This is a genomic window from Streptomyces sp. MGP-BFMKR1 (assembly GCF_057766585.1).
This window is the reverse complement of sequence record NZ_CM173408.1, coordinates 3,101,822-3,158,644: the sequence shown is the minus strand read 5'-3', so window position 1 is coordinate 3,158,644 and position 56,823 is coordinate 3,101,822. Positions and strand designations below refer to the sequence as shown.

The following is a 56,823-nucleotide window of genomic DNA, read 5'->3' as shown; positions in this document are numbered from 1 at the left end:
GCGGCCACCAGCACGCGCCGCAGGCGCCGTGCGGCTCGCCGGGCCCGATCGGCCCCACCGCGCCCGGTGGGCAGGGCGGTTGCGGCCACGGCGGCGACCAGACCACCAAGCGCGCCCTCGACAAGCACGACCTGCCCGCCACCGCCGCGCTGCACCCGCCGCGCACCGCGGACGGCCGGCCGCGCGACACGGCTTCCCCGCTGCACACGCGCCCGCACGACGTCGTCGAACACCCCGGGTAGCACCGGCGCGCCCACCGGCGCGCCACCGCCACCCTTTCGTTCGAGACAGAGAGCACACACGCCATGTTCAGTCGTGAGCGCATAGCGCCGTTCGCCGGAATGCCGTACGGGCTTCCGCGCCAGTCGCACCCCGCCCAGTCACATCCCGCACAACCGATCCCCGCCCAGCCGACCCCGGCCCAGCCACTGCCCCTCCGCGACCTCGACCACGGCCCGGCCCGCCGCGCCGGTGCGGTCCGCGCGGCGGCCCCGCTGGGGGTGGCGGCATGAAGATGACCGACCGGGAGATCATCGAGATCCTGGTGGCGTACGACGCCACCGAGAGCGTGTACGCTGCGGCGCGGATCGTGGGCTGCGACCCCAAGACCGTCCGCCGCTACGTGGCGGCCCGGGACGCCGGACGCCCGGTCACCGGCCCCTCGCGCCGGTCGCGCTTAGCTGACGCCTACGCCGAGAAGATCGAGGAGTGGGTGGACCGCTCCGAGGGTCACATCAGCGCCGTGCGGGCGCACGAGCGCCTGGTGCGGATGGGTTTCACCGGCAGCGAGCGCACCACGCGGCGGGTCGTCGCCGAGACCAAGAGCCGCTGGCAGAGCGGCAGTCGGCGGATCTTCCGGCCCTGGGTCACCGAGCCGGGCCTGTGGCTCCAGTGCGACTGGGGCCCGGGGCCCCTGGTGCCCGGGCCCGACGGCGAGCCCCGGCGCACCGCCCTGTTCTCGGCCTGGCTCGCCTGGTCGCGGTACCGGGTGGTCATCCCCTGCCGGGACCGCACGCTGGGCAGCCTCGTCTGCTGCCTGGACGCCACCCTCACGGCGCTCGGCGGCGCCCCGACGTACCTGCTCACCCGGTTGCGCCAGGAGGGCGGCGCGCGCCACCCGGACGTGGTCGCCGTCGGGCGGCACTACGGCATGAAGGTGCGCACCTGCGTGCCGCACGACCCGGAGGGCGGCGGCACCCAGGCCGGCGTGCGCATCGCCGCGGCCGACCTGACCCCGACCGACGCGGACCTGCGCCCGGAGTACGCGTCCTTCGCCGAACTCCAGGCGGCCTGCCAGGAGTTCGGGCAGTGGTTCAACGGGCAGGTGCGGCACTGGCAGGGCCAGCGACCGGACGCCGCGCCGGAGGGCGAGGGCGAGCCGGAGGTCGAGCGGCGGCGGGCGCAGGCCCAGGCGGCCACCCCCGCCGAGCGGCTGCTGATCGAGCGCACCCGGCTGCACCCGCTGCCGCCGGCGCCCTGCGTCCTCGGGCTCGGCCAGCAGGCGACCGTCAGCGAGACGGACACAGTGGTGCACGACGGGACGCGGTACGCCGTACCGGGCTCGCTGACCGGCGCGCAGGTGTGGTTGCGGGCCGCGCGCGGTGAACTGGCCGTCGTCGCCGACCTCGCCGCGCTGGCGCACCGCCCGGCGCACCTGGTCGGAGCCGACGGGTTGACGGAGATCGCCCGCTACCGCACGCCGTCCCGCGGCGCCTCGCGCAACGGGACGCGGTAACACCCCGCCCCGCGCCTGGAGGCGTGACCGGCCGGGCCCTCGGGTCCGGCCGGTCAGCGGCCCCGTCGATCGGCGTACCGCGCGGACGCGCGGCGGCCGGTCGACGGGGCGCCGAGGCGCGTACTAGCCGTTCTCCGCCATGCGGGCCACGCCGACCGGGCAGGAGACGCCCGTGCCGCCGATGCCGCAGTAGCCAGTGGGGTTCTTGTCCAGGTACTGCTGGTGGTAGTCCTCCGCCGGGTAGAACGGGCCGGCGATCAGGATCTCGGTGGTGATGTCGCCGTACCCGGCGTCGGCGAGCACCGCCTGGTACGCGTCGCGGGACTCCAGCGCCGCTGAGACCTGCTCGTCGGAGTGCGCGTAGATCGCCGAGCGGTACTGCGTGCCCACGTCGTTGCCCTGGCGGAAGCCCTGGGTCGGGTCGTGGCCCTCCCAGAAGACCTTCAGCAGCGCCTCGTACGAGGTCTTGGCGGGGTCGAAGACGACGCGCACGACCTCGGTGTGCCCGGTGAGGCCGCTACACACCTCCTCGTAGGTGGGGTTGACCGTCTGGCCGCCCTGATAGCCGGCGACGGTCGTCCACACGCCCGGGGTCTGCCAGAACTTGCGCTCGGCGCCCCAGAAGCAGCCGAGGCCGAAGTCGGCGACGACCAGGCCCTCCGGATACGGGCCGAGCAGGGGGTTGCCCAGCACCGTGTGCCGCTCCGGGACCTCGTACGGCCGCTCGGGACGGCCCTTGAGCGTCTCATCGGCGGACGGGAGCTGGTTCTTGAAACGACTGAACAGCATGGTCTCTCCAGGGGCAGGCGATCGGCCGCTTCTATAACGTCTCGCGGCCCGCGTCCATTCCAGCCCGCGACGGGTCGGTCGCGGGGTGCCACCGGTCGCCCCGGCGGGGCCGGTGCCGGGGCCGGGGTGCGGCGGGGTCGGCTACTGCGGCAGCGTCGCCGGCGTGCCGCCCGCGCCCTCCCAGCCCGCGACGGCCGTCGCACGGTAGCTCGCGTACAGCTCCGCCGGGTCCGGGCCGTACGACCACGGGACGGCGCCGACGTGGCCGTCCACCAGCCGGAGCTGGACGATGGCCTCCGCGTACCGCTCCGCGCGGACCAGGAACCAGATGAGCAGGTGCCGCACGTGCGGGGCGACCGGGTGGTCCGCCGGCGCGTGCAGCAGCGCGTACTGGGCGCCCTCGATGGCACGCGTGACGACCACGCTGCGGTACAGGCCCTGCACCAGGTTGGCCTCCGGGAGGTGCTCGAAGACCGCGAACAGGGGCAGCGCCGGCAGCAGGCTCTTGTCCGGGGCCCCGGCCGCCGCCTGCTGCGCGAAGGCGTCGGCCAGCTCCTTGGAGCCGTGCCACTTCTCGCACCAGTAGTGCAGGGCGGCCAGGTGCGCGCCCATGTGCGCCGGGGCGCGGTCGCGGATCTTGGCCCACAGCTCCTCGAAGTCGGCCTGCCGGTAGCCGAGGCCACGGGCGATGCCCAGTTCGACGAGGTAGGGGACCGGGTCGCCGGGGGCCAGCAGGGCGGCCTCGCCGCAGACCGTACGGGCCTCCTCCAGGATCATCGTGAAGTCCTCGGAGCCGGAGTCCCGCAACGCCTGGCGGACCAGGAACTCCGCGTGCACCGCGGCACCGCCCGGGTCCTTCGGCGCCTCGACCCGCCAGGTGCGCAGCCACACGCCGCCCTGCCCCGGGTTGATCGCCAGCTCGTGCACGGCCGCGCCCGCCAGCGTCTGCACCCGCTGCCAGCGCAGCTCGGACGAGGCGTCGGTGTGCGCGAGCAGCCGCGACACCGGCCGCCAGTCCTGGGAGCTGGTCACCTCGGCCAGCGTCGCGACCAGCTCCTCGTCGGGCCCCGGCAACCGCACGTCGAGCCGCTCCACGGGCAGGAAGCCGTACTCACCGGGGTCGGAGACGCGCCGCGCGCCCGCCATCGCCTCCTTGCCGCCGCGCCGCCGGCGCAGCATCGGCACGATGACCATGCCGATCATGAGCAGGCCCATGAGGATGAAGAGAAACTCCATGATGCTGTCCCGTGTGCTGTCGTGGGAGCCGCGCCGAAACCGGCACGGCCCGTCAGTCCGCTGCCCCGCCGCCTCACCGTTCCCCGCGCCGCCCGCGCCGCGCCCGCGGGGCCGCGCGCCGGGCGCGGCGCCGGAGCGCGGGCACCGGCGTCGGCCCGTGGCCGGCGTTGGCCCGCGTAACGGCCTTCGCCCTACAGCCTAAGCGCGCCGTTCACGAGGAGGGGCGGCGCGGGCCCGGCGGTGAGCATTACCCTCGGCCCATGACTGACCAGCACCCTCAGCCGCACGCTTCCCAGAGCTTCGAGACGCTCGCCATCCACGCGGGGCAGGCCGCGGACCCGGCCACCGGCGCCGTCGTCCCGCCCATCTACCAGGTCTCCACCTACAAGCAGGACGGGGTGGGCGGGCTGCGCGGTGGCTACGAGTACAGCCGATCCGCCAACCCGACCCGCACCGCGCTGGAGGAGAACCTGGCCGCGCTGGAAGGCGGCAGCCGGGGCCTCGCCTTCGCCTCCGGGCTCGCGGCCGAGGACACGCTCCTGCGCGCCCTGCTCGTGCCCGGCGACCACATCGTCATCCCGAACGACGCGTACGGCGGCACGTTCCGGCTGATCTCCAAGGTCATCGAGCGCTGGGGCGTGCAGTGGTCGGTCGCCGACACCGCCGACCCGGAGGCGGTACGCGCCGAGATCCGCCCCAACACCAAGCTGATCTGGGTCGAGACCCCCACCAACCCGCTGCTCGGCATCACCGACATCGCCGTCATCGCGGACATCGCCCGCACCGCCGGCGTGCGGCTGGTCGTGGACAACACCTTCGCCAGCCCGTACCTCCAGCAGCCGCTGGCCCTCGGCGCCGACATCGTCGTGCACTCGACCACCAAGTACATGGGCGGCCACTCCGACGTCGTGGGCGGCGCGCTCATCACCGCCGACGCCGCGCTGGGCGAGGAACTGGCCTACCACCAGAACGCCATGGGCGCGGTCGCCGGACCGTTCGACGCCTGGCTGGTCATGCGGGGCACCAAGACGCTGGCCGTGCGCATGGACCGGCACAGCGCGAACGCGGAGCGGATCGCCGAACTCCTCACCTCCCACCCGAAGGTCGCCCAGGTCTACTACCCGGGTCTGCCCGAGCACCCGGGCCACGAGATCGCCGCCAAGCAGATGCGTTCCTTCGGCGGCATGGTCTCCTTCCGCGCGGCGGGCGGCGAGCAGGCCGCGATCGACATCTGCAACCGGGCGGAGCTGTTCACGCTGGGCGAGTCGCTCGGCGGCGTCGAGTCGCTGATCGAGCACCCGGGCCGGATGACGCACGCGTCGGCGGCCGGCTCCGCACTTGAGGTGCCGTCCGACCTGATCCGCCTCTCGGTCGGCATCGAGTCCGCCGACGACCTGATCGCGGACCTGAACCAGGCGCTGGGCTAACCGGCCGCGCGGCGCCGGGCCCGGCCGCCGGACCGGGCTGGGCCCGACCTGGCCGAGCCGGGCTGACCTGGGCTCGGCGCCGCGCCGTACGGCCCCCGGCCGGGGCGACGCCCCGGCCAGCCAGGGGCTACCACCCGCCGAGGGGCGGCGTCGTCGAGCGGGGCGGTGGGGTCCAGGGCTCGGTGAGGGCCGCCCACACCGTGAGGGCGAACAGGGCCGCCAGCAGCACGACCCAGGTCGCCAGGTGGACGGCCCGGCGCCGGCGCAGCGCCCGCTGGCCCCGGGCGGCGGCCCGGTCGGCCAGGTCCCACGGAAGCGCCGGCCGTGGCCGCGCCTCCAGCATCCGCCGCACCTCGTCCTCCTTGCGGTCCCAGCCGCTCACGGCCCCCGCCCCCCGGCCGCGCGGCTGCCGGGGGCCGCGCCGGCGCGCTGGTCGCGGGGGCGGTCGCGGTCCGGGTCGCGGTCCCGGCCGTGGTCCGGGTCGCGCAGGACCGCGACGGCCCGGGCGCACACGGCGCGCACCCGGTCGGGCGGCAGACCCAGCGTGGCCGCGGTCACCTCCTCGGCCACCCCCTCATGCAGGCGCAACACCAGCACCAACCGTTCCTGCGGCGTGAGCGCCGCCAGCGGGCCGTGTCCGGGCGGACCCGGACGCCGGTGCCGCCAGGCCGAGTGCGCGAAGCGGGCGGCGAGTTCCTGGCGGGTGCGCTCGTACGGATCCTCGCCGCGCAACTGGTCCCAGCGCGCGTACGTGCCCGCCAACGCGGCCGTGAGCAGCCGCTCGGCCGCGACGCACCGCTGCGGGGGCTCGGCGGTGAGCAGGGTCGCGACATGCAGCAGTCGGCCGCCCGCGCCCGCGACGAACGCCGCGAACTCCCGGGTCCGGCGCTCGTCCCTCGCTGCTCGCCGTTTCCCCACCGCGCCTCCCGTGTTCGCGAGAACACGACCCCTTCAGGACACGCCAGCGGGCCCGCCCGGTCAAGGGTCCGGCGGCCGGCTCGTGAGGTCGGCCCCCGGGGCGCGCCCGGGGGCGGCGGGGCGTACGGCGGCGTCGGCGCGAGCCCGCCACACCCGCCGCGACCGGTCGGCGCGAGCCGGTGTGCGGTGGTGGCGGGGCGCGGTGTGGGCGACGTCTCGTCGCGGATTGCTCACATCGTGAGATGCCGGCCAACGGCCGTGCGTGGAATGACACCATGGCATATGCCAGAGGCATGAGTGCAGCGTACGGAGCATGGGCGCCAGCCCCACGGCCGCCATGCTCAAGCACATTGCACGAGCCGCACGGCGACCCGCCGAAGCCCCACGCCGCGCCGGACCGGAACCGCCGACCGCGTCGCCGAGTGCCCCGCCGCGTGACGCGCGTCGCGGGCCGCCGCACCGGGCCGCCCGGTGGCGGCGTCCGACCACGCCGGCGACGCGCGGTCGGCGAACGGCGCCGGCGCCGCGCCGGTCACGGTGCCCGAACGGGCAGGCGGCGCACCGCGCGACGGGCAGGCGGGCGCGCGGTACGGCCAGGAGTGCGGGCAGGCGCGTCGGCGCGGTGGGGGAGCGCGGCGTGGGCGCGCGGACCAGGGCGGGAGCCGTGGTGTCGCTGGCGCGGGAGCGGCCCTGGTCGGCGCGGAGCCGGGGCGCGGAGCGGAGGGGACCGGATGGCGGCCCCTCCGGTGGGGGTGCCGACGCACGCCGTACGGCCCTCGGGGTGAGGCGGGCCGCAAGCCGCGGACGCGAGGTCAGAGCGTCGGTCGGTCCAAGCCCCGGTACGGGCCGGGACAAGCGCCGGTCAGGAGGGTGTTGCCAACTGCGGTGCGCCGTGGATCACCGAGAGCGCGGCATTGAAACGGGTCAACAACGTGCAGAACTGGTCGCGTTCGTCCGGCGTCCAGTCTTCGGTGGCGATGGCCATCAGTTCGCGGCGGGACGAGCGCACCTCCTCCAGGCGGGCCTTGCCGCGCGGGGAGAGTTGCAGGACGACGGCGCGGCCGTCCTCGGGGTGCGAGGTGCGCTTGACCATGCCGGTGTCCACGAGGGGCGCGACCTGCCGGGTCACGGTGGACGAGTCGATGCCCATGCTCAGCGCGAGCTTCTTGACGCCCATCTCTCCTTCCTGGTCAAGCCGGTTGAGTAGGAGGTAGGCGGCGCGGTCCATCGAGTTGCGGGCCTGTCCGACGCCGCCGAGACGGGTCTGCTCCGCGCGTCGGGCGAAGACCGCCACCTGGTGTTGGAGAGAGTCGAGGACGCCGGTCTCCTCCGGCGCCGGCCCGGGGGTCGTCCCCCGGGCCGTAGTCGCAGTCGTCATGTCCGAATGGGTGGGCATGGCCTGGGGCTCACTTCGTGCGGTGGTCTGAAGGATGGGGGACAGAGTACGCGGCCCCGGCGCCCGCCGTACCTGCCCTGCGTCAAGCAGTGCGAAGCGGGCCCACCGCGCCGGGTGGGGCGGGCCGGCGCCGGCGGGATCGGGCCGACGCTGCGACACTGGGCACCATGGCTGCACGCGTTGACGACGGGGCTGGCCCCGTAAACCCGGGGGACGGCGACGACGGCGCGCGGGAGGCGTCCGGCGCGGTGACGCTGGAGGCCGTGCGCGCCGCGCAACAGACGCTGTCCGGCGTCGCTCGGGTCACCGCGCTGGAGGGCAGCCGGTTCCTGACCGACCTCCTTGCCGCACCGGCGCACCTGAAGTGCGAGAACCTCCAACGCACCGGCTCCTTCAAGGTGCGCGGCGGATACGTGCGCATCGCCGGCCTCTCGGCGGCCGAGCGGTCCGCCGGCGTGGTCGCGGCCAGCGCCGGCAACCACGCGCAGGGCGTCGCGCTCGCGGCGTCGCTGCTCGGCGTGCGCTCGACCGTGTTCATGCCGGAGGGCGCGCCCCTGCCCAAGGTCGCGGCGACCCGGGACTACGGCGCCGAGGTGCGGATGTGCGGCGACGTGGTGGACGAGACGCTGCGCGCGGCCCAGGAGTACGCCCGCGAGAGCGGCGCGGTGTTCATCCACCCCTTCGACCACCCCGACATCATCGCCGGCCAGGGCACGGTGGGCCTGGAGATCCTGGAACAGTGCCCCGAGGTGCGCACCATCGTCGTGGGCATGGGCGGCGGCGGGCTCGCGGCGGGCATCGCCGTCGCGGTGAAGGCGCTGCGGCCCGACGTGCGGGTGGTGGGCGTCCAGGCGGCGGGCTCCGCCGCGTTCCCGCCCTCGCTCGCGGCCGGGCACCCGGTCGCGCTGGACGCGCCCACCACCATGGCCGACGGCATCAAGGTCGGCCGCCCCGGCGACCTGACGCTGCGTATCGTCAGCGAACTCGTCGACGAGATCCGTACGGTGACCGAGGACGAGCTCTCCAGCGCCCTGCTGCTGTGTCTGGAGCGGGCCAAGCTCGTGGTGGAGCCGGCGGGCGCGAGTTCCGTCGCCGCCCTGCTCGCCGACCCGGGGGCCTTCGCCGGACCAGTGGTCGCGGTCCTGTCCGGCGGCAACGTGGATCCGCTGCTCATGCAGCGGGTCCTGCGCCACGGCATGGCCGCCGCCGGCCGCTACCTCTCGCTGCGCCTGCGGCTCACCGACCACCCGGGCGCCCTGGCCTCGCTGCTGCGCGTGTTGTCAGAGGCGGACGCCAACGTGCTGGACGTGAGCCACGCCCGTACCAACCCGCGGCTCGGACTCACCGAAGTGGAGGTGGAGTTGCACCTGGAGACGAAGGGCCCCGACCACTGCGCGGAGGTCGCCACCGCCCTCCGCGCCGCGGGCTACACGATCACGCCGTAGCCGGCACGCCCGGCCACAGCGCACCGCGGACCGCCGCGCACTGCCGTCCGCGGACGTTCCGTACGGCCGGGTTCTCCCGTACGGCCCGCGATGTCGTACGGCGGGTGGTTTCGTACGACAAGGCGTTCCGCGCGACCGATGGGCCCGTGGGGCGGCGGGTAGCCGGGGGTGCGGTGGGCGTCTGCGGGGCGTCGGGGGTGGGTGGGGTGTGAGGAGTCGCGTGGGATGGGCACTCGACCGGCGTGGCCGTCGAGGTGCCGTGGCGGGGCGGGGGCGTCGCCGGCGTGGAGCAGGGCGGGGGGCCGTCCGAGGGGCGGTGAAGCCCGCCGGCGCGCTCTGGCGTGCGGGGGCGGGGCGGCGGACGTACGGTGGACCTTTGGACGCGATACTGTCGCAAGTCTTGACGCGATATAACGCGTCTCACTATAACGGTGAGCACTCGACCCTCCTCGGGCAGCGGGCGGGCGAGTGCCATGGTCCGGCCCTGTGGACCGGACGGTCCCAGGCGCGGCTGTCGCCCATCGCGCCCCACCGCTCCCTACCGCCCCCACAGCTCATCGCAGTCACCGATCAAAGAACCAGCCACCCTGGGAGAACCTCATGCCAGGCGCCATCTACGCCGAAGGTCTGGTCAAGACCTTCGGCAAGGTAAGGGCTCTGGACGGCGTCGACCTCGACGTCCCCGAAGGAACCGTGCTCGGCCTGCTCGGCCCGAACGGCGCGGGGAAGACCACCGCGGTCCGCGTGCTCACCACCCTGCTGCGGCCGGACAGCGGCAGGGCCGTCGTCGCGGGCATCGACGTGCTCAAGCACCCGAACGACGTACGGCACGTCATCGGCCTCTCCGGCCAGTTCGCCGCGGTCGACGAGTACCTGACGGGCCGTGAGAACCTGCGGATGGTCGGCCAGCTCTACCAGTTGAGCTCGCGCGACGCGAAGGCGCGGGCGGCCGAGCTGTTGGAGCGCTTCAACCTCACCGAGGCGGCCGACCGCACCGCCAAGACGTACTCGGGCGGCATGCGGCGGCGGCTCGACCTCGCGGCGGCCCTGGTCGTCAGCCCGCCCGTGATGTTCATGGACGAGCCGACCACCGGCCTCGACCCGCGCAACCGGCAGGCACTGTGGGGGATCATGCAGGAACTGGTGGCCGGCGGCACCACGCTGCTGCTGACCACGCAGTACCTGGAGGAGGCCGACCAACTCGCGCACGACATCTGCGTCGTCGACCACGGCCGGGTCATCGCGCGCGGCACCTCCGACCAGCTCAAGGCGCAGACCGGCGGTGAACGGGTCGAGGTCGTCGTGCACGACCGAAACCACCTCGGCACGGCCACCGAGGTGCTGCGCGGCTTCGGCAAGGGCGGCACCAGCGTCGAGAGCCACACCCGCAAGGTCACCGTCCCGGTGACCGGCGGCGCCAAGCTGCTGGCCGAGGTGATCCGCGAGCTGGACGCCCGCGGCATCGAGATAGACGACATCGGCCTGCGCCGCCCCACCCTGGACGACGTGTTCATCTCCCTCACCGGCCACGTGGCCGAGCGGGAGGCGGAGCCGGACGGCGACCCCGAACAGGTCGGCGGCCCGGGCGCGACCACGAGCGACGGGGAGGTCGCGAAGTGAGCACCACGAGCACCAGCACGGTCCGCAGGGCGGTGCCCCCGCACGCGCGCGGCGGCCTCGTCCAGTCGGTGCGCGACTCCCTCGTCATCGCCAAGCGCAACCTGATCCGGATGACCCGGATTCCCGAGATCGTCCTCTTCGGCCTCATCCAGCCGATCATGTTCGTGGTGCTGTTCGCGTACGTCTTCGGCGGCGCCATCCCGGTACCCGGAGAGCCCGGCAACAACGCCGCCGACTACCGCGAGTACCTGATGGCGGGCATCTTCGCGCAGACGGTGACGTTCGCCACGGCGGGCGCGGGCGCCGGCATCGCGGAGGACATGCACAAGGGGCTCGTGGACCGGTTCCGCTCGCTGCCGATGTCGCGCGGCGCGGTCCTGACCGGCCGCACCCTCGCCGACCTCGTACAGACCACGCTCACCGTGGTGGTGCTGGTCATCGTCGCGCTGATCATCGGTTGGCGGGCGCACGAGGGCATCCCGAAGGCCGTCGGCGCGATCGCGCTGCTGCTGCTCCTGGGGTACGCCTTCTCGTGGATCGGCGCCCTGATCGGACTGTCCGTACGGACCCCGGAGGCGGCCACCTCCGGCGGCCTGATCTGGCTCTTTCCGCTGACGTTCATCTCGAACGCGTTCGTGCCCACCGGAAACATGCCGACGTTCCTGCAGCACGTGGCGGACTGGAACCCGTTCAGCGCCACCGTGCTCGCCTGCCGCCAACTGTTCGGCAACCCGGACGGGCTGCCCTCGGACGCCTGGCCGATGGAGCACCCGGTGCTCGCCTCGGTCCTGTGGTCGGTCGTGATCATCGCGCTCTTCCGCACCCTGGCGGTCCGCAAGTACCGCTCGGCCGCCACCTGACCCCGCCCGTGTCCGGGCGCCGCGACCGGGCCGTGAACGACCGAACCCCCGACGCCGTGCGTCGGGGGTTTCGTCGTCGGGGCTGCCGCGGGCGGCGGCTCGAACACGTTGGGCCCGCGGCGCTCGTGTGGTCCCCGGGGCCCGGTCCGGTACTACCGGCGCGCGGGCCCGTCGCGGTGGCTCAGCCCTGGTAGGGCTTGGCCGCGAGGATCTTCACGGACGCGGTGCGACCGTTGGGCAACTCGTACTGCGCCTCGTCGCCCACCTTCTTGCCGGTCACGCCCTTGCCGAGGGGGGACTGCGGGGAGTACGTCTCGATGTCCGCGCTCGCGTACTCGCGGGAGGCCATCAGGAAGGTCAGCGTGTCGTCGGGGTCGCCGTCGAACGCGATGGTGACGACCATGCCGGGCTCCACCACGCCATCGTCCGCGGGGGCCTCTCCGACCTTCGCGTGCTGCAGGAGCTGCGTGAGCTGGCGTACGCGGAGCTCCTGCTTGCCCTGCTCTTCCTTGGCGGCGTGGTAGCCACCGTTCTCCCGCAGGTCACCCTCTTCACGGGCGGCCTCGATCTTCTTCGCGATCTCGACACGTGCGGGACCCGACAGGTACTCCAGCTCGGCCTTGAGCTGGTTGTACGCCTCCTGGGTCAGCCAGGTGACGTTGTCGCTGGTCTGGGTCACAGGTGCTCCTCGTCGGTGCTGGGGGAATACAAATGAACGCCCTCCTTCAAAGGGTGCGCCTTCAAAGGTGGGCGAAACCACGAGCCTAACAATTCCGCGCGGAAACGGGGAGGAGGGAAGGGCCTGAACGCGTAGGAAACACGTCAGAAAGGGGGTGGACCGGGGTGACAGTGGCCGGCCGACCCGCTACCGGACCCGCTCCACGGCCCCACGGCGCCCCCTGGGCCCCGCTGAACCGGAGCGACGGCTCCGGCGGCCCCGCGAACTCACCCGGTGCCCGCCCCGGCCGACTACGGGCCGTACGGCGCCGACGCGAGGCCTGGGCCGCGCGTGCCCCGCGGACGAGGCGGCCGGCGAACCCGCCGTAGCGCGCGGGCGCGCGGTCAGCCGTCGGACGCCTTGCACTCGACCACCGTGGCCGTGGTCGCCCGCTTCGTCGTACGCACCGTGACCACCTCGTCCACCTGCTTCTGCCGCTGGTCGAACGTGAAGTCCTTGCGACCGACCTCGGAACCGTCCTCGGCCTGCGAGCGCACGGTGCACACGCCCGTGCTGTCCCGGTCCTTGCGCACCTCCAGGTGCACCTCGATGGCGTTCTCCGAGACCGCCTTGAAGGCGATGACCCGTCCGCTGACCTTCTGCTCGGCGACGTAACTGAACCCCGCCCAGGCCACCACGCCCAGCAGACCGGCCCCGAGCACGGCACCGATGATCTTCAACTTGCGATCCGCGCGCTCGTCAGCGGAGCGCCCGTAGCGCTCGTCCGGCCGGGCGTCGCGCACCGTCGCCATGATCATTCCTCCTGGTCAGCTCGCTGGTTGAAAACTCGGAATTATTCCAGCCCAGCTTGGGTCACTATAGGAGGCGTCTTCTTTGACCAAGGACTGAGGATCGAGTCTTGACTGAGCAGCTACGACTGATGGCCGTTCACGCTCACCCCGACGACGAGTCGAGCAAGGGTGCGGCCACCATGGCCAAGTACGTGTCCGAGGGGGTGGACGTGCTGGTCGCCACCTGCACTGGTGGTGAGCGAGGCTCCATCCTCAACCCGAAACTCCAGGGCGACCCCTACATCGAGGCGAACATCCACGAGGTGCGCGCCAAGGAGATGGACGAGGCGCGCGAGATCCTGGGCGTCAAGCAGGAGTGGCTGGGCTTCGTCGACTCCGGGCTGCCCGAGGGCGACCCGCTGCCGCCGCTGCCCGAGGGGTGCTTCGCGGTGCAGGACGTCGACGAGGCGGCCGGCGCGCTGGTGAAGCTCATCCGCTCGTTCAAGCCGCAGGTGATCACCACCTACGACGAGAACGGCGGGTACCCGCACCCGGACCACATCATGACCCACAAGATCAGCATGGTGGCGTTCGACGCCGCGGGCGACCCCTCCAGGTACCCGGAGGCCGGCGAGCCCTGGCAGCCGCTGAAGCTCTACTACAACCAGGGCTTCAACCGCCCGCGCACCGTCGCGCTGCACGAGGCGCTCCTCGAACGCGGCCTGGAGTCGCCGTACGGGGAGTGGCTGGAGCGCTGGAAGGAGTTCCAGAAGCGCGAGCGCGAGCTGACCACCTACGTGCCCTGCGGCGAGTTCTTCGAGATCCGAGACAAGGCACTGATCGCGCACCGCACCCAGATCGACCCCGACGGCGGCTGGTTCCGGGTCCCGATGGAGATCCAGAAGGAGGTCTGGCCCACGGAGGAGTACGAGCTGGCGAAGTCGCGAGTGGCGACATCCCTCCCCGAGGACGACCTCTTCGCGGGCATCCGCAACAATTGACACCATGATGACCGCGACTAGCACCCTCGCCCTGACCCACGCGTCTCCGGTGTTCGAGCTCGCCAAGGAAGTGGATGACAACAAGGTCACCCCTGGCGTCCTCGGCTTCATCGTCTTCGCGGTCATCGGCGTCGCCGTGTGGATGCTGATGAAGAGTATGAACACGCACATGAAGAAGGTCGACTTCGAAGAAGCGCCTTCTGCCGAAGATCAAGGCTCTGACCAGCGCGAAAGCGCGGCAACGGGTCGATAGCGGGCCCACGGTGAGCGCGCCGCCCCCGAGGGGAACCCCGTTCCCCCGGCGGTAACCCGGGCGCGCTCACCCGTGATCGTCTCCCATCCCGCCCCCCACGCCACCCCGTGCGCGGCCTCCCGTGCGGCGACCCACGCGCGGCACCCCGTCCGCGCCCACCGTCGTTGGCTACGGCTACGGCTACGGCTACGGCTACGCGGCGCTCGGCTGTATGCGGCGCGGGAGCACGGCCATGATCTCTCGGGCGTACCGGCTCGGCACCATGCCCAGCCGCCACGCCTGCCACCCGCTCTCCGGCTCCACGCCCCGCTCCAGGACCAGGGCGAACGCCTCGGCGTAGTCCTCAAGCGAGGGATCGCACGCCCAGTCCGCCGCCCGCAGCTCCCTCAGCAGCCCGGCCAGCTCCTCCTGCGCGACGGCCACCCCGACCACCGAGCCGCCCGCCGAGGCGAACGGCAGCAGCGTGCAGCGCAGGAACCTCGCCCAGCTCTCCCCGCGCCGGTCGCCGTACCCCTGGAACAGCCGCGCCGCCTCGTCCGTCAGCTCCAGGGCCTGCCGCGCCTTGCCGTTGCCGGCGTCGATCACCGCGAGCTCCACGCACGACCACGCCTCACCGTGCGGCACGCCCACCCGGCGGAAGTCCTGGCGGGCGTCCTGGAGGAGCTGGCGGGCGAACCCGCTGTTGCGCAGCGAGCCGGTCTGCGCGGCGCGCAGGTCGCGGGTGACCCGCGCCGAGTGGTGCCGGGCACACGCAAGCCCGTACACGTCGCGCATCCGGCTGAACATGTTCCTGGCCCGCTCTAGGTCGCGCAGCGCCGCGTCGTGGTCGCCGCGCTCCTCAAGGGCCTGGCCCAGGTAGTACAGGGTCCACGCCTCGCCCCGCGCGTCCTCGCTCTCCCGGTGCCGGGCCAGGGCCTGGCGGAGCTGGTCGACGGCGGCCCCGGGGTCGTGGTCGACCAGCCGGGCCCTGGCGAGCTGGGTGAGCGCCCACGCCTCGCCCCGGGCGTCGCGCGTGCGACCGTACGCGGCGAGGGCCTGGCGCAACTCGCGCTCGGCGTCCGCGACGCCGCCCATCCGCAGGAAGACCTGGCCGAGTTGGAAGTGGGCCCACGCCTGGCCGTGCACGCTCTCCCCCTCGCGGTGCAGCTCAAGCGCCTCGCGCAGGAGTTCGTGGGCCCGGGCCAGGCGGGCCCGGTCGCGCTCGACCGCCGCGAGGGCGTGCAGCGTCCACGCGCGGTCCGCGCGCAACTCCTCACCCGCCTGTAGCTCCAGCGCCTCGTGCAGCTTCGCCGCCGCCTCCGGCAGGTTGCCCTGCTGTTGCAGGGTGATGCCCAGGTCGCGCAGCGCGCGGGCGGCGCCGGCCGGGTGGTGCGCCTCGAAGTAGAGGTTGACCACCGAGGACAGCGTCGTGCGCGCCTTGTCCAACTCGCCCAACTGCCGCGCGGCCACACCCGTACGCCACTGCACGGACCGTACGAGCAGACCCTGGTTGGCCGCGTTCGACAGCTCGCTCAGCTCGCCGAGCCGGTACAGGTCGCCGCGCAGCAGGCAGTAGTCACACAGCGCGCCCAACAGGTGCAGCGCCGCCGCCTGGTCCACGCCCTCGTCGATCTGCCGCAGCGCGGCCGTGATCGAACTGGACTCGTCGTCCAGCCAGCGCAGCGCGGCGTCCAGCGACCGGAAGCCGTGCCCCGCCGCGGCCCCCGTGGTGAAGGCGTGGTCGGCGCGGGTGGAGGTGTTGCCGTCGACCAGGCGGATCACCGAGTCGGCCAACTCCGCGTAGCTGCGGATCAACCGCTCCTGCGCGGCGCTACGGTCGGCCGGCTCCTCCTCCGCGAGCAGCCGCGCGTGGGCGAAGGCGCGCACCTGGTCGTGCAGGCGGTAGCGGCTGCCGCGGGTGTACTGGATGAGCCCGGACCGGCCCAGGGCCTCCAGGTGCCGGTCCGCCGTGCGGTCGTCGGCCCCGAGCAGCGCCGCGGCGGCGGCCGTGCCCAGGCTCGCCCGGCCGGCCAGCGCCAGCCGGCGCAGCAGCCGCCGGGCGTCGTCCGCCTGGTCGGCGTACCGCAGGCGCAGCACGCGCTCCACGGGGGCCGACGACGCGGGCCCCGGCCTCTCGGGGCCCGGCGGCTCGGAGCCCGACCTCTCCGGGCCCGACGGCTCGGCCGCGGTCAGCTCGCTGGCGAGCGCGTCGGGGGTGCGTGAGGCCAGGGCCGAGCCCGCGATGGACAGGGCGAGCGGGAGCCCCCCGCACAGCTCGGTCAGGCGGTCCGCGGCCAGCGCGTCATACGGGTCGGCGCCGCTGTCGGACCCGGAGCCGGCCGCCTGCTCGGCCGCGGCCCGCAGCAACTCCTCGGCCGCCGCCGTCTCCAGCGGCCCCACGGGGAGCCGGTGCACCCAGGCCGGCAGGTCGGCCGGGAGGTCGAGCGGGGTCCGCGAGGTGACGAGGACCAGGCTGTCGGAGCGCTCGGGGATGAGCGTACGCACCTGCTCGGCGTCGGACGCGTCGTCCAGGACGATGGTGACCGGGACGGCGGTCAGGTGCTGCTGGTACAGCTCCGTCAGCCGCTTCAGGTGCTGCTCGTGGGTGGGGCGCTCGCGGAAGAGGAGCTGATCGCGGGGCGCGCCGAGGCGGTTGAGCAGGTGCAGCAGGGCGTCCCGGGTGGCCAGCGGCGGCACGCTCGCCGCACCGGAGGCCGTGGCGCTGCCGCCGCGCAGGTCCACCACGCACGCGCCGCGGAACTGGTCGCGCAACTGGTGCACGGCCCGCACGGCCAGCGCCGTGCGGCCCGAGCCGGGCGGGCCGTGCAGTAGCACCACGGTCGGCCTGGTCTCCGTGCTCGCCCGGGCCTGGTGGACCCACTGCGCGATCTGGGTGAGCTGCGCCCGGCGCCCGACGAACACGCCGCTGGTCTTCGGCAGGTGCTGGAAGGACTGCTCCAACACGCTGCGCCGACGGGCCGCCGCGCTGCGGTCGGCGCCCCGCAGTTGAGGGGCCCGCGCTCCCGAGGCGAGCGGCGTGGTGGCCTGCCGCCGGGCCGTGCCGTTCGAGCCGCCGTGGCCGTTGCCGCGCGCCACGGCGGTCGTCATGCGGTGTTGGTCGAGGAAGGGGCGGATGCCCCGCACTTCGAGCGCCGTCAGCCACTGGAGCCGCAGTTGCTCGGGCCCGCCCGGCTGGCTGTGCAATGCGGCGCGGCGGTGCGACGCGGGCCAGTGGCCGGCGGTCAGCTTGACGACGGTGGCCGCGGAGCCGGCCGCCGCCACGGAGAGCCCCACGCTCAGGGCGGCCCCGGCCGACGCGCCGTACCCGAGGTCGGCGCCGAAGGCGGTCGCCGCAGCCACCGCCGTCACCAGGGCCGGAGTGCCCAGGTTCCGCCGCGAGAGCCGGGCCGCCAGCGGAACCTGATCACCCGTCGCGTCATCCAGCGCGCGCAGATAGGTGGCGTACTCCTCGTCCGCGGCCGACGCGATGTCCTCCAACGCGGCCTTGGCCCGGCTGAGCAGCGCGCTACCGTCCGTTCTGCCACCCGAACGACGCACCTCCTCCTCCACCGCGCGGGCGAGCAGTCGCTCGGCCTCGGTCCGATGGCTGGGCCGCAGAACGGCCTGTGAGCTCGGCATGCGTTCCCCCTTATGAAGCGTTCGCGCGCTCCCTCGTGCCGTAACCGGTGACGTGCCGTGTCTCACGGCCGGTTCCTGGCGATCTTCCCCGTACGACATCGCGCGCCACCCGCCACGGCGGGCGCGGCGGATGTGCCCAGTGTTCCGTGCCTTTCCCGAATGCGGCAGGGCTGTGGATAACTGCTGGGTGTGGGCTGTGGATAACTCTCGACGCGGTCAGATCCGGGGCAGGATGGCCTCATGACGAACCGCCGGGGCGTGCACGGGGTTCCGTCCCGGGGCAACGCCTCGGGCTGGGGCCGACTGCCGAACGCCCAACCTCACCTCCCACCTGCCACCTCACGCCGGGCATCGGCGGATCAGCGCACACCGGCCAAGCGGGTCTCCTCGTCTGCGGCGGGCCCTGTGAGAGGCTGGATCGCATGAACCGGCTGGCTGGTGTGACCTCGCCTTATCTCCTTCAGCACGCTGACAACCCCGTCCACTGGTGGCCCTGGCAGCCGGAGGCGTTCGAGGAGGCGCGGCGGCGGGACGTGCCCGTGTTGCTGTCGGTCGGGTACTCCGCGTGTCACTGGTGTCACGTCATGGCGCACGAGTCCTTCGCCGACGAATCGGTCGCCGCCTATCTCAACGAGCACTTCGTCTCGGTCAAGGTGGACCGGGAGGAGCGGCCCGATATCGACGCCGTGTACATGGAGGCGGTGCAGGCCGCCACCGGGCATGGTGGGTGGCCGATGACGGTGTTTCTCACGCCGGAGGCCGAGCCGTTCTACTTCGGCACCTATTTTCCGCCCGAGCCGCGGCACGGCATGCCCGGGTTTCGGCAGGTGCTCGAAGGGGTGGTCAGCGCGTGGGTGGATCGGCGGGGGGAGGTCGGTGAGGTCGCCGGGCGGATCGTGCGGGAGTTGGCCGGGCGGTCACTGTCGTATGACGCGCCCCGGCCGCCCGGGAACGCCGAACTGCACGCCGCGCTCATTGGGCTGACCCGGGAGTTCGACGCGGTGCGCGGCGGCTTCGGCGGCGCGCCCAAGTTTCCGCCGTCCATGGTGTTGGAGTTCCTGCTCAGGCACCACGCGCGTACGGGCTCCGAGGCCGCGCTGCAAATGGTGCAGGCCACCTGTGAGGCGATGGCGCGCGGGGGGATCTACGACCAACTCGGCGGCGGGTTCGCGCGGTATTCCGTGGACGCGGAATGGGTTGTTCCGCACTTCGAGAAGATGCTGTACGACAACGCGCTGCTGTGCCGCGTGTACGCCCATCTGTGGCGGGCCACCGGTTCGGACCTGGCCCGTCGCGTCGCCCTGGAGACCGCGGACTTCCTGGTCCGGGAACTCCGTACCGAGCAGGGCGGTTTCGCGTCGGCGCTCGACGCCGACAGCCCGGTGTTCGAGGACGACCCCGCCGCAGGCGGAGCGGAAGGTGCCGCGGAAGGCGGTGCGGCGTCCGAGGCGAGCGGGCCGCACGCGGAGGGGGCCTTCTACGTGTGGACCCCGAGCCAGTTGCGCCGGGTGCTGGGGGAGGCCGACGCGGAGTTGGCCGCCGGGCACTTCGGGGTGACCGAGGAGGGGACGTTCGAGGAGGGCGCGTCCGTGCTGCGGCTGCCGGACGGCCAGCCGCTGGCGGACGCGGAGGCCGTGGACTCCGTACGCCGGCGGCTGCTCGCCGCCCGCGAGGAGCGACCGCGGCCCGAGCGGGACGACAAGGTGATCGCCGCGTGGAACGGGCTGGCCATCGCGGCGCTCGCCGAGACCGGGGCGTACTTCGAGCGGCCCGACCTGACGGCGGCGGCAGTCGAAGCGGCCGACCTGCTGGTCCGCGTCCACATGGACTACCACGGGCGGCTGACGCGCACCTCGCGCGACGGGACCCCCGGCGACAGCGCGGGCGTGCTTGAGGACTACGCGGACGTCGCGGAGGGCTTCCTCACGCTGTCGGGGGTGACCGGCGAGGGCGTGTGGGTGGAGTTCGCGGGCCTGCTCCTCGACACCGTGTTGCGGCACTTCACCGCCGAGGACGGGACGCTCTTCGACACGGCCGACGACGCCGAGACGCTGATCAGGCGCCCGCAGGACCCGACCGACAACGCCGTGCCCTCCGGTTGGACGGCGGCGGCCGGCGCGCTCGTCGGGTACGCCGCCGCCACCGGTAGCGGCCGGCACCGGGAGGCCGCCGAACGCGCCCTGGGCGTGGTGACAGCCCTGGCCGGCCGCGCGCCCCGCTTCGTCGGCTGGGGGCTGGCGGCCGGGGAAGCGCTCCTGGACGGGCCGCGCGAGGTGGCCGTCGTCGGCGACCCCGACGACCCGGCGACGCGGCGACTGCACCGCGCCGCGCTCCTGGGGACGGCGCCCGGCGCGGTGGTGGCGGTCGGCGAGCCGGACGGGGACGAGGTGCCGCTGCTGGCGCACCGACCGCTCGTGGACGGCCGGCCGGCGGCGTACGTGTGCCGGAACTTCACCTGCGACGCGCCGACGACCGACCCTGACCTGCTCGCGGCGGCACTGCGCGGCCCGGCGGTGGAGGGCTAACGCGGCCCGGTGGTGGACGGCTAGCGCGGGCGGGCGGGCCGCGTCAACCGAACCGACGGGGTGTCGGTGAGCTGGCAGGTGGACGTCAAGTGCCCTAAGGATGGGGGCACTTGTTCTCCGCGCGAGCGACGTGGCTCGCTCGCGCGTCGTTCGCGGGCGCGCGCGGATGGCCCGGACGCCCGGGTGCTCGGCGCGTCGCCGCTATGCCGAGGAGCACCATGGCCACTGACACCGCAGCGGGTCCGTACGGAGATCTTCCCGCCACGCACCGCGAGATCCACCTCGCCGAGCGCCCGACAGGCGCGCTGACCGAGGAGCACTTCACCGTCGTCGAGGCGCCGGTGCCGAGCCCCGGCCCGGGCCAACTGCTCGTACGCAACCGCTACATGACCGTCGTCGCCGTCATGCGGACGTTGATGTCCGACGCGAACCTGCCCATGCCGGCCTACGAGGTCAACCGGCCGCTGTGGGGGCCGGCGATCGGCGAGGTCATCGCCGCGCCCGACGCGGCGGCCGGGGGCGGGGTGGAGCCGGGCACGCTGGTGCACCACCACGACTCCTGGCGCGAGTACGCGGTGGTGGACGCCGACGCGGCCACGCCACTCGACCTGGCCGCGCTGCCGGACCCCGCGGCCCACCTGTCGCAGGCGCTGACCGCCTGGGCCGCCGTGGTGGAGGCGGCCGAAGTACGGCCCGGCGAGACGGCGTTCGTGAGCGGGGCGGCCGGTGGCGTCGGCTGCATGGCCGGGCAGATGCTGCGGCTGCACGGGGCGGGGCGGGTCATCGGCAGCACCGGTTCGCGGCGCAAGGCGGACTACCTCGTGAACGAGCTGGGGTACGACGCCGTCGTGATCCGGGGCGCGGGGTCGATCGAGGAGCAGTTACGGGAGGCGGCCCCCGACGGGATCGACGTGGTCTTCGACACCGTCGGCGGCGAGCAGTTGCGGGCGGCGCTCGCGGTGGCCAACCGCAGGGCCAGGTTCGCCATCGTCGGGGCGCTCTCCGGGCAGTTGGACGGCGAGGGCAAGCAGGCGCTGGTCGAGATCGACACCCTGCAACTGCTGGCCCGTAGCATCGAGTTGCGCGGCATCACGCTCCTCGACCACCTGGACTCGGTGCCCGCGTGGACCCGGGAGATAGGCCGGGCCATGGCCGACGGCAAGCTCACCTTCCCGCACGTCCGGTACGCCGGGCTCGAACGGGCCCCGGCCGCGCTGGTGGAGCTGATCGAGGGGCGGCACATCGGCACGGTGGTGGTGGAGCTGTGAGCGCGTAGCCGGGTGGTGGCGGCGCGGGCGACCGCGTACGGCGGCCCCGCCGCCCCGGGGCACGGACCCGGGCCTAGCCCGACCCTACGGGCGGGGGCCGGCCGGGGTGTCGTCGGCGGGCGGGCGGGGCGGGAGGGTGAGGCCGCGGGCGAGGACGTCCAACGTGGTGTCGAGGAGTTCCTCCAGGTCACCGGCCTGACCGGTGTCCACCCAGTACATGACGGTCTCGTGGAGCGCGGCGAGTAGCGCGGAGGTGATGACGCGCAGTTCCAGGTCGTCGGCGGGCTTGCCGGTGCGCTCCGCGAGGACGGAGCGGATGATGCGGCTGGACTCCGCCTGCGTCTCGGCCATGCGGCCACGGATCGCGGGCACGTCGCGGAGCAGCTTGGTGCGGAGCGCGATGCTGTCGTCCTGGTGGAGGACGAGGTCGCGCAGCGAGGCGATGAGGACCTGGCGGATCGACTCCACCGGGTGCTCGTCCACGGGCCGGGCGCGCAGAGCCTCCTCGATGACGGGGTCGTACTCGTCGGTGAGGACGATGTCTTCCTTGGTGGGGAAGTAGCGGAAGACGGTGCTGGGGGAGACCTCGGCAGCCTCGGCGATCTGGTCGACGGGCGTCGCGTCGTACCCCTGCTCGGCGAAGAGCCGGTAGGCCGCGTGCCGGATCGCCTGGCGGGTCTGGATCTTCTTCCGCTCGCGGAGCCCGAGCTTGCGCTCGCGCCCGGTGCCGAGCGTGGGCACCATCCCGGGCTCCGCGGCGGACGTCGTACGTGCTGAGGCCATGGTCCCTATTGTCGGCCATCGCCGGGCGCCCCGGCCACGTGCGACGGCGGGGTCGCGGAGTGGCCATGGGGCTGCGCACCGCTCGGGCCAGCGGGATCGCCCGGGCCGCCCGGACCAGCCGCACCGCTCGGGCCAGCGGGATCGCCCGGGCCGCCCGGACCAGCCGCACCGCTCGGGCCAGCGGGATCGCCCGGGCCGCCCACACCAGCCGGGCCGCCCGGGCCACCCGGGCCCTGGGCCCTGTCGGCGGTCGGGCGGGCCGGGCGCGAGTCGGGGAGGAAGCAGGCGGTGAGCGCGGCGGCGAGCAGGGCCGTGGCGCCGCAGACCAGCAGGACCAGGGCCATGCCGTGCACGTAGGCGGAGTTGGCGGACTCCGCGAGCCGCGGGTCGCCGAGCGCGTCGGCGACCACGTGGGCGGCGACGATCGAGTCGTCGGCGGTGTCGGCGGCGTCAGGCGACAGGCCGTCGGTGCGCAGTCGGTCGCCGTACCCGCTGGCGAGCAGGCTGCCGAGCAGCGCCACGCCGATCGCGCCGCCGAACTGCCGCAGCGTCATGAGCAGCCCGGAGCCGCTGCCCGCGCGCTCGCGCGGGAGGGCGCCGAGCGCGGCGTCCATGGCGGGCACGATCGCGAAGCCGAACCCGAAGCCGACGACGGTCAACCACAGCGCGGTGTGCCCGTACCCGTCGCCGGCGTCGGTGGTGGCCCCGAGGAAGGCCGCGCCCGCCAGCGCGGTCAGGCCGGCCGGGACGACCACGCGCGGGCCGAACCGTTCGATGAGGGGGGCGCTGGCGCGGGCCGCGACGAGGAGGCCGCCCATCATCGGCAGCAGGCGCACCCCGGTGCCGAACGCGTCGTGGCCGAGGACCGCCTGGAGGTACGGGGGCAGGATGAACAGCAGCCCCGAGAGGACCAGGGTCACCAGCGTCGCGGCGACCGAGTTCCACAGGAAGCCCCGCTGGCCGAGGAGCCCGATGTCGAGCATCGGGCGCGCCCGCCGACGCTCCCGCAGCACCAGCCCGGTGATCAGCGCGACGGCGGTGAACAGCGCCAGCAGGGTCAGCGGCGCGCCCCAGCCGTGGTCGGGGCCCTCGATGACGCCGAACACGAGCAGGCCGAGGCCGAGGGTGGCCAGCAGGGTGCTGCCGATGTCCACGGTGGGCGCGGCCGGGTCGCGGGTCTCGGGGATCAGCAGGGCGCAGCAGAGGATGCCGATCGCGGCCAGCGGCACGTTGACGAAGAAGACCGAGTCCCACCAGAAGTGGTCGAGCAGCCAGCCGCCGATGATCGGGCCGAGCGGCATGCCGAGCGCGGAGGCGGCGGAGATGGCGCCGATGGCCTTGGTGCGCTCGCCGGGGCCGAACAGCGAGGGCACCACCGAGAGCGCGAGCGGCATGATCAGCGCCGCGCCGAGCCCCATCACCGTACGGGCGACGATCACCCAGCCCGGGGTGGAGACGACGGTGCCGACCAGGGAGCCGACGAGGAAGATCCCGAGGCCCGTGATGAGCATCGAGCGGCGGCCGAACCGGTCGCCGAGCAGCCCGGCCGGGAGCATCGTCGCGGCGAACACGACGAGGTACGAGTCGGCGATCCACTGCTGCTCACCGGTGTCGGCGCCGAGTTGGGACGCCATGGTCGGCAGCGCCACGTTGAGGATGGTCATGTCGAAGCCGAGCACGAGCATGCAGGTGACCAGCGCGCCCAGGGCCCACCAGCGACGGGGGTCGGGTTGGTCCGTCACGGCAACCTCCAGTAGTTAGCGTCAAGTGACAGTAGCTCTCAAAATCGGCTCACTGTCAATCTGCGTCGGATGTTGCTTCGTGGCCTGAGGGGCGTACGGTGCCGTCGCGGCGACGGCGTGCGGACAGCGCGACGGCCGCGCCCCGGGGGTGGGGCGCGGTCTCCTCTCTCTGACCCACGGTGCAAAGAAGCGGGACGCTCATGCGCTGGTCTGGCGGCGGCGTCGCTCCTCACGGTCGTCCCAGGCGATCTCGTTCTTGATGGCGTGGGTGGCGCTGGCGCCGGAGCGTGTGGAGCAGGGGGCCAGCACAGTGACGTGGGAGCAGTAGGGCACGTCGGGTGGGTCGCTGCCGTCTGGCGCTTCGTACTGCTCGCAGGCCCGGTTGATGCAGTCCCACGGCCCGGCCGGCAGCTCGATGGGCACGTGCTGGCTGTCGTCGAAGTCGTCATCCTCGATGATCGCGAGGGCCGACGGGCGTGAGTAGTCGCGGTGCGAGAAGTGCCGCTGGCATTTGATCTTGCTGCGTTCGCCTACGGATCGAACGTCAGCTGACCGTCGGTTTCGAGCGCGGTGCGGCGGGCCTGGTCCCGGGTGCGGGCGTGCTGGTCGCCGTCGTAGTGCAGGTGGCAGCCCTGGTACAGGGCCTTGAGGTTGGCGGGGTCGCAGTTCTCGCGGGTGTGGGCGAGGTGGCGACGGTCAAGGCGACCTTGGAGCCAGCCGGTGTCGTACGCGGGCTGCCCGTTGATGTTGGGGCAGTGATGCGGATGCGTGGAATTCCCCAGGTGCGATCCCACTTGGTTGACGTGGCAACGAAGCCCTGGGCCGCCCGTCTCCGGAGGGTCCCAGGCCGGCCCGGGCGGTCCAGGGAGGGCACGGTCGGGATCTGCGCGCCCACCCGTCACTGGTGCGCTTGCTGACGTGCCATCGTCGGACAACTGCACGGTGCAGCGAGTTCTCCGGACTAACGATTTCGGGTCCGAAACCCCGGCGAGGCATCGCTCCTCCCGGTCCCGTGGCTCATGTCACACGCGGTGGCTGTCAGCAATCGGGGGGCTGTCCCGCTCAAGTCACCGGGAGCAAGCGAACCGACAGGAGCATCACATGAAGCACCGTATCGTCGTGCTCGGCGCCGGCTATGCCGGGGCCTACGTGGCCGGGAACCTGGCCCGTCGGCTGTCCTCGGCGGACACCGAGATCACCGTGGTCAACGCCGTGCCGGACTTCGTACAGCGGCTGCGGCTGAACCAGCTGGCGGCCGGCCGGGACATCGAGGCTCCGCAGCTCGCTGATGTCTTCGCGGGCACGGGGATCCGGCTGCGCGTGGCCCTGGTGACCGCTGTCGACCCCGAGCGCCGGGTCGTTGCCGTGGCCGACGCCGACGGCGGCGGCGACCTCGGCTACGACACACTTGTGTACGCGCTCGGCAGCCACGGCGACGACCACGCCGTCTCCGGAGTGGCCGAGCACGCCTTCGACGTCGCCGCCAGGCCCTCGGCGCTGCGTCTGCGCGAGCGCTTGGACGGCTTGGGCGGAGGCGGGAGTGTGGTGGTCGTCGGCGACGGGTTGACCGGCATCGAGACCGCCACCGAGATCGCCGAAGCCCGGCCCAGCCTGTCGGTGGCGCTGATCGCCCGCGGCGAGCTGGGCAGCCGGCTCTCCGCCGGAGCCCGCAGTCACCTGCGCCAGGCCTGCGACCGGCTGGGCATCACCGTCCTGGAGCACACCAGCGTCGAAGCCGTCGAAGCGACACGGGTGCTGTGCGCCGACGGTACCGCCCTGGCATCCGACGCAACCGTGTGGACGGCCGGGTTCGCGGTCAACCTCATAGCCGCCGCCAGCGGGCTGGAGGTCACCGAGAACGGCCGGATCGTCGTCGACCGCACCATGCGGTCGGTCTCGCACCCGAACGTCTACGCCATCGGCGACAGTGCCCATGCCCTCGGCGACAACGGCCATCCGCTGCCGATGTCCTGCGGCTCGGCCGGCTACACCGGCCGACAGGCCATCGAGGCGATCGTGGGACGCCTGACCGGCCGCAAGATCGCGAACGTCAAGCTGGTCTACCTGTACAACGCCATCAGCCTCGGGCGGCGGGACGGGATCTGGCAGTCGGTCGACGGCGAAGGGCAGGCAAAGCCGAAGTACATCGGCGGGCGGAAGGCCGCGCGGATCAAGGCAGCCATCGAAAAGGGGGCGCTGTGGGGCACCTCGCACCCGACCTTCGGCCTGCCCAAGCGCAAGCGCCGCCTGGCCGCCGTGCCGGATGCGTCCGCTGAGAAGAGCGGCCGCGTAGCCGCCTAGGGTGACCCACGTGGACAGCACCGCAACTGATCGCTTCGACACCAGCCGGTTCGAGGCCAGCCGGAACCGGCTGGCCTCACTGGCCTACCGGCTGCTGGGCTCCGCCACCGACGCCGAGGACGCCGTGCAGGATGCGTTCCTGCTCTGGCAGGCCGCCGACCGTCAGCTGATCAAGGTGCCGGAGGCATGGCTGACCAAGGTCGTCACCAACCTGTGCCTCGACCGGCTTCGCTCGGCGCAAGCCCGCCGCGAACGCACCGCTGGCGCCTGGCTGCCCGACCCGCTCCTCGACGGCGACCCGATGCTCGGCCCGGCCGACACCGCCGAGCAGCGCGAATCAGTCTCCCTCGCCGTGCTGACGCTCATGGAACGCCTGTCACCCGTCGAGCGAGCCGTCTACGTCCTGCGCGAAGCGTTCTCCGACAGCCACGCCGAGATCGCCGAGATCCTCGACATCACCGAGTCCGCGAGCCAGCAGCACCTCCACCGGGCCCGACGCCGCATCACCGGTGCGCGCCGCGGCGGCGCAGAGGAAGCCGATCCGGCATCCGCCCGCAGGATCGTCGAGGAATTCCTTGCCGCCGCCTCCTCGGGCCGCACCGAACGGCTGGTGGCGCTGCTCACCGACGACGCGACCGCGATCTCCGACGGCGCTGGCCTGACGAAGAAGCTGCTGCGGTTCGACACTCCGCAGCGCATCGCCGCCGTCGCGCGGGCCGGCTTCAAGCCCACGTCCGCGAAGCGGCGATTCGCCGGTGGGACTCTGGCCATCCACTACGCGCTTCTCAATGGCACCCCCGCCATCGTCGCAGTGGTCGGCGACCATGTCGTCGGCTCGGTGACGTTCGACATCACAGGCGGCAAGGTCGCAACCGTGCGCGGCATCGCCGCCCCCGCTCGCCTCGTCCGCCTCACCGAAGACTGGAGGCAGCGCGAACTGGAGACGCCGCTCATCGCCCAGTGGTGAGCGGCCCCTCACGTACCGCTGTCCAGCGCGAACAGCGCAACAGGCGCCGCTGGAGGACTCCGCGCCCGATGCGCTCGTACGCGGCGTCCGAGGAGAACTCGTCGGTGAAGCCGGTGCGGAAGTCAGCGTGCTTCAGCCCGTCCAGCAGGTCGAGCACGCCCCACTGTCGTACGACCTCGTCCTTGGGGGCTCTGCGAGACGGAAGAGGACGCCCTCCTCGCCCCGCACCTTCTCAAGCTCCGTCAGCAGCGAGTCCGGACCCACCGCGCCCGGGTCCCGCTTCAGCGAGGCCAGCGGCGCGGGGCCGTCCTCGTTGCCCTCCGCCACCAGGTCGAGCAGGCGCCGGGCGCACCTTGCCCAGGCGCGCGACGTTCTGCGCGCGGAACCCGAGCCGGGTGGGGCCTGACTTGTTCGCGACCAGCTCCCAGTCAGGGCCTACCGGCGTCCAGCACGCGACCACGTCCCCGGGTGACCACTCCTGGCGCATGAACCTCCCCCGCCCCCCGTCGACAACTCGTTCGGCCTGACGAAGGGGCCAGGCGCGAAGCAGCGGGGAGGGGCAGAGGGCCGGCGGCCTACTGTGCACCGTGGGTCAGAGACAGGACGCCGGGGACAGGTGGGGCGCGGCCGTGGTGTGGGTGTGTGGGGTGGTGGTCAGTCGTGCTGGTAGGCGACGAGCGAGATGCCGACGTAGTGCACGACGAAGGCGGCCAGCGTCAGCGAGTGGAAGACCTCGTGGAAGCCGAACCAGCGGGGCGAGGGGTTGGGTCGCTTGATGCCGTAGATCACGCCGCCGGCGCTGTAGAGGAGGCCGCCGACGATGACGCAGACCAGGACCGCGATGCCGCCGGTGCGCAGGAAGTCGGGCAGGAAGAAGACGGCGGCCCAGCCCATGGCGATGTAGCAGGGGGTGTAGAGCCAGCGCGGGGCGCCGACCCAGAAGACCCGGAACGCGATGCCGGCCAGCGCCGCCACCCACACGCCCCACAGCAGCGCCTGCTGTCGGCCGCCGTCGATGAGCAGCAGGGTCAGTGGCGTGTAGGTGCCGGCGATGATCAGGAAGATGTTGGCGTGGTCGAGGCGGCGCAGCACGCCCTCGGCGCGCGGGCCCCAGGTGCCGCGGTGGTACAGCGCGCTCACGCCGAACAGGAGGCAGGCCGTGAGCGTGTAGACCGCGCAGGCCAGCCGGCCCCGGCCGCTGTCGGCCAGGGCGGTCAGCACGATGCCGGAGATCAGGACCGCGGGGAACATGCCGGCGTGCAGCCAGCCGCGCAGCCGTGGTTTGAGGGGCGGGGGCACCGTCGTCTCCCGTTCGCCGGCGGTGTCCAGGGCCTCGGGTGGAGCGGCAGTCATGCTCGCCATGCTACCTACGCCACCGTAAGTTACGGCTCGGTGTCGAGTGGTGATCCTCACGGGGGCGCCCCCTGGACAGAACGCCCAACGGGTCGGATGATCAAATGAGCGCGGTCGGCACCGGATGAGCTGAGCATCCGGGTCGCAGCCCCCAAGGGGTAGCTGTCTCCATCACTGGATATACGGATGTGTGCATCCGTAGCGGATGTGTGCATCTGTGTCCGCCCAAAACCCTCAATCTGACGCCGGAGCAGTCGGGCTCCGGCGGAACGGAGCGATCGTGGCGCGCAGCGCTGAATCCTCCGGGGCTCTCAGCCCCGTGGCTCAGAACAACACCCCCACGAACCACCAGGAGCTGATCTCCTGGGTGCACGAGATCGCCGCCCTGACCGAACCCGCCGCGATCGTCTGGTGCGACGGTTCGCAGGCCGAGTACGAGCGGCTGGCCGAGGAACTCGTGGCGAAGGGCACGTTCAAGCGGCTCGACCCGATCAAGCGCCCGCACTCGTACTACGCGGCCTCCGACCCCAGCGACGTGGCCCGGGTCGAGGACCGCACCTTCATCTGCTCGGCGAAGGAAGAGGACGCGGGGCCGACCAACCACTGGAAGCACCCCGACGAGATGCGCGAGATCTTCACCGGGGAACAGGGCGTCTTCCGGGGCTCGATGCGCGGGCGCACCATGTACGTGGTGCCGTTCTGCATGGGCCCGCTCGGCTCGCCGCTCTCCGCCATCGGCGTGGAGATCACCGACTCCGCGTACGTCGCCGTCTCGATGCGCACCATGACGCGGATGGGCCAGCCGGTCCTGGACGAGCTGGGTGACGACGGCTTCTTCGTCAAGGCCGTGCACACCCTCGGCGCCCCGCTGGAGCCGGGCCAGGCCGACGTGCCGTGGCCGTGCAACTCGACCAAGTACATCTCGCACTTCCCCGAGTCGCGCGAGATCTGGTCGTACGGCTCCGGCTACGGCGGCAACGCGCTGCTCGGCAAGAAGTGCTACGCGCTGCGCATCGCCTCCGTGATGGCCCGCGACGAGGGCTGGCTCGCCGAGCACATGCTCATCCTCAAGCTGACGCCGCCGCAGGGCGAGGCCAAGTACGTGGCCGCGGCGTTCCCCTCCGCCTGCGGCAAGACCAACCTCGCGATGCTGGAGCCCACCATCCCCGGGTGGACGGTGGAGACCATCGGCGACGACATCGCCTGGATGCGCTTCGGCGAGGACGGCCGGCTGTACGCGATCAACCCGGAGGCCGGGTTCTTCGGCGTGGCCCCCGGCACCGGCGAGCACACCAACGCCAACGCGATGAAGACCCTGTGGGGCAACGCGGTCTTCACCAACGTCGCGCTCACCGACGACGGCGACGTGTGGTGGGAGGGCATGACCGAGGAGCCGCCCGCGCACCTGACCGACTGGAAGGGCAACGACTGGACCCCGGAGTCCGGGACGCCGGCCGCGCACCCCAACGCCCGGTTCACCGTGCCGGCCGGGCAGTGCCCGATCATCGCGCCGGAGTGGGAGGACCCGAAGGGCGTGCCGATCTCGGCCATCCTCTTCGGCGGCCGGCGCGCCAGCGCGGTGCCGCTGGTCACCGAGTCCCTCTCCTGGCAGCACGGCGTCTTCCTCGGCGCCAACGTCGCCTCCGAGAAGACCGCGGCGGCCGAGGGCAAGGTCGGCGAGCTGCGCCGGGACCCGTTCGCCATGCTGCCCTTCTGCGGCTACAACATGGGCGACTACATGGGCCACTGGGTCAGGGTCGGGCAGAGCGCCGACCAGGACAAGCTGCCGAAGATCTACTACGTGAACTGGTTCCGCAAGAACGAGGAGGGCAAGTTCGTCTGGCCCGGCTTCGGCGAGAACAGCCGCGTGCTCAAGTGGATCGTGGAGCGCCTTGACGGCAAGGCCGACGGCGTGCGGACGCCGATCGGCGTGCTGCCGACGAAGGAGGCGCTGGACACGGACGGGCTCGACCTCTCCGACGCGGACCTGGAGTTCCTGCTCACCGTGGACCCGGAGGTCTGGCGTGAGGAGGCGGCCCTGGTGCCCGAGCACCTGAACACCTTCGGGGATCACACCCCGAAGGAGATCTGGGACGAGTACCGGGCGCTGGTCGAACGGCTCGGCTGAGGTGAGGGGACGCCCTCTCGCGAGAGGGCGTCCCCGGACGAAGCCCCACCGGGCCGGCGAGCCGTGCCGGCCACCCGGCCCCGCCGCGAAGAGCCCGCCACCGGCGACCTCGCTACCGGTGACCTAGCCACCGGCGACCTCGCTACGGCGTCCGCTCCTCCGGCGCCGGCCCCGCCCCCGCGCCGTCGGGGGCCTTCCGCGTCTCCGGGGACGCCGACCCGGCCAGCCCAGCCAGCCCGGCTGCCTCAGGCGGCCCAGCCGCTCCGGCCAGCCCGGCCAGCCCCGCCGCGCCCGGCTCGTTCGGGGCCGCCCGGTCCTCGTAGTACCGGGTCAGGGCCCGCTGGCGCCACGCCTCCGCGTCCCGGAGTTCGGCCGCCACCTTCGACGCCTCCTCCACCAACAGCCCGAGCTGGCGCCGGAGTTCCTCGTCCGGGCCCTGGCCGGCCGGGGTGAGCCGGGACCACCAGCGGGTGCGCAGGTAGGCGTCCACGCTCTCCGGGGTGTCCTGGCGGATGACGCGGGTCAGCCGGTGCAGCGTCTCGCCGTCGGCCGCCAGCGCCTCGCCCGCGCCCCGCTCCGGGTCGAGCAACGCGGACAGCAACGCGGTCAGGTCGTCCAGGAGCCGCTCCGCCTCGTCGGGCAGCCGGTCCCGGGAGCGCACGCCGGACAGGTACTCCTCCAGCGTCCCCAGGTCCGCGCGTAGCGCCTCCACCTGCTCGCCCGGCGCGGGGAAGTCCGGTGACGCGGGCCGCTCGGGCGGGGCGAGCAGGGCCCCGGCCCCGTACAGGCCGGCGACGACCACCGGCCAGTACGCGCCGGCCGCGCCCACCGCGTAGAGGCCGAGCCCCGCCAGGCCCAGCGCGCAGCCCGTCAGGTTCTTGCGGGACTCCAGGTAGCGCAGGGCGGACGGGCGCCGGTCGGCGCGGTCACTGGTAGCCACGGATCTCCTCGAACGCGCCGTCCAACGAGCCCTCCACCGCGTCGAAGAGCTGGCCTCCGGTCAGGTCCGCGATGTGCTCCAGCTCGGTGCGGTCCGAGTCGCCGAAGAGGATCGGGAAGACGGGGACGGAGCGCTGGTCGCCGGAGAGCCCCCGGTAGAAGGCGTCGAAGTCGCCGGCCTTGGCCCCCGTCGTGTTCTCCCCGTCCGTCATCAGCACGATCGAGGTGAACCGGTCGTCGCCGGCCTTCGACGCGCGCTCGCCCAGGTGCCGGTACGCCTCCTGGAGGCTGCTGTAGATCGCCGTGTCGCCGCCGGCGACGAGCCCGTCCACGTCCGCGCGGATCAGGTCGAGCGCCCGGGCCGGTTCCCGCTCCGGGACGGTGTGCGTGTTGACCTCCTTGACCTGGTCGGAGAAGGGCATCAACGTCACCTCCTCGCGGTCCCGGAACCGCTTGCCGGTGGCCGAGTCGTCGGAGCCGGTCAGCTTCCGCAGCGCCGCCTTGAGCCGGCCGAGCCGTTCCTCGTCCATGGAGCCCGAGGTGTCAAGGACGTACACGGTCCGCGAGGGGCGGCGCAGTTCGTTCTCGTACGAGTCGAGCAGCCGGTCCGCGACGTCGCGGCTGCCGGGGAAGGGCAGCTCGCGGCGCGGCTCGCGGGAGATGCCGTCGGTGGGCGGCACGGACGAGTTGACCGGGCGGCGGAACGTCTCCCGGGTCAGCGCCCGTTGGGCGTCCGGGGAGCGCAGGTGCCGGGTGAGGGCGGCGTAGGAGTCCCGGGCGTCCTGGTCGGCCGACGTGAGCAGGCTCAGCGGGTAGTCCGCGGTGACCACGCCGTCGGTGGGGCGGATCACGGTCAGGTCGCCGATGCCGGCCACGGGCTCGGTCGTGGTGGCGTCGGAGTCCGCGCCCCGCGCGCCGTCGTGGCCGAGCAGCTTGCCGCGCTGGAGCGAGAGCAGCACCGACTCGTAGTTGATCAGCGCGTCCACCGGTGGCCGCTGGCTGGCCCTGCGGGCGAACGCCTCGGCCAGCCAGCCCGACGAGCCGGAGGTCAGCTTCTGGCCGGCGAAGAACTCGCGCAGCTTGGGCGAGGCCGCCTTGACGTCGGCGTCGGTGAGGGCGGACTGCGCCTCGGAGAGCGCCGAGGTGAGGGCGATCAGCGCGGAGTAGCCGGAGTTGGAGCGGACCGGGTCGGTCATGCCGTAGGTGAGCTTGCCGTCGGTGACGGCCTTGTGCACGTCGGACCAGGTGACCCGGCCCGGCTTCCAGCCCAGCCGCTTGACGGCGGCCTCGCGCACGCCGAGGGCCACCGGCGAGGAGACGATCGGGGTCTCGGTCCTGATCTTCTTCTGCTCGCCGGTGAGCAGCCGCAGGTAGTCGTTGGAGGCCAGCCACACCGCGTCGTACGTGCCGTCGGCCCGACCCGACGCGACCGTCTGCGCGCCGTCCAGGGTGCCGGTCCAGGTCGGTTCGATCTTCACGCCGGTGGCCCGTTCGGCGTCCTTGAGCACGGACGACAGGTCGGACAGTTCGCTGCTGGCCAGCACCCGCAGGGTGCCGGGCGCGCGCCGCTTGCCGTTGTCGTCGCCGTGGTCGTCGCTCCCGCCGTCCGAGCTGGAGCAGCCGGCGGCCAGGGCCAGCGCGAGCACGACGGCGGTGGTGGTGGACAGCGGCCGGGCGAACCGGCCGCGGCGGGGGCCGGTGCGCGGGGTGGCCGCCGCGGGCTCGGTGGCCGGCAGGGCGGTCCGGTCGCGGGCGGCGGTCCCGAAGGGGCGGGCGGCCAACAGGCGGCCGGCCAGGCGGCGGGCGGCCAGGCGTCGGGTGGTGCGTCTCATCGGTGGTCTCCACCCAGCTCGGGCTTGCTTCGGGCGCGTTCGATGTGCGCGCTGGCCGTCTGGAGCTCGTCGGTCAGCGAGGCGACGGTGGCGGCCATCGCGTCGGTGGCGCGGGCCTTGTACGTGTCGATCGTGTCCAGCGTCTGGTAGATCTGATGGAACGCGGCGCGCAGCGTCTCGGCGCCCACCGCCGGGTCGGCCGCGATCCGCTGGATCTCGCCGCTCTGCGTGGCGAGCATCTCCGCGTTGGCCCGGATCAGCTCCTCGGTCGTCCCGCGCAAGGCGTTGACCTGCTCGACCACCTTGCGCTGGTTCTCCAGCGCGGCCGAGAGCATGACGGCGATCCGCAGCGCGGAGACGGTGGTGGTCGCGGCCCGCTCCACGCCCTTGATCAGCTCGTCGTTGTTGCGCCGTACGACGTCCATCGCCAGGTAGCCCTGCGCGCACACGGCCAGTTGGGTGAGCAGGTCCTGGTGCTTCTGGCGGACGGGGAAGAGCACGTCGGCCCGCAGCGCCTCGGCCCGGGCCGGGTCGGTGGCCTCCGCCTCGGCGACCCGCTGGGTGACGGCCTGGTCCAGCGCGTCGGTGAGCACCGTGTACTCCTGGAGCTTGCCCATCGTCTCCCAGAGCCTGACCCGCTCGGTGTGCAGCGAGGCGTTGTCGCGGCGCAGTTCGTCCTGGCCCGACCGCAGGCTGCCGACGATCTTGTTGAGGGTGGACTGCGCGGAGGCGTACTTGGCGACGTGGTCGCGCAGCTTGTTGCCGCCGGGCAGCTTGGCGAGGAGCTTGCGCGCCCCGCGACCCGGCCGGTCGCGCGGGTCCAGGTCCTCGACGGTGCGGCGCAGTTCGACCAGGCTGGAGGAGACCCGGCCCTGCGCGTCGCCGCCCTGCCCGTCGGGGCCGCCCCTGGCATCGGACAGGGCGCGCACGGTGCGCTCCAGCATCCGGTTGGACTGCTGGGCGGCGCCGCGTATCTCGCCCGCGCCGAGTTCGGTGATCTCGCTGACGCGGCCGGCGAACTCGGGTGAGCGGGCGTCCAGTTCGGCGATCGAGTCGACGTACTCGGCCGCCCTGGCCGCCATCTCGGAGGCGACCTGGTCGCCGAGCGGCACCAGGCCGATCGCGGACTCCTTCGGCACGGCCGCCACCGGCTCGGGTGGGGTGAGCACCAGCGGCGATTCCAGACGCGGGTCGGGCGGTGACAGTGGCTGCATGGTGGGGCGTCCCTCACTTCTGGGCACGGGAACGGCGGGCGATCTCACGCATCACCTCGGCCGTGGGGACCGGGGCCTGCTGGACCGTTCCGGTCAGCTTCTGGCGCAGGTAGGTGCCGTGCTTGGCGGTGGCCGCGGCGAACTCGGAGGCGTCGCCCACCGGTCGGAACCCGTGCCGCACGGCGAGCGCCCGCAACGTCGGGTCGCGCTGCAGGAGTTCGCCGATCTCGCGGCCCCTGTCGGTCAGCGGCACCAGCGAGTGGTCGCTGAAGACGGTGGTGTCCGGGTAGAGCACCACGAGGTCGTCCACGGTGTCGCCGCGGATGAGGAGGGCGGCGATCTGTGACTCGTAGGCGAGCACCAGCGGGGTGCCGACGCCGGTGTAGAAGTCGTCGAACAGGTCCTCGCTGTTGATTTTCTGACGGCCCTGAACGGCGGTGAGCTTGCGGGTCAGCGGGGTGACGGCCGCGACTGCCTTCGCGTCGCTGACCAGCCGGTTGCCGTTGGCCACGTAGGCGGCGGTGGCGAGGTAGAGGGCGCCGGAGTTGGAGGCCAGCGGGTCGGTGCTGGTGATGCTCAGGGTGCCCCTCAACTCGGCGTACTCGCCACTGCCCTTGAGCTCCTGCCAGGTGGTGTCCTTGCCGGCGGCCTTCAGGAACGGGTCCATCCGCAGCGTGCCGCTGCCCTCGCGGCCGGCGGGGCCGGTGAGCTTCACGTAACCGTTCGCGGCGAGTGTCTTGGCTGCGGGGCGGCGGGCGAGGACGACCAGCGGCGAGTAGAAGGGGCGCAGCGGCGCGCCGTTCACGTGGTGCGCGCGGCCTAGCGCGTCGGCGGGGGCGGAGCTGCCGGGGAAGGCGAAGTCCGCCCCCTTGAGGTCCAGACCCTGCATGTCCCAGGAGCCGGAGGACTCGGTCTCCACGGCGTAACCCTGGTCGGCGAGGGCGTCCAGCACCTTGGGGTCGTTGAAGAACTTGGCCTTCTCCGACCCGATGACGCCGCGTACCGTCGTCGTGCCGCTCGCCTCGGAGTCGTCCCGGCCCAGGACGACCGCCGTGATGACGCCGCCGATGAGGGCGAACGCCAACACGATGCCGAGGATGCGTTTCACACGCCTCACTCCCCCCGTGGCACCACCGTGGTGGCGGTGCGTGTGTCAGGGGTGCAGCATCGCTCCGGAAACCCACATTCCGGGCGGCGTCCGGTGAATGGGGGGTGAATGGGGTATCGCAGTACGCCAACTGTTCTGTGAGGCAAGCGGGTTGGCGGTGCGGACGCGGTTACCGGGAGTGCGGCGTCGGAGGAGGGCCGCGCGGGCCGGGCGCGGCGCGCGCGGGCGCGCGTCCGGCTCCGGGCGGCGGTGGGTCAGGGCTGGGCGTACCCGGTGAGGAAGTCGCCGATGCGGGCCACCGCGTCCGCCAGGTCCTTGGCGCACGGCAACGTGACCAGGCGGAAGTGGTCGGGCTCGGGCCAGTTGAAGCCCGTGCCGTGCACGATCATGATCTGCTCGGCCCGCAGCAGGTCGAGCACCATCTGCCGGTCGTCCTTGATCTTGTAGACCTTGGGGTCGAGCCGGGGGAAGGCGTACAGCGCGCCCTTGGGCTTGACGCAGCTCACGCCGGGAATCCGGGTGAGCATCTCGTACGCCACGTCGCGCTGTTCGAGCAGTCGGCCGCCCGGGCGGACCAGGTCGTTCACCGTCTGCCGGCCGCCGAGTGCGGCGGCCACCGCGTGCTGGGCGGGCATGTTGGCGCACAGCCGCATGTTGGCCAGGATGGTCAGGCCCTCGATGTAGCTGGTGGCGTGGGACTTGGGGCCCGAGACGGTCATCCAGCCGCTGCGGTAGCCGGCGACCCGGTAGTTCTTGGAGAGCCCGTTGAAGGTGAGGGTGAGCAGGTCGGGGGCGATGGCGGCGGTCGGCGTGTGGGTCGCCTCGTCGTAGACGATCTGGCTGTAGATCTCGTCGGAGCAGATCAGCAACTGGTGCCGGCGGGCGATGTCGGTCAGGCCGCGCAGCATCTCGTCGTCGTAGACGGCGCCGGTGGGGTTGTTCGGGTTGATCACGACCAGCGCCTTGGTGCGGTCGGTGATCCTGCGCTCGATGTCGGCCAGGTCGGGCATCCAGTCCGCCTGCTCGTCACACCGGTAGTGCACGGCGGTGCCGCCCGACAGCGAGACGGCCGCCGTCCACAGCGGGTAGTCGGGCGCCGGGACCAGCACCTCGTCCCCGTCGTCGAGGAGCGCCTGCATGGCCATCTGGATGAGTTCGGAGACGCCGTTGCCGAGGTAGACGTCCTCGATCTCCAGCTCGACGCCCCGGGTCTCGTAGTGCTGCACGATCGCGCGCCGGGCGGCCGGCAGGCCCTTGGCGTCGCCGTACCCGTGCGAGCTGTGGAGGGAGCGCAGCATGTCCTCCAGGATCTCCGGCGGGCACTCGAAGCCGAAGAGCGCCGGGTTCCCCGTGTTGAGCTTGAGGATCTGGTGCCCTGCCGCCTCAAGCCGCATGGCCTCCTCAAGGACCGGGCCACGAATCTCGTAGCAGACGTTTGCGAGCTTGGTTGACTGGATCACCTGCATGCGGGCCACCATACGGGCGCATTTCGGCACCCGCTCGGTGTTTCTCGCCACGCGTGGGCGTGGGAACGGGCGGCGGCGAGGGCGGGTCAGGCGGTGGGGGTGCGGCGCACGGAGCGGCCCGCGAGGACGTCGGTGCGGCGTCCGTCTTGGATGACGAAGCGACCGTCGATGAGCACATGCGGAATGCCGGTCGGAAGGGTGCGCGGGGCTTCGAATGTCGACCCCGCGGCCACCGTCTCCGGATCGAAGAGCACCAGGTCGGCGCGGTATCCGGTCCGTACCAAGCCCCGATCCGGCAGCCGGAGCCGGGCCGCGGGGCGCGAGGTGAGATGCGCCACGCACTCCTCCAACGGGAGCACGCCGAGGTCGCGCGCGTACCTCCCGAGGTAGTGCGGGAACGTTCCGTACGCCCTCGGGTGTGGCTTGTCGCCCTGGAGGATGCCGTCGCTGCCGCCGGTGTGCACCGGGTGCCGCATGATCGTCCGGACGTTCTCCTCGTGGCCGACGTGCTGGAGGATCGTGGTGCCCAGGTCGTCGGCGAGCAGCAGCCGGTGGGCCGTGGTGAACGGCTCCTCGCCGCGCTCGGCGGCGCTGGCCGCGACGGTCTTGCCGACGTAGCTGGCCAGCTCCGGGTGGGTGACGCCGGAGATCTCGATGGTGTCCCAGTCGATCGGCACCCCGTGGCAGCCGTCGGCGCCCTCGACCTCCATCACGTGCCGGATGCGCGCGGTGGCCGCCGGGTCCCGCAGCCGCTCCGTGATCGCCGCGGGCCCGCCCTCGCTGGCCCAGCTCGGCAACATCGCGACCAGCGTGGTCGCGCCGGGGGTGTACGGGTAGGTGTCCAGGCTGATGTCGGCGCCGCCGGCCAGCGCCCCGTCCAGCAGGGCCAGCAGCTCGGGGGCGCGGCCCTCGTTGACGCCGAAGTTCATGGTGGCGTGCGCCAGGTGCAGCGCGCAGCCCGCCTCCCGGGTGAGGGCGACCATCTCCTCGTACGCCTGGAGCGCGCCCGCCCCGTACGAGCGGTGGTGCGGGCAGTAGTAGCCGTCGTACGCGGCGACCACCCGGCACAGCTCGGTCAGCTCGGCGTCCGACGCGTACATGCCCGGCGTGTAGGTGAGCCCGGAGGACATGCCGACGGCGCCCTCCGTCAGTCCGGTGGCGACCAGCTCGCGCATGCGGGTCAGTTCGGCGGGGGTGGCCGGCCGGTCGTCCCAGCCGACCGCGAGCATCCGCACGGTGCCCTGTGGGATCAGGTAGGCCGCGTTGACCGCGATGCCCTGCCCGTCGAAGCCGGCGTCGAGCCGGTCCAGGTACTCGCCGACGCTCCGCCAGGAGAAGTCCACGTCGTCGGTGCCGGGCCCGCCGCCGTTCCAGCCGGCGATCTGGGTGCGCACCTGGGCCAGCGTGCGGTCGTCCACGGGCGCGTAGGAGAGGCCGTCCTGCCCGATGACCTCCAGGGTGACGCCCTGCGCGACCTTGGCCTCGTGCCCGGGGTCGCGCAGCAGGGCCAGGTCGCTGTGGGCGTGCATGTCGATGAAGCCGGGGGCCAGGGCCAGGCCGTGCGCCTCAAGGGTGGCCCGCCCGCTGGGCCGGGGCCCGCCGTCCTCCGCGCGGTGGATCGCGGCGACGCGACCGGCGTCGACGGCGACGTCGGCCCGGTAGGAGGCACCCCCGGTGCCGTCGATGACGCGGACGTCGCGGATGACCAGGTCCATGGGGCGCTCCTCGGGGGCGGGGTTTCGGTGCTGGGCGGGTGTGGGGGGTGGCTCGCGGGTGCTGCGTGTGGCGCGTGTGCTGCGTGGGGGAGTGCGGGGGGTGGTGGTGGGCCGGCCGGCGCACGGGGGCGGGGCCGGCCGGCCCGTGGGGCTAGAAGAAGGTGCGGATCAGGTCGGTGACCGTGCCGTCGGCCTCGACCAGCGGGATGAGCTGCCACTTGTCGAAGGAGGTGCACGGGTGGGACAGGCCGAGCCCGACCCAGTCGCCCACCTCAAGGCGGGTGCCGGGCTCGGTGCGCAGCCAGCCGTGCTGGTCGGACAGGCCAGTCAGGGCGATGCCGTCGGCCGGGCGCAGCTCGCCGGTGCGGCCGTCGCGCACCACCTGCGGCACCGGCAGGTGCAGGTCGTACGCGGCGTCCCGCTTGCCCGCGTTGAGGAACGCCTGCTCGGTGTTGGGCCGCGAGATGACCTGGGCCCACAGCCGGAACGCGGACTGGAGCGCGCCCTCGTCGGGCACCCGGTTGAACGGCGTCAGCTCGCGGTAGTGGCCGTCGTCGTGCGAGACGTACGCGCCGGAGCGCAGCAGCTTGAGCACCGGGGCCGACAGCGGCGGCAGCTCCGCGAAGACCTCGGCCACCGCGTCGAACCACGCGCTGCCGCCCGCGCTCACCACGATCTCGGCGGGCTCGGCGCCGAACCGCCCGGCCCGGTCGAAGGCGGCGAGCAGCGCGGTGAGTTGGCGCAGCCAGGCGCGTACGGACGCGTCGTCGGCCCGTGGCACCTCGCCCTCGTAGCCGGCGACGCCGACCAGGCGCAGCGTGCCCACCTCGGCCACCGCGTCCGCGATCAGCTCGCACTCGGCGACGCTGCGCGCGCCGGTGCGGGCGTCGGGGCCGGCGCCGAGTTCGACCACCACGTCGATGGGGCGCGCGGCGCCGGCCTCGCGCAGCGCCGCGTCCATCAGCTCGACGCCGCGCACCGAGTCCACGTAGCAGATGAGCCGGAAGTCGGGGTCGGCGGTGAGTTCGCCGGCCAGCCAGCGCAGCGAGGCGGCGTCCACGACCTCGTTGGCGAGGAAGATCCGCTGGATGCCGAAGGCGCGGTAGACGCGGACGTGGGAGGGGAGGGCCGCGGTGATGCCCCAGGCGCCGTGCGCGAGTTGCCGCTCGAAGAGCCGCGGCGCCATCGACGTCTTGCCGTGCGGCGCGAAGGCGAGCTGGTGGCGGTGCGCGTACGTCTCCATGAGGGCGAGGTTGTGCGCGAGGGACTCGGCCGACAGGGCGAGCACCGGGGTGGTGAAGCCGCCGGTGAACAGCGACCGGCGCTCGGCGGCCAGGGCGCCCACGGTGGAACCGTCGGCGTCCGGGGGCAGCCCCTTGAACCGGTGGTCGATCCGCTCGTCGGCCAGCGGCGCCACCGCGTCGCGCACCCGGCGCAGCCGGCCGGCCGCGGCGCCGGCGGCGGGGGTGGTGGCGCCCGTGCCGTTGGTCCCGTGCGCGCCGCTCGCGTCTCCCGCCCCGGCGGTGGGGCGCGGCGTCGGCGCGGGTCGCGGGTCCGCGTCCCTGGTGTTCTCGGTGGCCATCGAGCCCCCCAAAGTTCTTGTTGCATATACTGCAACATCCATTGCGTATATCGCTTACTGCTGTCTAACATCCCGGCAAGCACCGGGTCAACGGTGCGAACCGTCCGTCGAAACCCCGGGCGGCCCCCGCCGGCCCGGCCGTGGCGCGCGGGGCCCGTGTCGGGCACCGGAGGACACGCAGCACACGCAGGACACGCAGCACACGTACGGGTTCCGCGAGAGGCCGGCCGCACCAGCGGGACCGGCCGCGAACGGAACTCCGCCCGACCCGTCGAGGGTTCCGGGCGGGCACAGACGACACCGCAGAGACGACGAAGACCGCGCGACAGGAGCGAGAGCGATCGTGACCGCAGCCCCGAGCAGCCCGGACGTCGATGTCGTGTGCCTCGGCGAGTCCATGGTCACCTTCGTTCCCCGGCAGGCGGGCCGACTCGCCGACGTTCCCACCTTCGACCGGGGGATCGGTGGTGCCGAGTCCAACGTGGCCTGCTGCCTGGCCCGCGCGGGGCACTCGGCGCGCTGGGTGAGCCGGGTCGGCGCGGACGGCTTCGGCGACCACCTGGTGGCGGCCATCGCCGCGACGGGCGTGGACACCGCCGCGGTCCAGCGCGACCAGGGCCGGCCCACCGGCATCTACTTCCGCACGGCGGGGGAGCGCGCGGTGCGCGCCGCCGCGCCCGCCGGCGGCTCCGAGGTCGTCTACTACCGCGCGGGCTCCGCCGCCGCCGCGATGGCGCCCGGCGCCTTCGACCGGGCCACGCTGTGGAGCGGCCGGGTGCTGCACGTCTCGGGCATCACCGCCGCCCTGTCCGCCGACTGCCTCGCCCTGATGCGCGAGCTGACCACCCCGACAACGGGCCGCCCGCTGCTCTCCTTCGACGTCAACTACCGGGTCGGGCTCTGGCGCGGTCGCGGCGCGGCCGACCAGGCCGGCCCCGAGGTGCTCGCCGACCTCGCGCGCGGCTGTGACCTGGTCTTCGTCGGCGAGGACGAGGCGGAGGCGGCCTGGGGCCTGAGCGGCCCCGCCGCCATCCGCGCCGCGTTGCCCGAGCCCGCCGTCCTCGTGGTCAAGCACGGCGCGGAGGGCGTGACCGTCTACGCCCGCGAGTCCGCCACCACCGCGCCGAACACCACCGCGCCGGGCACCACCGCGACGCGGGCCGACACCGTCACGTACGCCCCGGCGCTGCGCGTGGACGTGGTCGCCTCCGTCGGCGCCGGCGACGCCTTCGCCGCGGGCTTCCTCTCCGCCACCCTGCGCGGCCTGCCGGTCTTCGCCCGGGTCCGGCACGGGCACCTGATGGCCGCCGCCGCCCTCACCGTCCCCGGCGACCTCGGCAACCCGCCCTCCCGCGCCCAGGCGGACCGCCTCGCCGCGCTCGACCCGGACGCCTGGGGCGCGTTGCGCCTGTCCGCCGGCTGGACCGAGGCGGAGCCGGGCGCGGAGGTACCTACCGTAGGGGGATCCAACGCGGAGGTACGTAACCGATGAGTCAGACCGTCGACCGAGCGCTGAGCATCCTGCCGTTGCTCGCGGAGGGCCCGGCCAACCTGGAGCAGGTCGCGAACCGGCTTGGCGTCCACAAGTCCACCGCCCTGCGCCTGCTGCGCACGCTGCACGAGCACGGCATGGTCTACCGGCAGCAGGACCAGCGCTACCGGCTCGGGGCCCGGCTGTTCGCCCTCGCCCAGGAGGCCGTCGAGAACCTGGACGTGCGCGAGATCGCCCACGCCCACCTGGTCCAACTCAACGAGAAGTGCGGGCACACCGTGCACCTGGCGGTGTACGAGGAGAACGAGGTGCTCTACATCGACAAGGTGGAGAGCCGCTACCCGGTGCGGATGTACTCGCGGATCGGCAAGCCGGTCGCGATCACCGTGGCCGCCGTCGCCAAGCTCCTCCTGGCCGACCTGCCCGAGCCGGAGCGGCGCGCCATCGCCGAGCGGCTCGACTACCCGCTCTACACCTCCCGTTCGACGCCCGGACCCGCCGCCTTTCTGGCCGAGCTGGCCAAGGTGCGCGAGCAGGGCTGGGCCAGCGACCTCGGCGGTCACGAGGAGTCCATCAACTGCGTCGGCGCGCCGATCCGGGGCGCCGACGGCCGGGTGGTCGCCGCGTGCTCGGTCTCGGCGCCGAACGTCGTGGTCACCGCCGAGGAGTTGCTGACCCTGCTCCCGCTGGTGCGCCGCACCGCCGACGCCATCACCCGCGAGTACTCCGGGCGGCACCAGTGACCGCGCGCCGCGGGCCCGCCCCGCTCGGGTGTGGCAGGTTCGGGCGCGGCGCGTCCACCGGGCCATGGCTCACGACCCCGTACGCCGCGCCCCCGCGCGCCGTCCCGGCCTCGTACGCCGCCGCGTTACCGACCCGCCAGAGCCAGGCCGGCCCGCCCGGCCACCCCCCGTCCGTTGTGCAACCCCGGAAGTACGGAAGCAGAGGAACCCTCGCATGAGCGACAAGCTCCAGAAGACGGCCATCACGCCCGCCACCCACACCGCGCCGCCGGCCAAGTTCTCGCACGGCGTCCGCAAGGGCAACATCCTCCAGGTCGCGGGCCAGGTCGGCTTCCTGCCCGCCGTCCCCGGCCAGTCCCCGACCCCCGCCGGGCCGACCCTGCGCGAGCAGACCCTGCAGACGCTGGCCAACGTCAAGGCGATCCTGGAGGAGGGCGGCGCGCGCTGGGAGGACGTGATGATGCTGCGCGTCTACCTCACCGACGTCGAGCACTTCGCCGAGATGAACGAGATCTACAACGAGTACTTCGCCGACCTGACGGAGGCCCCCGCCGCGCGGACGACGGTCTACGTCGGCCTGCCGGCCGGGCTGCTCATCGAGATCGACGCGCTCGCCGTACTCGGCTGATCCCCGGCGCCGCGGCCCCTCCGGACACACCCCCGCCGGAGGGCCCGCGGCACCGGCCCCGCCGCTTCCCGCCCTACACCCCGGGCCGGCAGCGGCACCCCGTACGACCCCGGTGCGAGACCCCGTACGACCCCGGTACGACACCCCCGCACCGCCCGGTACGACATCACGCCATCTCGCGTGCGACGCCCCGGCACGACGCGCCCGACACCGGGCCCGCCGCCGCCGGCGGTACCAGGGGCGCCGCTTCGGCGCACCCCTCCCCGCGCGCCGGCCCGTCCTTCCCGCGCCGGCCGCGCCCCACCCGCGTACGCCAGGGTTGCCCTCCGCGACCCGCGCGCCGCACCGACCCCGCGGCCGGGACCAGCCGCCCACCCCGGACGACCGGCCCCACCCGCACCACCGCATCACCGCATCACCGCATCACCGACTCGGCGGTACGCCAACTAGGGCTCTGAAACCCGGTGTTGGCGGGCCGAGCGCACCGCCCCACGTACGGCGCGGGTGCCAGCCACCCGCTCCGGCCGGCGGCCCGGCCCCGCGCCCCGCCCCGGCGCCCGCGCGACCCACCGGACCCGACGCCGGCGCCCGGCCGACGGACCGGCCCGTGGCCACCCCCCGACCGCTCCACACCCAAGGCACGTGACGCCCCACACCTCGCGCCCCCCGTACCCCGTCCCCTTCCTCCCGGCACCCGGCCCGCGTCCGGCGTGCCGTGGCCCGCCCTACCCATCGACCCCTGGAAACAACGGAGTTCCCATGTTGTTCGCAGCCGCACCCGCGGCCGAGACGCCACCGCACACCGGTGGCCTCCTGCTGCTCATCGACGGCACCACCGGCCTGCTGACCGTGGCCGCCCTCGGTATCGCGCTCCTGCTCTTCCTGATCATCAAGGTGCGGCTGCAGCCGTTCGTCGCGCTGCTCGCGGTCTCCATCGCGGTCGGCCTCGCGGCCGGCCTCTCGGTCACCGAACTCTTCGGCACCGTGCAGAAGTCCGACGCCGTCTCGCTCATCGAGTCCGGCATGGGCGGCATCCTCGGCCACATCGCGATCATCATCGGGCTCGGCACCATGCTCGGCGCGATACTCGAGGTCTCCGGCGGCGCCGAGGCGCTCAGCGCCCGGCTGCTCACCCTCTTCGGCGAGCGCAGGGCCCCGCTGGCGATGGGCGTGACCGGCGTGATCTTCGGTATCCCGGTCTTCTTCGACGTCGGCATCTTCGTCCTCGCGCCGATCGTCTACGCCGCCGCCAAGCGCAGCGGCAAGTCCATCCTGCTGTACTGCATGCCACTGCTCGCCGGCCTGTCCATGACGCACGCCTTCCTGCCGCCGCACCCGGGCCCGGTGGCCGCCGCCGGCCTGCTCGAAGTGGACCTCGGCTGGGTGATCCTGATGGGCGTGGTCTGCGGCATCCCCGCGGTGCTCGCCGCCTGGGCGTACGCCGCGTGGATCGGCCACCGCGTCTTCGTGCCCGTCCCGCAGGACATGGTGGAGGCCGCCGAAGAGGCCAAGGCCGCGGTCGCGGCCGAGCAGCGCGCGCACGCCGGCTCGACCGGCAAGGGCGGCTCCGCCGGGGCAGGTGGCGGCGAGGGCGGCTCCGGCGCCGCCGAGGCGCCCGTCTCCGTCGGCACCGTGCTCGCCATCATCGGCACCCCGCTGCTGCTCATCCTCTGCGCGACGTTCTCCTCCATCGCCTTCGACCCCAGCACGGGCCGCTCGATCGTGGAGTTCTTCGGCCACCCCTTCGTGGCGCTGACCATCGCGCTGCTCCTCGCGTACTACCTGCTCGGGCTGCGGCGCGGCTGGTCGCGCAAGTCGCTGGAGACCGTGTCCACCGCGTCCCTCAAGCCGGTCGGCAACATCCTGCTGGTGGTCGGCGCGGGCGGGGTGTTCGGCGCGGTGCTCAAGGGCAGCGGCGTGGCCCAGGCGCTGGCCGACGCCTTCGACAGCGCCGGCCTGCCGGTCATCGTCCTGGCCTGGCTGATCTCGGTGGTGCTGCGGGTCGCGCAGGGTTCGGCGACGGTGGCCATCGTCACCACGGCCGGCATCGTCTCGCCGCTGCTGGCCGACGGCGACTACTCGCAGGCCCACCTCGCGCTGGTGATCATGGCGATCTCGGCGGGCTCCATCTTCGCCTCGCACGTCAACGACGGCGGCTTCTGGATGGTGGCCAAGTACTTCGGCATCTCCGAGCGCGACACCCTCAAGTCCTGGACGGTCCTGGAGACGGTCCTGTCGGTGGTGGGCTTCGTGGTGGCGGGGCTGCTGAGCCTGGTGATCTAGCGGTCCGCCCGGTGCGTCGCGCCGGGCGGACCAGCGGGCGGCCCCGGCGGGGCGCGCGGAGCGGCGAGGAGGCCGATCCGCGCGCCCCGCCGGGGCGTTCGTCCGTCACCGGGGGCTGACGACGTCCAGCACCCACACCACCCCGAACCGGTCCCGGACCATGCCGTACAGCGCGGCCCACGGCGCCGGCGCCAGCGGGTGCAGCACGGTCGATCCGGCCGCGTCCGCGGCGAGCCGGTCCCAGCGGGCCTCGATCTCCTCGGTGTCGTCGCCGCGCACCGAGACGAAGAAGGAGTTCCGCCCCTGCTCCCAGGGCATCCCGGACGGCACGTCGTACGCCATGACGCGGAAGCCGTCCTCCGCGACGACCTCGCCCCACATCACCCACTGCCCCTCGGCCGGGTCGGTCGCGTTGTTCGCGTCGGCTGTGTCGGTCGCGTCGGCTGTGTTGGGCGTGTCGGTCGGGCCGGACGCGGCGGCGGCGTCCGCGTACGTCACGACGGCGGTGCGCCCGCCGAAGACGGACTGGTAGAAGTCGAGCGCCGCGCGGGCGTCGCCACGGAAGTTGAGGTGCGTGGTGGTCGTCAGGGACATGAGGGGCTCCTTGCCTCGGTGGGGTCACGGGCGCCGGCGCCGCCGGCGCGGTCACGGCCCGGCCTTGGCGGGAGCGGCCCGGGTGGCCGCCCCCGGTCGCCGGGTGTGAGGCTGACCGTCCCAGGGGGAGAGGACAGGACGTGTCCGCTATCCCGGCCAGAATGGATGGGTGCCCACGACCTCTTCGCGGTTGCTCGCGCTCCTGTCCCTGTTGCAGGCCCGCCGGGACTGGCCGGGCGCCGACCTCGCCGGCCGACTCGACGTCCATGTCCGTACGATCCGCCGTGACGTGGACCGGCTGCGCGAACTCGGCTACCCGATCGTCGCCACCAAGGGCCCCGACGGCGGCTACCGGCTCGACGCCGGCTCCCGGTTGCCCCCGCTGCTCTTCGACGACGACCAGGCCGTCGCGCTCGCCGTGGCCCTCCAGACCACCGCGGCCACGGCTGCGGCCGGCGGCGGGGCCGGCTCCGGCCCCGGAGCCGACATCGGCGAGGCCGCCGCCCGTGCCCTGCACACCGTGCGCGACCTCATGCCCGCCCGGCTGCGGCACCGGATCGACACGCTCCGGGCCACCGTGGTCGCGCCCTCGCGCACCCCCGCCGAACAGCCCGACGGCCGGGTGCTCGCGACGCTGGCCGACGCGGTCCGCGCCCACGAGGAACTCCGCTTCGACTACGCGCCCCCACCCGCGCCCCCACCCGCACCCCCGCGAGACGGCCCCGACGACCGCGCCGCCGGCCCACCGCCGAACCTCGACGCCGCCACCCGGTCACGGGCCCACGACGCCGCCACCCCGCCGCCAGGCCGCGAGGCCGATCGCGTGCGGCGTCGGGTGCAGCCGCACCACCTGGTCGCCTGGGGCGGGCGCTGGTACCTGCTCGCCTGGGACCTGGACCGCGCCGACTGGCGCACCTTCCGCGCGGACCGCGTCACCCCGCGCGTGCCCACCGGCCCCCGCTTCACCCCGCGCGCGCTCCCCGGCGGCGACGTGGCCGCCTTCGTCGCGGGCCGGTTCCGTGGCGCCGACGGGCCCGGCGACTGGCCCTGCCGTGGCGAGGTGATCCTCGACCTGCCCGCCGCCGACGTCGCTCGCCACGCCTTCGACGGGCTCGTCGAGGAGTGGGGCCCCGGCCGCTGCCGGCTCGTCCTCGGCTCCTGGTCCTGGACCGGACTGGCCTGCGCCGTCGGCCGGTTCGACGCCGACTTCGAGGTCGTCGGCCCGCCCGAACTCCGGGCCGCCCTCGCCCGGCTGGCCCGGCGCGCGGCCGGGGCGGCGGCGGGGGAGGGCCCGTCGCCCGAGGCCCGCCACCTGCCCCGACCTTGCCCCGAAGATCGTTTCGGTGGAGGCTGAGGCATGCACACCACGCCAACCTTCGTCCTCGTCCACGGCGCCTTCGCGAACTCGTTCTCGTTCGCGCCGCTCCAGGCCGAGCTGGCCCTGCTCGGGCACCGCTCGGCCGCGATCGACCTCCCGGGCCACGGCTTCGAGGCCACGTACCCCGCCGCCTACCAGGCGCCCCAGGACCTCGCCGCGCTCGCGGCGGAGCCGGGCGGCATCAAGGGGGTCACCCTCGCCGACAACGTGGCCCGCGTCATCGAGGTCCTGGAGCGGGCCAAGCGCACCGGGCCCACCATCCTCGTCGCGCACAGCCGGGGCGGCATCACGGCCACCGCCGTCGCCAACGCCCGCCCCGAACTGGTGGACCGGCTCGTGTACGTGGCCGCCTGGTGCCCGGTCGAGCTGGACGTGAGCGGCTACTACGCGCAGCCGGAGATGGCGGACGTCGACCCCATGGCCTTCGCCAGCACGCTGGTCGGCAACCCGGCCGAACTCGGCCTGCTGCGCACCAACTTCCGCACCGCCGACCCGACGGCGCTCGCCGCGTTCAAGCAGGCGTTCGCCGCCGACCTGACCGACGACGAGTTCCGCACCTTCCTGAACACCTTCCAGCCCGACGAGAACCTGGACGCCGGCACCTCCGCCGACCGGGCGCAGGCGGCGACCTGGGGCCGGGTGCCCAGGACGTACGTACGCCTGGCCGACGACGCCAGCGTGCCGCCCGCCGTGCAGGACCGCATGATCCGCGAGGCCGACGCGCTCACCCCGGACAACCCCTTCGACGTGCGTTCGCTGGAGGGCGGCCACCTGCGCTGGCTCGTCCACCCCCAGCCCGCCGCCGAACTGCTCGCCAGCCTCGCCACCCGCTGACCCACCCCGCGCCGTACCGGGCCGCCGGGCCCCGACGTACGACAGCGCCCCGGCCCCGACGTACGACGACACATCGGGACGACACGCCGGGACGACACACCCGGGCAGCGCACCGGCCCCGGTGCTCGGCGGTGAGGCCGAACACCGGGGCCGGTCAGGCGACTTCAGGAGGCGGCGACGGGCGCCGCCACCGCGCCGGTGGCTCAGCTACCGGAGCAGTACTGCTGCTCCTTGCCGATGGAGCGGTACATGCAGTCGGAGTTCTCCAGGAGGAGCAGCACGGCCTCGCGGTTGCGGCTGGTCTCCCGCTCGATGACCTCGTCGGGCGGGTAGAAGCCGCCGCCACCACCGCCCGGGCCCGGGTACATCTCGAAGGTGTAGCCGAAGATCTTCTGGTTGCCCCACAGCCAGTCGTCGATCGACCCGTCGGTGACGTACAGGTCGCTGGACTGCTCGGGGGTGTAGCCGTTGGTGCCGGCCATCTTGCGGCCGACGGTGGCGAACGCGTCCCGGTCGTCCTGGGTCAGGCCGGGGGCGGTGTCCGCGGTGGTGTAGCCGAACGGCCAGAGGATGAGCTGGCTGTACGTGTGGAAGTCGATGCCGGTCTTGATCTGCTGTTTGCCGCCGACGACCCGGCTGCGCACGAAGTCCGCGACGACCTTCACCTCGGGCGCCGACTCGGCGCGCGGGCCGCGGTAGGTGTCGGAGGTCGGGCTGCCCGAGGAGCCGCCGCAGCAGCCCCACTTGAAGTCCCAGTTCCGGTTCTCGTCGGTACCGGTGGCGCCGCCGTTGGGCTGCCGGTTCTTGCGCCAGCTCCGGTACGAGCCGCTGGCGATGTCGTACTCGCCGCCGTCCGGGTTCACGTCCGGCACGATCCAGATCTCGCGGCTGTCGATGAGCTTCTTGAGCCGCGCGTCGCTGGCGTACTTGTCGCCGAACTCGCGGAGCAGGTACAGCGCCATCTCGACGGTCAGGTGCTCGCGCGCGTGCTGGTGCGCGGTGAACAGCACCTCCGGCTCGGCCTCGTCGGTGCCGACGTTGTCGCTGATCTTGATCGCGACGATGTCCCGGCCCTGGTAGGACTTGCCGATGACGCGCTTGCTCATGATGTTCGAGTTCTTCGCGACCCGGTCGTTGATCTCCGCCGTGGCCTCGGCGTAGTTGTGGTAGCGCGAGTCGGCCGGCGGGAAGTCGCGCGGCGTGGCGTCCTTGCTGCCGGTCCGGGCGGGCGGGCCGGGCAGCGCCTTGACCTCGTACCCGAGCGCGCGCACCCGCTTCAGCTCGGCCGGGCTCGCGGTGATGGTGACGGCGCCCTCGCGTACGGCGTCGATGGCCGCGCCGGTGGCGGCGATCTCCGTACGCTGCTGGACGGTCTTCGGGCCGGTCACGTCGTACTGCCGGGCGACGTCGGCGGCCTCGGCCGCGGCGGGCTTGGCATCGCGGGCGCCGGAGTCCGCGTCGTTGGCGTTGGCCGCCAACGGAGCGGAGAGCGCGAGGGCTATCAGGGCGGCGATGACGGTGGTCCGCCTGCCCCTGGTTCGGAGTCGCATGGGGGTCTCCTGGTGGGGGTGGGTCCAGTAAATGCGACGTGCGAAAGCCGTGCCACCGGGGTGCGAGTGGACACGGGGCCCGCTGCGACGTACGGCGCGGGTGCCGGGGACAGTCTTGGGTTCTGGCATGCTCGGGTCAACATGTGGAGCTGATGTGAACCCGCCATTTTTTGGGGTTTCCGATTCCTTGATTGCCCGGAGGGGTCGTTGCGCTCAGAATGCGCATGACAAAACCGCAGCACATCCGCGGCACATCCGGAGGGAAGGACTCCCCCACGTGAACCGAACCGTCATAGGTGCGCTCTCCGCCCTGGCGCTGAGCGGCTCGTTGGTCGCCGGCGTCGGCGCCTCGTCCGCCGCGGCCCACGACACGGGCGCGACCGGCACCGGTACGAACGCCTCCGGCGTGACCTCGCCCCAGGTCAACGCCGTGACGTACGAGGGCACGGTGGCGCTGAGCAACTGCTCGGGCTCGATCGTGAAGTTGCCCAACTCCACCGACCAGGACCCCGCCCTGGTGCTGACCAACGGCCACTGTCTGGAGGGCGGCATGCCGGGCGCCGGCCAGGTGCTCGTGGACCAGCCGTCCAGCCGGAGCTTCACGCTGCTGAACGCCAACGCGGGCAACGCGGGCACGGTGCGGGCCACCAAGCTCGCGTACGGCACGATGACCGACACGGACGCCGCGCTCTACCAGGTCAACGCGACGTACGCGCAGATCAAGCAGCGTTACAACGTCAACGCGCTGGCCCTGTCCGCCGAGCGGCCCACCTCCGGCGCCGGCATCAAGGTGGTCTCCGGCTACTGGAAGCGCACCTACACCTGCAACGCCAACGGCTTCGTCAACCAGTTGCGGGAGGGGCCCTACACCTGGAAGGACTCGGTCCGCTACACCTCGCCCTGCAACGTCATCGGCGGCACCTCCGGCTCGCCGGTCATCGACACCGCCAGCGGCAAGGTCGTGGCCGTCAACAACACCATCAACGAGTCCGGCCAGCGCTGCACGATGAACAACCCGTGCGAGGTGGACCAGAACGGCCAGGTCACCGTCCGCCGCGGGATCGGCTACGCGCAGCAGACGTATCAGATCACCCGCTGCGTCGGCGCCGGCAACAAGGTCGACCTGTCCCTGCCCGGCTGCACCCTGCCGAAGCCGCGCGCGGCCCACGCGGGCGCCACGGGCCGTCCCGTCACCACCGCGACCCCGGGGCTCATCGCCACCAAGTGACCCCGGCCCCACCCTCGTTCGCGCCCACGCCCACCGGCACCGCGCGCCAGCGCGCCGACCCGCGCCACCACGCGGCCGACGCGCACCGCCCCCGTGTCGCGCACCACGCGCCCGACGCGGGCCAGGCGCTCGGTGTGAGTCAGGGGTCCTATGCGGGTCAGGGGCCCTGTGTGAGCCAGGGGCTCTGTGTGAGTCAGGCGCGTGGTGTGGCCCACGCGCCTGACGCGAACCGACCGCTCCCCGAGCGATCCTGACGGGTCGCTCGGGGGGCGGTGTGGGTGTACGACTCGCCGCGCTCGGCCCCCTGCCCCGAGCGCGGCCCCCGCCGGCCGCCCCGCCGGCCGCCCCACCGGCCGCCCCTCGGCTCCCTCGGCCCGGCTCAGATGACGATGACCCGGCGCCCGCGCGTGTGGCCGGCCTGGCTGTCGATGTGCGCCGCCACGGCGTCGGTGAGCGGGTACGCCTTCTCGACCGGGATGTGCAGCTTCCCGCGCGTGAGGAGGTCGACGGTCGTCGCGAGCGCGTCCGGCACGCTCCCGGCCACGCCGGAGAAGCGGACGCCGAGGTCGGGCGCGTCGAGGTCGGCGATGGAGATCACCTTGTTCGGGTCCCCGGTCAGCTCGACGAGTTCCCGGATCACGCCCGAGCCGGCCAGGTCGAGCGCCGCGTCCACCGGCCCGAGCCGCCGTACCCGCTCGACCCAGCCGTCGCCGTACGTCGTGGCGCGGGCGCCGAGGCCGCGCACGTACTCCTGGTTGGCTGCCCCGGCCGTGGCGATCACCGCGATGCCACGGTCGCGGGCGACCTGCAACACGGCCGACCCGACGCCGCCGGACGCCCCGCTGACCAGCAGCGTCTGCCCGGGGACCACGCCGACCTCGCCGATGACGCGCAGCGCGGTCTCCATGACACACGGGTAGCCGGCCGCCTCCTCGAACGACAGCCCTTCGGGCATCCGGGCCCAGTGCGCCAGCACGGCGAACTCGGCGTAGGTGCTGCTCCCCTCGCCGAACACGCGGTCGCCGACCGCGACCCCCTCGACGCCCGCGCCCACCTCGTCCACCACGCCGGCGGCGTCGAGGCCGACCCCCGAGGGCAGCGCGAGCGGATGGGCCGCCAGCTTCTGGCCCTCCCGCACCCGCCAGTCGACGGGGTTCACGCCCGCCGCCCGTACGGCGACGCGTATCTGGCCGGGGCCCGCGTGGGGCTCCTCGGCATCGATCAGTTGCAGAACGTCGGGACCGCCGAACTCGGCGAAGCTCACTTTTCTCATGCGGCGAACCGTAGCACTAACGGTTAGCTTTCCGAAACGGTTGTTGTTTCGCACCTGTTAGTCTGCGGCCATGACCGTGCCGACCGGACGCCGTGAGCGCAAGAAGGCCGCCACCCGCCAGAAGATCGCCGACACCGCCCTGCGGCTCTTCCTGGAGCGCGGGTACGACGCGGTGGGCATCCGCGACGTGGCGGCCGAGGCCGACGTGGCCGTCACCACGCTCTTCTCGCACTTCCCCGCGAAGGAGGCCCTGGTCTTCGAGCAGGACGCGGACTTCGAGCAGCGCCTCACCCGGGCGGTCACCGACCGCGCGCCGGACGAGCCGCTCGTCCCCGCGCTGCGCCGCGAGGTGCTGGCCCTGGTCCGCCACTGCACGGGGGAGGGGGCCGGCCCGATCTGGCACATGATCGACTCCTCGCCCGCCCTGCGGAAGTACGAGGAATCGATGCGGCTGCGCCACGCGGAGGCGCTGGCGGCGACCATCGAGGCCGAGTTCGCCCCGCCCCGCACCCCGACGGTCTGCCGGACCATCGCGCGGTTCGCCATCACCGCGTACACGCTGGCCCGCGAGGCGACCGAGCCGGAGGCCGCGGTAGACGAGATCTTCCAGATGATCGACGCGGCCTGGGAGACCACCCGCCCGGCGTGACGCGGCAGCGGCTGTCGGGGCTTCGCGTCTGCCGGGCGTACGCGCCACTACCGGGCGCCGCCGCCGGCACCAGACGGGACCTCGCCCGGGCCGATGCCGGTCAGTTCGCGGCTGGCGTCCCACAGCCGGGCCCGGCGGCTACCGGCGGCACGCCGACGGAGCACGCCACCCGCGACCGACCGGCCGACACCGCGCCGACAACGGGTGGCGGCCCAGGTCAGGACCGCGACCGCGATGGCTCGGCTGCGTCGTACCAGCGCTGGTCGCGCCCGATCCCCAGCCGATGGGTGGCGGTCCAGTCGCCCGGGGCGGTGTCGGCGCCCAACGGCGAGGGCCGGCCGCCCGGTCCGGCCTCCTGTTAGCGTGCGCGGATGGACGATCTGGGGCCCGTGACCTGGCCACCCGAGCCGATCAGCACCGGCAGGCTCGTACTCCGCGCGCCCGAGGCCCGGGACCGCGCGGCCTTCGTCGAACTGTTCGCCTCGCCCGAGGTGCACACCTACCTCGGCGGTCCCCGACCGCGCGACGAACTGGAGCGCGAGATGCCCGAGGTGCCCGCGCGGCGGCCCGGGAGCTTCGTCGTCGAACTCGACGGGACGATGGTCGGCCAACTCCTGCTCAGAAGGGCGACGGGCCACAGTCGCCCGGCCGCCCGGGGCAAGGTCGACCTCGGCTACCTCTTCCTGCCCCGCGCGTGGGGAGCGGGGTACGCCACCGAGGCGTGCGTGGCGGCACTCGACTGGCTCGCCACCGTGCTGCCCGGCGAGCCGGTGGTGCTCACCACCCAGAGCGCCAACGTCGCCTCCATGCGTCTCGCGGCGAAGCTGGGGTTCACCGAGGTGGAGCGGTTCGACGCCTGGGGCGCGCGGCAGTGGCTCGGCATACGGTCCCCGACCCCGCCGCCGCCCGGCTGAGTCCGCGACACCACCGCCCGACCAGGCACCTTCCCGTCACGGCCCCGCCCCGCGCCCGCTCCCACCCTTCCGTGCGGTCCCTACCCCCGGGCCGAGGCGCGGCCCCCCGAGAGCGCCGTCTCGACGGCCGCCCGGATGTGGTCGCTCTGGGCGTCCGAACTCCCCGGGCCCAGGTTCGCCATGACCGTCGCCTGCCGGCTGTCGACCGTGGCGCCGGCCATCGTCTCGTACCCGAGGAAGTCGCCGGAGTGCCCCCAGTAGAGGCCGCCGCCGGGCAGCGACCTGCTCTCCAGGCCCAGGCCGTACGCGCGGTCGCCGTCGCCGCCGGTGGGCTGGGTGCGCGTCATCTCCCGCAACTCGGCCGGCTGGAGCAGGTCCCCGCCGAGCAGGGCCGCCAGGAACGTGTTGAGGTCGGTGCCGCTGGAGATGATGCCGCCGGCCGCGCCGCCGATGGAGGGGTCGATCCGGGTGATGTCCACCAGCGGCGCGTCCTTGCCGGGCTGCGCGTACCCGCGCGGGTGCGGGCCACGGATCGTCGTCTCGCTCGGTACGTACGTCTCGCGCAGGCGCAGCGGCCTGACGATGCGCTCGTGGACCTCGTCGGCGTACGTGTGGCCGGTCACCCTCTCGATGATCATGCCGGCGAGCAGGTAGTTCGTGTTGGAGTAGTCCCAGTTGGTGCCCGGCTTGTCGACCGGGGGGTGCTGGAGCGCGAGGGCCACCAGGTCGCGCGGGTCGTGGTGGGCCAGCGGGTCGGCGACGATGTCCTGCGGCTTGAGGTAGTCGAGGAAGTCGGGCAGGCGGCTGGTGTGCTGGAGCAGTTGGCGGACGGTGATCTTCCGACCGTCGTTGCCGTGGCCCCGGACGACGCCGGGCAGATAGGTCTCCACCGGCGCGTCGAGCCGTACCTCGCCCTCCTCCACCAGTTGCAGCACGGTCGTCGCCGTGAACATCTTGGTCATGCTGCCGATCCGGAACCTGCTGTCGCGGTGCACCGGCGCCTGGCTGTCCACGTCCGCGACACCGCTGGTCAACACCCTGCTACCGCGCCGGTCCCGCACCTCGGCGAGGGCGCCGGGCACCCCGTCGACGGTGGTCAGCCGCCGCAGGTACTCCCGCACCCCGGCGTGCTCGCCACCGGCCTTCGCCGACCGCGCCGAGGCGGTCGTGCCGCTCGTGGCGGCGGCGCTCCCCGGAGGCACGGCTCCCGCGACCCCGATCGCCACGGCGAGGGTGAGCGCCCCGGCGAGCGCGCGCTTGTGCTTCGTCACGTGTACGTCCTCACGGATGGGAACCACGGCCGCGGCGCCACCCCGCAGGGCACCGTGCCCCGCTGCCTCGTCCCCCTCACTCTGCCCGCCGGACTCGGGCCGCCGCGCTGGGGTGGTCATCCGTATCGGGGGTCGGGTTAACCCCCGGGTGCCGTACGCGGGTTGTGACCTGGGGCCCGCCCGCCGTGTGGTCACCGAGCCCTCGGCCGACGGCGTACCGTCACGCCGCGCACGGCTCGCACCGTCCGTACGGTGAGGCCGCGTTGACCGGCCGCTGGCGGAGAGGGAAGGTGAGAGCCATGCCAAGCGCGGAGCCCATGGTGGTGGGCGTTCACGGGACCCTGGACCTGCGGCCGGAGATCCGCCGCGCGTGGGAGACCGGCGAACTCGACGAGGACCTGTACAGCCTCACGGTCCAGCGCGCGGAAGCGTACGGTCTCACCTCCACCGTGCTGGGGGCCGGCCGGCCGCGCGGTGCGCGCTGGGCGCACAACGAGGCGGGTGGGGACTGGACCCAGGACGGCGCCGTGCGCGAGATCGGCTACCTACAGGTCGACATCGCCGACGCGCCACCGGACCAACCCCCGCCCGTGCGGCCCGCCTTCACGGTCCTCGCCGACGCCCTGCGCCAGTCGGGAAGCTTCACTGTGGCCGGCGTCCACGTCCTCGCGCCGCCCCGCCGCGGCGCGGCCGGGAACGAGGACCTGACCTGGGCCGACGACGAGCCGGGCGATACGTCCACGGAGACGGGCGCCGAGGTGACGGTCACGCTCGCCGCACGGTACGGGAGCCTTGCCGGCCGGGCCCAGCGGATCAGCGAGGCCGTGACCGAACTCAGCTCCGGCAGGCTCACCCCCACCCCCACCCCCACCCCACCCGAATCCCCGGACCCCGCGTTCCGCTACCCGCTCACCGGGACGATCCACCTGGTCGAGGCCACGACCGGCCCCGGCTTCCGCTGCCAGACACTCACCTGGTCCCTCGACGTGGCCGTCCACATCGCCGAGACCTTCCTCACCGCGCTCGGCCCGTACGGCACGGGCCCCGCACTCGTCAGCGTCGTCGGCCCGACGGTGGCGCGCCCGCGCGGGCCGATCGCGGGGAACGGCTGACCCGACTAGCTCCGCAACATGGCGACCAGCCGGGGCGCCCCCACGAACGGGACACACTCGCCCACGCGCTCGTATCCCCAACTCTGATACATCTGCACGACCTTCGCATGGTCGGCTGGAGTCAGCAGGGTGACCCGGCTCTCGGGCCGGCCGTGAAGCAACGCGTCGTGCAAACGCCGTGCCGTGCCGGTCCCGCGCCATTCC

At 73.3% G+C, this 56,823-nt stretch carries 50 protein-coding genes (2 of these 50 only partly in view); 23 read left to right on the top strand and 27 right to left on the bottom strand.

The features are described 5' to 3' along the window. Both AC3CHW_RS11810 and AC3CHW_RS11805 read left to right on the top strand, forming a co-directional pair. Nucleotides 1-242: the 3' portion of a hypothetical protein gene (locus AC3CHW_RS11810; RefSeq protein WP_488470412.1), read on the top strand. The gene continues 1,222 nt to the left of window position 1, outside the view; 242 of the gene's 1,464 nt are visible here — the last part of the coding sequence; its start codon lies off the left edge, out of view; it ends in the stop codon at nt 240-242. A gap of 266 nt (nt 243-508) precedes the next feature. Continuing rightward, nucleotides 509-1,735, top strand: a complete 1,227-nt coding sequence (locus AC3CHW_RS11805) for a transposase (RefSeq protein ID WP_459247441.1) — start codon at nt 509-511, stop codon at nt 1,733-1,735. Between the two features lie 123 nt (nt 1,736-1,858). Here the strand turns inward: AC3CHW_RS11805 and msrA are convergent, their stop codons facing one another. Together msrA and AC3CHW_RS11795 are read right to left on the bottom strand one after the other, a co-directional pair. After that, a complete protein-coding gene (msrA, locus tag AC3CHW_RS11800) occupies nt 1,859-2,524 on the bottom strand; it encodes a peptide-methionine (S)-S-oxide reductase MsrA (protein WP_381158969.1) in 666 nt (221 codons plus the stop codon). Nucleotides 2,525-2,665: 141 nt separating this feature from the next. Next, complete coding sequence (locus tag AC3CHW_RS11795; protein ID WP_459247440.1) at nt 2,666-3,760, bottom strand: hypothetical protein; 1,095 nt, start codon at nt 3,758-3,760, stop codon at nt 2,666-2,668. A 260-nt stretch (nt 3,761-4,020) separates the two neighbouring features. On the opposite strand from AC3CHW_RS11795, the gene AC3CHW_RS11790 reads away from it, so the two are divergent. Continuing rightward, complete coding sequence (locus AC3CHW_RS11790; protein WP_398611948.1) at nt 4,021-5,187, top strand: cystathionine gamma-synthase; 1,167 nt, start codon at nt 4,021-4,023, stop codon at nt 5,185-5,187. Nucleotides 5,188-5,314: 127 nt separating this feature from the next. Here the strand turns inward: AC3CHW_RS11790 and AC3CHW_RS11785 are convergent, their stop codons facing one another. The 3 genes from AC3CHW_RS11785 to AC3CHW_RS11775 all read right to left on the bottom strand — a co-directional run bounded on the left by AC3CHW_RS11785 (nt 5,315) and on the right by AC3CHW_RS11775 (nt 7,501). After that, nucleotides 5,315-5,569: a hypothetical protein gene (locus AC3CHW_RS11785; RefSeq protein ID WP_488470411.1), complete on the bottom strand. Its 255-nt coding sequence runs from the start codon at nt 5,567-5,569 to the stop codon at nt 5,315-5,317. After that, on the bottom strand, nt 5,566-6,105 hold the full coding sequence (locus tag AC3CHW_RS11780) for a sigma factor-like helix-turn-helix DNA-binding protein (RefSeq protein ID WP_488470410.1): 540 nt from the start codon (nt 6,103-6,105) through the stop codon (nt 5,566-5,568). The genes AC3CHW_RS11785 and AC3CHW_RS11780 overlap by 4 nt, the downstream gene beginning before the upstream one ends. A gap of 862 nt (nt 6,106-6,967) precedes the next feature. After that, nucleotides 6,968-7,501, bottom strand: a complete 534-nt coding sequence (locus tag AC3CHW_RS11775) for a MarR family winged helix-turn-helix transcriptional regulator (protein WP_488470409.1) — start codon at nt 7,499-7,501, stop codon at nt 6,968-6,970. A 167-nt stretch (nt 7,502-7,668) separates the two neighbouring features. Here AC3CHW_RS11775 and ilvA point away from each other — a divergent pair, with 167 nt between their 5' ends. The 3 genes from ilvA (at nt 7,669) to AC3CHW_RS11760 (ending at nt 11,426) form a co-directional block, all read left to right on the top strand. Next, nucleotides 7,669-8,946 (top strand): threonine ammonia-lyase, encoded by a 1,278-nt coding sequence (gene ilvA / locus AC3CHW_RS11770; RefSeq protein WP_488470408.1) that lies wholly within the window; start codon nt 7,669-7,671, stop codon nt 8,944-8,946. A 600-nt stretch (nt 8,947-9,546) separates the two neighbouring features. Next, the gene (locus AC3CHW_RS11765) at nt 9,547-10,566 is read left to right on the top strand and encodes an ATP-binding cassette domain-containing protein (protein ID WP_488470407.1); all 1,020 of its coding nucleotides are present in this window, start codon (nt 9,547-9,549) and stop codon (nt 10,564-10,566) included. After that, nucleotides 10,563-11,426 (top strand): ABC transporter permease, encoded by an 864-nt coding sequence (locus tag AC3CHW_RS11760; protein ID WP_488470406.1) that lies wholly within the window; start codon nt 10,563-10,565, stop codon nt 11,424-11,426. The genes AC3CHW_RS11765 and AC3CHW_RS11760 overlap by 4 nt, the downstream gene beginning before the upstream one ends. Before the next feature lie 181 nt (nt 11,427-11,607). Here AC3CHW_RS11760 and greA read toward each other — a convergent pair whose 3' ends face one another. Both greA and AC3CHW_RS11750 read right to left on the bottom strand, forming a co-directional pair. Beyond that, nucleotides 11,608-12,105, bottom strand: coding sequence for a transcription elongation factor GreA (gene greA, locus AC3CHW_RS11755; protein ID WP_187062953.1), 498 nt, complete (start codon nt 12,103-12,105; stop codon nt 11,608-11,610). A gap of 383 nt (nt 12,106-12,488) precedes the next feature. Further along, complete coding sequence (locus AC3CHW_RS11750) at nt 12,489-12,896, bottom strand: DUF4307 domain-containing protein (protein WP_187062952.1); 408 nt, start codon at nt 12,894-12,896, stop codon at nt 12,489-12,491. A 107-nt stretch (nt 12,897-13,003) separates the two neighbouring features. Here AC3CHW_RS11750 and mca point away from each other — a divergent pair, with 107 nt between their 5' ends. Beyond that, nucleotides 13,004-13,876, top strand: coding sequence for a mycothiol conjugate amidase Mca (gene mca / locus AC3CHW_RS11745; protein WP_176163736.1), 873 nt, complete (start codon nt 13,004-13,006; stop codon nt 13,874-13,876). A gap of 4 nt (nt 13,877-13,880) precedes the next feature. Continuing rightward, complete coding sequence (locus tag AC3CHW_RS11740) at nt 13,881-14,129, top strand: RAMP4 family protein (RefSeq protein WP_387592066.1); 249 nt, start codon at nt 13,881-13,883, stop codon at nt 14,127-14,129. A 192-nt stretch (nt 14,130-14,321) separates the two neighbouring features. On the opposite strand, the gene AC3CHW_RS11735 is transcribed toward AC3CHW_RS11740, so the two are convergent. Further along, on the bottom strand, nt 14,322-17,747 hold the full coding sequence (locus tag AC3CHW_RS11735) for a tetratricopeptide repeat protein (RefSeq protein WP_488470405.1): 3,426 nt from the start codon (nt 17,745-17,747) through the stop codon (nt 14,322-14,324). A 422-nt stretch (nt 17,748-18,169) separates the two neighbouring features. Between AC3CHW_RS11735 and AC3CHW_RS11730 the strand changes: the two genes are divergently transcribed. Both AC3CHW_RS11730 and AC3CHW_RS11725 read left to right on the top strand, forming a co-directional pair. Continuing rightward, a complete protein-coding gene (locus AC3CHW_RS11730; protein WP_488470404.1) occupies nt 18,170-20,272 on the top strand; it encodes a thioredoxin domain-containing protein in 2,103 nt (700 codons plus the stop codon). Nucleotides 20,273-20,490: 218 nt separating this feature from the next. Further along, nucleotides 20,491-21,540 (top strand): MDR family NADP-dependent oxidoreductase, encoded by a 1,050-nt coding sequence (locus tag AC3CHW_RS11725; RefSeq protein ID WP_488470403.1) that lies wholly within the window; start codon nt 20,491-20,493, stop codon nt 21,538-21,540. 84 nt (nt 21,541-21,624) lie between these two features. Here the strand turns inward: AC3CHW_RS11725 and AC3CHW_RS11720 are convergent, their stop codons facing one another. The 4 genes from AC3CHW_RS11720 to AC3CHW_RS11705 form a co-directional block, all read right to left on the bottom strand. After that, nucleotides 21,625-22,323 carry a TetR/AcrR family transcriptional regulator gene (locus AC3CHW_RS11720; protein ID WP_398611958.1) on the bottom strand — a complete coding sequence of 233 codons (699 nt, stop codon included), beginning with the start codon at nt 22,321-22,323 and terminating at the stop codon, nt 21,625-21,627. A gap of 5 nt (nt 22,324-22,328) precedes the next feature. After that, complete coding sequence (locus AC3CHW_RS11715; RefSeq protein WP_488470402.1) at nt 22,329-24,065, bottom strand: MFS transporter; 1,737 nt, start codon at nt 24,063-24,065, stop codon at nt 22,329-22,331. Nucleotides 24,066-24,263: 198 nt separating this feature from the next. Continuing rightward, nucleotides 24,264-24,488: a hypothetical protein gene (locus AC3CHW_RS11710; protein ID WP_488470401.1), complete on the bottom strand. Its 225-nt coding sequence runs from the start codon at nt 24,486-24,488 to the stop codon at nt 24,264-24,266. Nucleotides 24,489-24,595: 107 nt separating this feature from the next. After that, on the bottom strand, nt 24,596-24,859 hold the full coding sequence (locus AC3CHW_RS11705) for a hypothetical protein (RefSeq protein WP_488470400.1): 264 nt from the start codon (nt 24,857-24,859) through the stop codon (nt 24,596-24,598). A 307-nt stretch (nt 24,860-25,166) separates the two neighbouring features. Between AC3CHW_RS11705 and AC3CHW_RS11700 the strand changes: the two genes are divergently transcribed. Both AC3CHW_RS11700 and AC3CHW_RS11695 read left to right on the top strand, forming a co-directional pair. Continuing rightward, nucleotides 25,167-26,366 carry an NAD(P)/FAD-dependent oxidoreductase gene (locus AC3CHW_RS11700; RefSeq protein ID WP_488470399.1) on the top strand — a complete coding sequence of 400 codons (1,200 nt, stop codon included), beginning with the start codon at nt 25,167-25,169 and terminating at the stop codon, nt 26,364-26,366. 10 nt (nt 26,367-26,376) lie between these two features. After that, on the top strand, nt 26,377-27,333 hold the full coding sequence (locus AC3CHW_RS11695) for a sigma-70 family RNA polymerase sigma factor (RefSeq protein WP_488470398.1): 957 nt from the start codon (nt 26,377-26,379) through the stop codon (nt 27,331-27,333). On the opposite strand, the gene AC3CHW_RS11690 is transcribed toward AC3CHW_RS11695, so the two are convergent. From AC3CHW_RS11690 to trhA, 3 genes are all read right to left on the bottom strand, one after another. Then, the gene (locus tag AC3CHW_RS11690) at nt 27,317-27,490 is read right to left on the bottom strand and encodes a hypothetical protein (protein ID WP_488470397.1); all 174 of its coding nucleotides are present in this window, start codon (nt 27,488-27,490) and stop codon (nt 27,317-27,319) included. The two genes, AC3CHW_RS11695 and AC3CHW_RS11690, sit on opposite strands and share 17 nt — an antisense overlap. Next, nucleotides 27,466-27,660, bottom strand: coding sequence for a hypothetical protein (locus tag AC3CHW_RS11685; protein ID WP_488470396.1), 195 nt, complete (start codon nt 27,658-27,660; stop codon nt 27,466-27,468). Before AC3CHW_RS11685 ends, AC3CHW_RS11690 begins: the two co-directional genes overlap by 25 nt. Nucleotides 27,661-27,987: 327 nt before the next feature. Beyond that, the gene (trhA, locus tag AC3CHW_RS11680) at nt 27,988-28,686 is read right to left on the bottom strand and encodes a PAQR family membrane homeostasis protein TrhA (RefSeq protein WP_488470395.1); all 699 of its coding nucleotides are present in this window, start codon (nt 28,684-28,686) and stop codon (nt 27,988-27,990) included. Nucleotides 28,687-29,005: 319 nt separating this feature from the next. On the opposite strand from trhA, the gene AC3CHW_RS11675 reads away from it, so the two are divergent. Further along, nucleotides 29,006-30,814 (top strand): phosphoenolpyruvate carboxykinase (GTP), encoded by a 1,809-nt coding sequence (locus AC3CHW_RS11675; RefSeq protein ID WP_488470394.1) that lies wholly within the window; start codon nt 29,006-29,008, stop codon nt 30,812-30,814. 142 nt (nt 30,815-30,956) lie between these two features. Here the strand turns inward: AC3CHW_RS11675 and AC3CHW_RS11670 are convergent, their stop codons facing one another. From AC3CHW_RS11670 to AC3CHW_RS11640, 7 genes are all read right to left on the bottom strand, one after another. Beyond that, the gene (locus tag AC3CHW_RS11670; protein ID WP_488470393.1) at nt 30,957-31,754 is read right to left on the bottom strand and encodes a hypothetical protein; all 798 of its coding nucleotides are present in this window, start codon (nt 31,752-31,754) and stop codon (nt 30,957-30,959) included. Then, nucleotides 31,741-33,585, bottom strand: coding sequence for a vWA domain-containing protein (locus tag AC3CHW_RS11665; RefSeq protein WP_488470392.1), 1,845 nt, complete (start codon nt 33,583-33,585; stop codon nt 31,741-31,743). The genes AC3CHW_RS11670 and AC3CHW_RS11665 overlap by 14 nt, the downstream gene beginning before the upstream one ends. Continuing rightward, nucleotides 33,582-34,799, bottom strand: coding sequence for a toxic anion resistance protein (locus AC3CHW_RS11660; protein WP_488470391.1), 1,218 nt, complete (start codon nt 34,797-34,799; stop codon nt 33,582-33,584). The genes AC3CHW_RS11665 and AC3CHW_RS11660 overlap by 4 nt, the downstream gene beginning before the upstream one ends. A 13-nt stretch (nt 34,800-34,812) precedes the next feature. After that, the gene (locus AC3CHW_RS11655) at nt 34,813-35,907 is read right to left on the bottom strand and encodes a hypothetical protein (protein WP_488470390.1); all 1,095 of its coding nucleotides are present in this window, start codon (nt 35,905-35,907) and stop codon (nt 34,813-34,815) included. Nucleotides 35,908-36,161: 254 nt separating this feature from the next. Beyond that, nucleotides 36,162-37,373 carry a pyridoxal phosphate-dependent aminotransferase gene (locus AC3CHW_RS11650; protein ID WP_459247424.1) on the bottom strand — a complete coding sequence of 404 codons (1,212 nt, stop codon included), beginning with the start codon at nt 37,371-37,373 and terminating at the stop codon, nt 36,162-36,164. A gap of 86 nt (nt 37,374-37,459) precedes the next feature. Then, the gene (locus AC3CHW_RS11645) at nt 37,460-39,088 is read right to left on the bottom strand and encodes an N-acyl-D-amino-acid deacylase family protein (protein ID WP_488470389.1); all 1,629 of its coding nucleotides are present in this window, start codon (nt 39,086-39,088) and stop codon (nt 37,460-37,462) included. 151 nt (nt 39,089-39,239) lie between these two features. Then, nucleotides 39,240-40,505, bottom strand: a complete 1,266-nt coding sequence (locus tag AC3CHW_RS11640; protein WP_488471021.1) for an alanine racemase — start codon at nt 40,503-40,505, stop codon at nt 39,240-39,242. A gap of 505 nt (nt 40,506-41,010) precedes the next feature. Here AC3CHW_RS11640 and AC3CHW_RS11635 point away from each other — a divergent pair. The 4 genes from AC3CHW_RS11635 to AC3CHW_RS11620 all read left to right on the top strand — a co-directional run bounded on the left by AC3CHW_RS11635 (nt 41,011) and on the right by AC3CHW_RS11620 (nt 45,816). Then, nucleotides 41,011-42,162 carry a sugar kinase gene (locus tag AC3CHW_RS11635; protein ID WP_488471020.1) on the top strand — a complete coding sequence of 384 codons (1,152 nt, stop codon included), beginning with the start codon at nt 41,011-41,013 and terminating at the stop codon, nt 42,160-42,162. Next, nucleotides 42,159-42,905: an IclR family transcriptional regulator gene (locus tag AC3CHW_RS11630; RefSeq protein WP_176163749.1), complete on the top strand. Its 747-nt coding sequence runs from the start codon at nt 42,159-42,161 to the stop codon at nt 42,903-42,905. The genes AC3CHW_RS11635 and AC3CHW_RS11630 overlap by 4 nt, the downstream gene beginning before the upstream one ends. A gap of 214 nt (nt 42,906-43,119) precedes the next feature. Beyond that, entirely contained in the window at nt 43,120-43,533 is a 414-nt protein-coding gene (locus tag AC3CHW_RS11625) for a RidA family protein (protein ID WP_398611967.1), read from the top strand. 759 nt (nt 43,534-44,292) lie between these two features. Continuing rightward, nucleotides 44,293-45,816, top strand: a complete 1,524-nt coding sequence (locus tag AC3CHW_RS11620; protein WP_398611968.1) for a GntP family permease — start codon at nt 44,293-44,295, stop codon at nt 45,814-45,816. A 105-nt stretch (nt 45,817-45,921) separates the two neighbouring features. On the opposite strand, the gene AC3CHW_RS11615 is transcribed toward AC3CHW_RS11620, so the two are convergent. Next, entirely contained in the window at nt 45,922-46,410 is a 489-nt protein-coding gene (locus AC3CHW_RS11615; RefSeq protein ID WP_488470388.1) for a VOC family protein, read from the bottom strand. A 169-nt stretch (nt 46,411-46,579) separates the two neighbouring features. Here AC3CHW_RS11615 and AC3CHW_RS11610 point away from each other — a divergent pair, with 169 nt between their 5' ends. Further along, complete coding sequence (locus AC3CHW_RS11610) at nt 46,580-47,764, top strand: helix-turn-helix transcriptional regulator (protein WP_488470387.1); 1,185 nt, start codon at nt 46,580-46,582, stop codon at nt 47,762-47,764. A 3-nt stretch (nt 47,765-47,767) separates the two neighbouring features. Then, nucleotides 47,768-48,622, top strand: coding sequence for an alpha/beta fold hydrolase (locus AC3CHW_RS11605; protein ID WP_488470386.1), 855 nt, complete (start codon nt 47,768-47,770; stop codon nt 48,620-48,622). Between the two features lie 203 nt (nt 48,623-48,825). On the opposite strand, the gene AC3CHW_RS11600 is transcribed toward AC3CHW_RS11605, so the two are convergent. Then, entirely contained in the window at nt 48,826-50,172 is a 1,347-nt protein-coding gene (locus AC3CHW_RS11600) for a M14 family metallopeptidase (protein WP_488470385.1), read from the bottom strand. A 277-nt stretch (nt 50,173-50,449) separates the two neighbouring features. On the opposite strand from AC3CHW_RS11600, the gene AC3CHW_RS11595 reads away from it, so the two are divergent. After that, nucleotides 50,450-51,400, top strand: coding sequence for a S1 family peptidase (locus AC3CHW_RS11595; protein WP_381159030.1), 951 nt, complete (start codon nt 50,450-50,452; stop codon nt 51,398-51,400). 379 nt (nt 51,401-51,779) lie between these two features. Here AC3CHW_RS11595 and AC3CHW_RS11590 read toward each other — a convergent pair whose 3' ends face one another. After that, nucleotides 51,780-52,673 (bottom strand): NADP-dependent oxidoreductase, encoded by an 894-nt coding sequence (locus AC3CHW_RS11590; protein WP_459247417.1) that lies wholly within the window; start codon nt 52,671-52,673, stop codon nt 51,780-51,782. Nucleotides 52,674-52,743: 70 nt separating this feature from the next. Here AC3CHW_RS11590 and AC3CHW_RS11585 point away from each other — a divergent pair, with 70 nt between their 5' ends. Both AC3CHW_RS11585 and AC3CHW_RS11580 read left to right on the top strand, forming a co-directional pair. Then, nucleotides 52,744-53,322: a TetR/AcrR family transcriptional regulator gene (locus AC3CHW_RS11585; protein WP_488470384.1), complete on the top strand. Its 579-nt coding sequence runs from the start codon at nt 52,744-52,746 to the stop codon at nt 53,320-53,322. 371 nt (nt 53,323-53,693) lie between these two features. Next, on the top strand, nt 53,694-54,236 hold the full coding sequence (locus AC3CHW_RS11580) for a GNAT family N-acetyltransferase (protein WP_488470383.1): 543 nt from the start codon (nt 53,694-53,696) through the stop codon (nt 54,234-54,236). A gap of 80 nt (nt 54,237-54,316) precedes the next feature. Here AC3CHW_RS11580 and AC3CHW_RS11575 read toward each other — a convergent pair whose 3' ends face one another. Next, on the bottom strand, nt 54,317-55,507 hold the full coding sequence (locus AC3CHW_RS11575; protein WP_488470382.1) for a serine hydrolase domain-containing protein: 1,191 nt from the start codon (nt 55,505-55,507) through the stop codon (nt 54,317-54,319). A 299-nt stretch (nt 55,508-55,806) separates the two neighbouring features. On the opposite strand from AC3CHW_RS11575, the gene AC3CHW_RS11570 reads away from it, so the two are divergent. Next, a complete protein-coding gene (locus AC3CHW_RS11570; RefSeq protein WP_488470381.1) occupies nt 55,807-56,619 on the top strand; it encodes a hypothetical protein in 813 nt (270 codons plus the stop codon). A gap of 5 nt (nt 56,620-56,624) precedes the next feature. Here the strand turns inward: AC3CHW_RS11570 and AC3CHW_RS11565 are convergent, their stop codons facing one another. Next, nucleotides 56,625-56,823, bottom strand: partial view of a GNAT family N-acetyltransferase gene (locus tag AC3CHW_RS11565; RefSeq protein WP_488470380.1) — the 3' portion only. 338 nt of this gene lie beyond the right edge of the window; the window shows 199 of its 537 coding nt (coding positions 339-537); the start codon falls outside the window, past its right edge; it ends in the stop codon at nt 56,625-56,627.

Coding starts and splice junctions, on each gene's coding strand:
- AC3CHW_RS11805 (WP_459247441.1), top strand. CDS start 509: ATGAAGATGACCGACCGGGAGATCATCGAGATCCTGGTGGCGTACGAC.
- msrA (WP_381158969.1), bottom strand. CDS start 2,524: ATGCTGTTCAGTCGTTTCAAGAACCAGCTCCCGTCCGCCGATGAGACG.
- AC3CHW_RS11795 (WP_459247440.1), bottom strand. CDS start 3,760: ATGGAGTTTCTCTTCATCCTCATGGGCCTGCTCATGATCGGCATGGTC.
- AC3CHW_RS11790 (WP_398611948.1), top strand. CDS start 4,021: ATGACTGACCAGCACCCTCAGCCGCACGCTTCCCAGAGCTTCGAGACG.
- AC3CHW_RS11775 (WP_488470409.1), bottom strand. CDS start 7,501: ATGCCCACCCATTCGGACATGACGACTGCGACTACGGCCCGGGGGACG.
- ilvA (WP_488470408.1), top strand. CDS start 7,669: ATGGCTGCACGCGTTGACGACGGGGCTGGCCCCGTAAACCCGGGGGAC.
- AC3CHW_RS11765 (WP_488470407.1), top strand. CDS start 9,547: ATGCCAGGCGCCATCTACGCCGAAGGTCTGGTCAAGACCTTCGGCAAG.
- AC3CHW_RS11750 (WP_187062952.1), bottom strand. CDS start 12,896: ATGGCGACGGTGCGCGACGCCCGGCCGGACGAGCGCTACGGGCGCTCC.
- AC3CHW_RS11740 (WP_387592066.1), top strand. CDS start 13,881: ATGATGACCGCGACTAGCACCCTCGCCCTGACCCACGCGTCTCCGGTG.
- AC3CHW_RS11735 (WP_488470405.1), bottom strand. CDS start 17,747: ATGCCGAGCTCACAGGCCGTTCTGCGGCCCAGCCATCGGACCGAGGCC.
- AC3CHW_RS11730 (WP_488470404.1), top strand. CDS start 18,170: ATGAACCGGCTGGCTGGTGTGACCTCGCCTTATCTCCTTCAGCACGCT.
- AC3CHW_RS11725 (WP_488470403.1), top strand. CDS start 20,491: ATGGCCACTGACACCGCAGCGGGTCCGTACGGAGATCTTCCCGCCACG.
- AC3CHW_RS11720 (WP_398611958.1), bottom strand. CDS start 22,323: ATGGCCTCAGCACGTACGACGTCCGCCGCGGAGCCCGGGATGGTGCCC.
- AC3CHW_RS11700 (WP_488470399.1), top strand. CDS start 25,167: ATGAAGCACCGTATCGTCGTGCTCGGCGCCGGCTATGCCGGGGCCTAC.
- trhA (WP_488470395.1), bottom strand. CDS start 28,686: ATGACTGCCGCTCCACCCGAGGCCCTGGACACCGCCGGCGAACGGGAG.
- AC3CHW_RS11665 (WP_488470392.1), bottom strand. CDS start 33,585: ATGAGACGCACCACCCGACGCCTGGCCGCCCGCCGCCTGGCCGGCCGC.
- AC3CHW_RS11660 (WP_488470391.1), bottom strand. CDS start 34,799: ATGCAGCCACTGTCACCGCCCGACCCGCGTCTGGAATCGCCGCTGGTG.
- AC3CHW_RS11650 (WP_459247424.1), bottom strand. CDS start 37,373: ATGCAGGTGATCCAGTCAACCAAGCTCGCAAACGTCTGCTACGAGATT.
- AC3CHW_RS11645 (WP_488470389.1), bottom strand. CDS start 39,088: ATGGACCTGGTCATCCGCGACGTCCGCGTCATCGACGGCACCGGGGGT.
- AC3CHW_RS11630 (WP_176163749.1), top strand. CDS start 42,159: ATGAGTCAGACCGTCGACCGAGCGCTGAGCATCCTGCCGTTGCTCGCG.
- AC3CHW_RS11625 (WP_398611967.1), top strand. CDS start 43,120: ATGAGCGACAAGCTCCAGAAGACGGCCATCACGCCCGCCACCCACACC.
- AC3CHW_RS11620 (WP_398611968.1), top strand. CDS start 44,293: ATGTTGTTCGCAGCCGCACCCGCGGCCGAGACGCCACCGCACACCGGT.
- AC3CHW_RS11615 (WP_488470388.1), bottom strand. CDS start 46,410: ATGTCCCTGACGACCACCACGCACCTCAACTTCCGTGGCGACGCCCGC.
- AC3CHW_RS11605 (WP_488470386.1), top strand. CDS start 47,768: ATGCACACCACGCCAACCTTCGTCCTCGTCCACGGCGCCTTCGCGAAC.
- AC3CHW_RS11600 (WP_488470385.1), bottom strand. CDS start 50,172: ATGCGACTCCGAACCAGGGGCAGGCGGACCACCGTCATCGCCGCCCTG.
- AC3CHW_RS11590 (WP_459247417.1), bottom strand. CDS start 52,673: ATGAGAAAAGTGAGCTTCGCCGAGTTCGGCGGTCCCGACGTTCTGCAA.
- AC3CHW_RS11585 (WP_488470384.1), top strand. CDS start 52,744: ATGACCGTGCCGACCGGACGCCGTGAGCGCAAGAAGGCCGCCACCCGC.
- AC3CHW_RS11580 (WP_488470383.1), top strand. CDS start 53,694: ATGGACGATCTGGGGCCCGTGACCTGGCCACCCGAGCCGATCAGCACC.
- AC3CHW_RS11570 (WP_488470381.1), top strand. CDS start 55,807: ATGCCAAGCGCGGAGCCCATGGTGGTGGGCGTTCACGGGACCCTGGAC.